The organism is Chroogloeocystis siderophila 5.2 s.c.1 (genome assembly GCF_001904655.1).
In the GTDB taxonomy this organism is placed as follows: domain Bacteria; phylum Cyanobacteriota; class Cyanobacteriia; order Cyanobacteriales; family Chroococcidiopsidaceae; genus Chroogloeocystis; species Chroogloeocystis siderophila.
Genome location: NZ_MRCC01000015.1, coordinates 57,672 through 115,342, shown reverse-complemented (window position 1 = coordinate 115,342; position 57,671 = coordinate 57,672). Strand labels below are relative to the sequence as shown.

Genomic DNA, 57,671 nt, shown 5'->3' with positions numbered 1-57,671 from the left:
TGAATTAGAAGATAAAACTTCGATTACTACACCTAATGGACAACTCATCTTACCTAAATTATTCCGTCGCAGTATTGATTACCTAAAAGCTGTCGATAAAGGCTTCGAGGGTAATTTAAAAGATTGGCTGATTTCTATTTCTTCTGGTTCGCGCAATGAAAATGATTCTGTTGTTGTAGGTAATAGTATGGAACTCAAGCTAAGTGACTTAATTAAACAACGCAATAATAAAATTGTTTTCCAAGCCGACTTACTTGATATAACATTTGTCGAGAAATAAGAGTAGATATTTTATAAATAGACTCTACCTACTAAAGTCCCCAGAAATGGAGAATCCCTGCGATCCAGAGGACACTGCGCGATCGCGCTGCGCCGACAGTACCGCAAATGTCTGTAGGGGTGTCCCCCGTTGTAGCAAGTGGTGTGGACTTATAGGGCTTTTCAAACGCTCAAACAGGGTGAGAAGCGGCTTCACTCTAGTACAATATCCAACCAAGTAGGATAAGCATACGAATTTTCGCTTTCTAGTTCTCCAGGATACGTTTTAAAAATCCACTCAGCGACACATTTAAGATTTTCAAGCGGCAATTCATCATCAGTAGAAGCTTCAAAAGCTAAACTCCACCAAGGATGGCGATTAACTTCTAACTCGGTTATTTCTACATTACAAGTGCGATTGCTGCTTGAATCATTGATCTCAATTGCGATAACTTCCTGTCTGGCAGAAAGTTGATATTTTCGCTGAGTACGTACCTTGTTAATACTCACCCAAGCTTTTTTACTTATAACCTCTTGTGGCTGAAAGATTTCATTACTTGCATCTTCACACAACCACTTTGCCCACTTTTCTGCTTTACCTGTAGTCTTGCCAAATTGTAAATCACCTAATTTGGCTTTGCGCCATTTAATTTCTAATCTTCCCTGTCGCAGTTTAATACCCACAAAATCACTTTCAGGAACGTATAAATAAATATCTTGGCGTTTTTCCGCTGGTGCTAAATATCCAAGCTGATCTTGCTCAAACCATTGACAAACGTGTTGTGGTAGTTTACCAGGATAAAACCAACGTAATTCTGCTGTTGTCAGCATACATATATTCCTTATCGATTTGATCTCCAGCATGACAAGCAACACGTATCAAGGCGAGTATCCCAAGGTGAGATAATGAAAATTGCCTCGAGTATATTTGTTACCGAGATTTGTTCGCTCAATCCACGCTAGAGCAATTCTTTGTCACAGAAAATCTTATAGAGAATAGGTGTAAAAGCCTTAAAGGGAGAAATGTTGAAACGAATTTTGGTAATTTTATTAATCACTTTCAGCGTCAGTCTGACAAGCTGTTCATCAGCCGTTTCTGGCTTAAAAAGTTATGTCGATAGCACCGATGGATATGAGTTTTTGTATCCTAATGGGTGGGTTCCAGTCAATGTCTCGAATGGTCCTGATGTGGTACTTCACGATTTAATAGAAACAACCGAAAACGTGTCTGTCGTTATTAGTGATGTTCCTCAAGGCAAAACTTTAGCTGATTTGGGAAGTCCCAGCGAGGTAGGCTATAAACTAGGAAAAAGCGCGATCGCACCTCCCGAATCTGGGCGAGAAGCTGAGTTAGTTAACGCTGAAGAATTAGCAACAGACGCAAAAACGTACTACCTTCTAGAATACACAGTCAAGCTTCCCAATCAACAACAACGCCACAACATCGCCAGTGTCGCCGTCAGTCGTGGTAAATTATTCACGTTCAACGCCTCTACCCCCGAACGACGTTGGACAAAAGTCAAGCCTACACTAGATGCAGTCGTCAAATCTTTTACAGTTTATTAGTAGTTTACAAGCAGCGATCAAGCGTGAGGAATCCACGGTGTCAGAAAAATACAGCCCTGACTTTCAAACCCACTCAAAATTTACCTTGCACGAATCAACAAACTGCATAATACTTCACACCAGAAAAATTTCCTGACCCCTGACCTCTCTCACATGGCTATGCAATTTATTCTTGCGTCTGCTTCCCCCGCGCGACGTCGTTTGCTACAAAGCGTCGGAATTGATCCTATAGTTTTCCCTAGTAACTTCGACGAATCTCAAATTCAAGAACGCGATCCTCGGTTATTAGTTAAAACTTTAGCCCGTAGTAAAGCAGAAACTGTTGCACCTCAATTTGATTCTGGATTGATTATGGGGTGCGATTCGGTTTTATTCATCAACGGTGAAATTCATGGTAAGCCGACTAATACAGAAGAAGCGATCGCCCGTTGGCAGAAAATGCGGAGTAATGTTGGCGAACTCTACACAGGTCATTCTTTAATTGACTTGCGTCAACACCATACACTAGTACGCTGCCAAGTGACACGAGTTTACTTTGCTTCTGCAAGCGATCGCCAAATTGAAGCTTACGTCGCGACAGGAGAACCGCTTAAATGCGCAGGTGGCTTTGCGTTAGAAGGTAAAGGCGGTTTATTTGTAGAAAAGCTAGAAGGCTGTCACACTAACGTCATCGGTTTGAGTTTACCGCTACTACGTCAGATGCTGAGTGATTTGGGCTATGACATTGTAGATTTTTGGCACTAATACAATGCATAAAACTGATGCGCGTCAAGTTGTTTTTCCACATTGCGGAACACCTACGCAACCCATTTATCACTTAGTAATTAACACAAAAACAACGCCTCGTCGTGACTAAAATCGCTAGGAAGTTCGCGCAACTGTACCTAGCTATTTGCTGTCAATTCTGGTTGTACTTGATTTAGAAAAGGTTTGATACTCCATTGCAATTGTTCGTTGCGGATTTTGCGGACATCAAGCTTTATTACTGTTTCCTTCGTTAGCAAAAATAACGTTTGGCGGTTGAAACCGCATTCGTCTACGCAGGTGGACTTTGTACGTCAAGCTGCAATTTCAGTCGCCAGGCGGCTAAATACAAATATTTTACATATTTTCTGTAACTTATGCTACAAAAACAGAGTAGCTTTCAGCAAGAAGTTGTTTCATAAGTTTACTTTTAGGCAAGCGGCACTCCTGCTAGCGGTAATCTAGTTAAAACAACAAGTAAACACAAGTGTTGTTTTATGACATCCACGACCTACTCGCTACGATCACAACAGCATCCCTTAATTCGTCAATTAGCTGATACCATCGAGTCAACGTGGCGGCGCTTAGAACTATCTCCTTACCAATTACCGCATGAGTTTGGGTATGTCGAAGGAAGATTAGAAGGCGAAAAACTCACGATTGAAAATCGCTGCTACCAAACGCTGCAGTTTCGCAAAATGCACCTCGAACTTGCCAAAGTAGGAACAACGCTGGATATTCTGCATTGCGTCATGTTTCCTCGCCCTGAATACAATTTACCGATGTTTGGTTGCGATTTAGTCGGCGGTAGAGGGCAAATTAGTGCAGCGATCGCCGATTTGTCTCCTGTTACGGATGGTAACTTACCTGATGCCTATTCTCAAGCATTAGCCGCGCTTTCTGCAGTTGCATTTTCTCAACCAAGAGAACTTCCCGAATGGGGACACATTTTCTCAAAATTTTGTCTCTTTATTCGCCCAAATAGTGAAGTCGAAGAAGCAAAATTTCTTCAGCAAGTCCAAAATTACTTAGACATTCATGTGACACAGGCGATCGCCGCGCAACCTGTATCAGCAGCACAACAAGCACAAATCCTAGTAGGTCAACGCCAATACTGTACGCAACAACAGCAAAACGATAAAACCCGCCGCGTTTTAGAAAAAGCTTTTGGCAAAGAATGGGCAGAACGCTATATGACGACAGTATTATTTGATTACGTTGAATGAATTAAAACAGTCCCCACCACCTGCGATCGCTCTAACAATAATGCTAGCAACAGTCGTAGATTGTGGGGCGTTTGTGAAGCCTGGCGACTCTTGTCGCGGCTTGATAAGCAAAGTCCACGAAGGTGGACTAATGAAATTTCGTGCTAAACAAACCAGTGAAGACGGTTTTGTTTCTGTAGCTGCTTTTCCGTCGAATTGACATTAGCACTAAGACATAGCTTGAATAATATAATCAAAGTAGGGCGCAGCTTCGGCAGCGTCTTCTGAACTTAATAAGCCCAAAGATGCCTCTTTAAGACAACGAATCGATTCAACCATTCCTGGGACAGGCACTCCGAGCGAATTATACATTTCTCGGACACCAATTAAGCCAATTTTTTCAATCGGCTCTTTATCTCCAGAAAGCACACCGTATGTAATCAAGCGCAAGTACCAACCGTAATCACGCAGACACAAAGCCCGTTGGCGTTCGCCATAAGCATTTCCACCAGGCGCAATAAAATCGGGGCGTTTCTGCCAAAGTTGTTTACTGGCTTGCTGTACAATTTTCTTTTCGTTTTCTGCTAGCGTACTCGCAATACGCATCCGTTGTTCGCCGGTTTGCAAAAAATCTTTGATGTTTTTTAATTCGCCGCTGCTAGGATAACGCAGTTCGTCGTCGGCTTTAAGAATAACGTTGCTGACTATGCTCATGATTAAGGGTATCTCAAAGATCAAAAGAATATCACTTGTAGTTTAACGAGTCAGTGGCACTTAAAGAAAGAGAGAGAATACTGTGTCTATAACAGAATTATCTAATATCGATGCTCAAAATCAGTCAAAAAATTTGTGGCGACAAGGTAATTTAGTCGAAGTTGTCATTCATGACTTGAGTGATACTGGTGACGGTGTGGGAAAATTTGGCGATCGCGTTGTTTTTGTTCCTGATACTGTACCAGGCGATCGCGCCTTAGTACGCCTTACCTACACTAAACCCGAATTCGCGCGTGCTAAGCTTTACGAGTTCCTTGAATCCTCTCCACACCGCGTTCGTCCGAGTTGTATCGTTGCTGATAAGTGTGGCGGTTGTCAGTGGCAACATATCAGCTATAAATATCAATTAGAAGCCAAGCGCAATTTAGTCGTACAAGCTTTACAACGCATCGGTGGCTTTAAACATCCCCCAGTTGATTCGGTTCTCGCCGCACCGTCACCGTTAAGCTATCGTAACAAAGCGACATATCCTTTAGGAATTTCCGCAACCGGACAAGTTCAAGCAGGTTACTTTCAAAAAAATAGCCATCAACTAATTAATCTTAATCAATGTCCGATACAAGACTCGCGGTTAAATCCCTTACTACGCGAAATTAAGCAAGATATTCAAAACCAAAACTGGCAAATTTACGATGAAAAGCGCCATCAAGGGCAAATTCGTCACTTAGCGCTACGCATTGGGCGTCGCACTGGTGAAATGCTTTTGACGCTTGTCGTCAAAGATTGGATACCAGAAATTACAACTCAAGCGCAGAAATGGTTACACCGATATCCACATTTAGTAGGCGTAGCTGTAAATCGCAACGGCGATCGCACCAATGCAATTTTTGGGCAAGAGACTCAGTGTATTGCAGGTAAGGATTACCTCATTGAAGAATTTGCCGGACTACAATTTCAAGTACGTCCTGAGACATTTTTTCAAGTTAATACCGAAGCCGCAGAAGCTTTGTTGCAGGAAATCGCACAGCAACTTAATTTACACGGACACGAAGTGTTACTTGATGCGTATTGTGGAATTGGTACGCTAAGTTTACCCCTCGCGCAGCAAGTTAGACAAGTAATCGGTTTAGAATTGCAGCCAACTTCAGTACAGCAAGCCCAACGCAATGCGGATTTAAATCATATCCATAATGTTACTTTTCAAGCGGGCAAGGTTGAAAAATTACTACCCCACCTAGAAATCGTACCTGATGTTGTGTTACTCGATCCGCCGCGTAAAGGCTGCGATCGCACAGTTATTGAAACTTTATTGCAAGTTCAACCACCACAAATTGTCTACGTTAGCTGTAAAGCCGCAACGCTCGCTCGTGACCTCAAATTACTATGTCAAACTGGAGTATATCATCTATTCTGCGTCCAACCCGCAGATTTCTTTCCACAGACATCGCACGTAGAGTGTGCAGCCTTTCTTGTCAAAAACTAGCACTATAGACCAATTGAAGAGGTGCTTAAAACATGGTAGGAGTTCAGAATCATCAGCCTAGATAGCTTTTACCGTAGGTTTGCTATCCGTAAAAAGCTCAGTAATTAGCCATTAAATTCATCACGCTACCACCTAATCAACACGAATTCTGCGCGCGCCATTGTCGAATCCATTGTCTGAATGCTTTTAAAGCAGGACTTCTCCCTGTCGAACGTGCTTGCTCAACAAATTCTGTAATAATTTTGATAATCGGCAGTTCAGGAAACGTTGGACTTATAGAAGACTCGATGTATTGGTTATTTTGCAGCAGATCAATTCGTAACTGGCGATTCTCAAACCGCCAAAGTTCGGGAACTTTCAATGCTTTATAAGCATCCATCTGGGTTTTAGACGTTACGTCAATTTCAATCACCAAATCTGGGGGAGGATCAGCGGTTAGGTCGATTCTACTGCGACCAATCATTTGTGCGTGATTTGCAATGTAAAATGACTCATCCGGCTCAACTCCGCGTTCCATATCCTGTCGCTTGAAAGTCGTTGAACCAAAAGACTCGCAATCTATTTCTAATTCTTCAAGTAAGATTTTTACTAAATCTCCAATGATTCCCTTGGTAACTTCATGTTCCGGCAGCGGTGTCATAATCTCTAACGTACCTTGGCTATAGGCAACTCGCGAGCCACGATGTTCGCCTAATTCTTCTAAAATCTCCTCAAATTGCTGCCAGTTTACATTTTGCAATACTATGCGTTGCCCTGGTGAGACATCAATTTGACTCAGTTGCAGCATTACCATAATTCACAATTAATAACTATTATATTTTGTTGAACGTGAACGTAACTTGCGATCGCACATACCAATACTTCAAGTATTGTCTCTACGTATATAAATGTTAGAATAAGATTAAACTTGCATTTTTTAGCTAGAAAAACCGGTTACAGGTGTATCCGCAAGTGAGTCAACTTTAGTTTGGCTTATGTACTTATAGATTGGCAGAAAACTGACGAGGAATCTATGCTTTTGAAGGCTGAAAGCTTGATACAACCAAATGACTGCACAATCATATTTATCACAATAGACTACACGACCAGATCACAAACTGTGTTTCAGTGAAATGCTCCAATTTCTTTAGAACAAATTAGTTTTTGCTCAGAGTGAATTGGATTTAAGTAACTAAAATCTGCCAAACAAAGGCTGATATTTACTAGCTAAAAGCTACGAGGTTTTTGATCTGTGATTACTATTTCACCTCGTCCAGTAGGACGTCCTTGGGGTACAATTAGCTTTGCCTCAACTCTTTATCTGTGTCCGATTTTGGACTTACTTTTGGCAGAAGTACCCCATAGATGGCAAGCAGAACTACGTTTAGGGCTACAAGAAGCCTTAGTGAATGCAGCAAAACACGGCAACAATCTTGATCCCAGTAAGCTAGTCATCGTTAAGTTTAAGATCGAAGACGACCACTACTGGTGGTTAATTTCAGACGAGGGTGGAGGTTTTACTCCTCCGTGCGAATGCAAGGGAAATCCTCACGAATACTTACCTCCAGAAGAATCAGAAAATGGTCGGGGATTATGTATTTTACACAAAATTTTTGATCGCGTTCATTGGAACGCCAATGGTACAGAGTTAAGACTTGGTAAGCATTTTAATAATCGTTTCCGCCTACCATTATTACATTAAATCCACATATAGCTGTGTGCTTACCCTTGACTTGTGTGTCCATGTGTGGGACAAGGTGGTGCAGAAATTGAGCGATCTAGCCAGCTAGATGCTTGGTTGAGTCGTTGTAAAGCTTCTTCAGGTTGATCCTTCAGTAAAAATACAATTGCCGCCGCAGCTTGCTCGCTAGCACGCACTTTACGGTTAGACTTTAAGCGATGCCAGTCTTGGGGCGATATCGCCAGTTTTTCCATCAAAGCTTGCGCTAGTTCTAAAGTACTCAAGTTTTGGATATCAGAAGTTTTCTTATCTTGGTCAGCTTGTAACATACTCATTAAAAGGTATTTTTATTTATTCTTACTTATAATGCATGGATGCATACCAATTAGTTTTAGGTTTGCTATACAAGATACACGAACCTTCATCCCATATCCGAGATGGCGCAGCCGCCCCAAGAACCATTATCAAGTGAAATTGAGCGATCGCTTGCAAAGGTCGAGCGATCGCTCGTTGCGTTAAAGCAAAGATATACTCAAGTGCAAATTGACTTACAGCGTCAAGCAAACCTTCATCAGCGCCAAAAAGAACTTGGTAAAACGAAAAATGCAGAGTTTCAAGCTGAATTAAAACGCATTCAAGCCGAACTTGACGAAATCGAAGTAAATTTAGAAAGTCAATTGTTTTCTTGGGGAAGTCTCAAAGAACCATTTTGGCAAGCTGTGCGCTTCGGTGGCTTAGGAATGCTGATCGGCTGGATGTTAAAGTCCTGTACAAGCTAGTGCCTAGTGACTCGTGTCAAGAGTGGCTAGCAATTAGTCAATAGCAACTACTCATTAAATTCTCCCCCTCCTTTCCTGCTTTTACTGCACAATAAGCTTCACTTTCCACTCCCTACTTGCGATCATGAAACGACGAATTATTGATATTTTGCGCCACGGTCAACCAGATGAGTCTGTGACGATTCAAGGTTGGGTACGGACAAAACGCGATTTGAAAGGATTTGCTTTTATTGAAGTGAACGATGGTTCATCACTCGCGAATCTGCAAGTTGTACTCAATGCTGAACTGCCAGAATACGAGTCACTTTTAAAGCAAGCTAATACGGGATCTTCCGTTGAAGTTACCGGAAAACTCGTCGCGTCGCAAGGTAAAGGACAGCGAATTGAAGTACAAGCGCAAAGCGTGAAAGTCTACGGGGAAGCTGATCCCGAAACATACCCACTACAAAAGAAACGTCATTCGTTTGAATTTTTACGCACAATTGGACATTTGCGATCGCGTACCAATTCTTTGGGTGCCGTTTTTCGCGTGCGCAATGCTTGTGCAACTGCTGTGCATCAATTTTTTCAAGAACGCGGCTTTTTGTGGGTACATACGCCAATTATCACGCGCAACGATTGCGAAGGTGCGGGAGAATTATTTACCGTTACAGGCTTTGATTTCAAAGATATCCCGCGTACAGAAACCCAAGAAGTTGATTTTAGCAAAGATTTTTTTGGTGGCAAGGCGTATCTCACCGTCAGTGGGCAACTCGAAGCCGAAGTCATGGCAATGGCATTTAGTAATGTTTACACATTTGGTCCCACTTTTCGCGCCGAAAACTCTAACACATCGCGCCATTTAGCCGAATTTTGGATGATTGAGCCTGAAATGGCATTTTGCGATCTTCAGGGAAATATGGATTTAGCTGAAGCATTTCTCAAGCATATTTTTAGGTATGTGCTGGAAACTTGCCCTGAAGATATGGAGTTCTTCAATCAGCGGATTGATAACTCTGTCATTGCAACGGCTGAAAATATTATTCACAAAGAGTTTGAGCGCATTACTTACACCGAAGCGATCGCACTTTTAGAAAAATCTAACGCACAATTTGAGTATCCTGTCAAGTGGGGTTTAGATTTACAATCAGAACACGAGCGTTATCTAGCCGAACACTTATTTAAAAAACCCGTTATTGTCTCTGACTATCCTGTCGAGATTAAAGCATTCTATATGCGGCTCAACGACGATGAAAAAACCGTTGCAGCGATGGATATCCTTGCGCCCAAAATTGGCGAAATCGTCGGCGGTTCGCAGCGGGAAGAACGCTTAGACGTATTAGAACAGAGAATTCAAGCTCAAGGAATGAATCCTGCTGATTTGTGGTGGTATTTAGATTTACGCCGTTATGGTACAGTTCCTCACGCAGGTTTTGGCTTAGGATTTGAGCGCTTAGTGCAATTCATGACAGGTATGGGCAATATCCGCGATGTGATTCCGTTCCCGCGATCGCCATTAAGTGCAGAATTTTAACATAGTAGGAGGTAAATCACATTCAATCGACTGTAGATTAAGCTTTTGCTTATTTGCGCGTATGTCAGATGCTTTCCAGTTTGTTGCGGAATATCGTTTTGTTCCGATTTGATGAAAGAACAGGAGAAGTATTCATTCTTACAGCAGACAATATCCAGGTAATTGTAAGGCGTGACGGTAATTGGGAGTTTTTTAATGAAACCTGATTTTAAAGCTATGTCTTAGCAGAGTTGCGAGATTATGTCAAGGAGCATCGCAATGACAATGAAGCAATTCACGAGTTATTTGTAAATCGGCGAGATCCTAATGCCAAAAAGTATCCAGCCCCTTTAGATGAAGCAGGGATCAAAATTATGGAAGAAGCTTTTCGCCGCAAAATTCAGGGCGAACCGGAAACATAGTCTTCTTCAAACAATGACTTGCGCGATCGCCCAGAGACAGTTTCTTACTTAGAAGCCTTAACAAAACTGAATTGTTCCTTACCAAAAAGCTTAACCCTAAACCGAACTTTACTTACAAAAACTCAGCGATCGCACTTGCTAAGTTTCGTTGCTTTTCTCCTATTTGCTGTGTATAATCGACTTCCAGGGAATTAAATCCGGTATCCCGACCGAATAACCGGAGTTTAAAGGAGAGCGTTACATGGGGCTGTGGCGAAATATTCTAGGGTTGAGAGCATCCTGGAAGAAGTTTGTGTCTCTCTTTCTCGTAGGAGTTGGTTTGAGCGTTGCGATCGCATCGTGCGCGCCTTCGAGTGCGCAGAATCGCGATGTAGAAATAACACTTGTTTCCTACGCTGTGACAAAAGCCGCGTACAAAGAAATTATCCCGCAGTTTACGGCGATGTGGAAACAGCAACATAACCAGAATGTGCTATTTAACGAAAGTTACGGTGGTTCTGGCGCGCAAACGCGTGCGGTAGTAGATGGATTGGATGCCGATGTCGTCGCGTTAGCATTAGCGCTGGACATGAAAAAAGTTGAAAAAGCAGGCTTAATTCAACCAGGATGGGAAAACGAAGCACCGAACAACGCGATCGTGCATAAATCTGTAGCCGCGATAGTAACTCGTGAAGGCAATCCTCATGGTATTCAAACTTGGTCGGATTTAACTAAAAATAACGTCAGAGTCATTACAGCTAATCCAAAAACTTCTGGTGGGGCGCGGTGGAACTTTTTAGCGTTGTGGGGCGCAATCAAAGAAACTGGAGGCAGCGACGAGCAAGCTTTAAACTTTACTCGCGAAGTTTATCAGAACGCTCCTGTGCTACCGCGAGACGCACGCGAAGCAAGTGATGTCTTTTTCAATCAAGAAGAAGGCGATGCTTTAATTAATTACGAAAACGAAGTCATATTAGCAGCGCAACGTGGTGAAAAGTTACCATATATAGTACCAAAAGTCAATATTTCGATTGATAATCCGATTGCGGTAGTCGATAGAAACGTTGACCGACACGGCAATCGCGAAGTAGCAGAAGCCTTTGTTCAATTTCTATTTACTCCTGCGGCGCAACGCGAGTTTGCCAAAGTAGGATTTCGACCGGTTGACCCTACAGTAGAACAAGAATTTGCTAACAAATATCCCAAGATTGAAACACTGTTTACAGTGCAAGATCTCGGAGGCTGGAATACAGTACAACGGCAGTTTTTTGAAGATGGTGCTGAATTTGACAAGATTCAGGCAAGTTTGGCAACAAGGTAATAGTGCTACCGAAGGCGATCACTTTGCTTCCATAGCAGCAAACACGGCAACATTAAACCGCGCATACATCAACTCTAACCACATTCAATTTATGGCTGTATCTTCCACGCGCCCAGTTCCGGTGCGCAATAACCCACGATTTTACTTGTCATGGCCTTGGCGGATTACGATCACCTACATGACATTTATGCTGCTTTTACCAGTTGCGGCGTTATTCTTGAGGGCAGCGACGGTATCACCAGCGGAATTTTGGCAAATCGCGACAAGTCCCGTAGCGCTTTCAGCCTATGATGTCACCTTTGTTACGGCAATTATCGCAGCTTCCGTGAACGCCGTATTTGGGACTTTAATTGCTTGGGTTTTAGTACGCTACAATTTTCCTCTAAAACGATTTATTGATGCAGCGATAGATTTACCTTTTGCTTTACCAACAGCAGTTGCTGGATTAACCTTAGTATCGGTTTATAGTGAAACCGGTTGGATTGGTTCTTTACTTGCGCCTTTAGGCATTAGAGTCGCGTTTACACGATTAGGCGTCGGTGTAGCAATGCTGTTTATCTCTTTACCGTTTGTCGTGCGATCGCTACAGCCTGTTTTACAAGAATTGGATATCGATGTCGAAGAAGCTGCATGGAGTTTAGGTGCTTCTCGAATTCAAACCTTTTGGCGTGTTGTTCTACCGCCATTGTTACCAGCTTTATTAACAGGTGTCGCCTTAGGCTTTTCTCGTGCTGTAGGAGAATACGGCTCGATTGTGATTATTGCTTCTAATATTGCATTCAAAGATTTAATCGCATCTGTACTAATTTTCCAGCGTTTAGAACAATACGACTATGCAGGTGCAACTGTTATTGGCACTGTTTTATTGCTAATTTCGCTCCTCATTCTGGTGGGGATCAATTTGTTACAAGCTTGGAGGAGACGCTATGAGGTCTAATGCCTTAAGTGGTGATATAGTTGCCCAAAACAAAGCAGGTTCTCAAACACGAGAAGCCCCCTGGGTAAGAATTGCATTAATTGGCATTGCAGTTATTTACCTTAGCTTAGTCCTATTTTTGCCTGCACTTAACGTTTTCGTCCAAGCTTTCCGAAGTGGAGTAGGACCTTTCTTTCACAACTTTTCTGATCCAGCATTTATCAATGCGATTAGACTAACAGTCCTGATTGCTTTAATTGTTGTACCCATTAACACTATCTTTGGTTTGTGTGCAGCTTGGGCAATCACACGGCACAAATTCCCTGGTCGCGCTTTAGTCATTAGCATTATAGACTTACCATTTGCCGTTTCTCCTGTTGTCGCAGGTTTGATGGTGGTATTACTCTACGGCAGAAGTGGTTGGTTAGGACCAACACTGGAAGCGCTGAATATCAGAATTATTTTTGCACTCCCCGCGATGATTATTGCCAGTGCTTTTATTACTATGCCATTCGTAGCAAGAGAAGTCATTCCTGTTCTAGAAGAAGCTGGTACAGACCAAGAAGAAGCTGCTAAAACCTTGGGCGCAAAAGATTGGCAGATATTTTGGCGCGTCACACTCCCTAATATTCGTTGGGGACTACTGTACGGTGTGATTCTAACGAATGCCAGAGTTATGGGCGAATTTGGTGCTGTGTCTGTCGTTTCAGGCAATATTATCCGTAAAACACAAACACTGCCACTGTACGTTGAAGAAGCTTACAAACAGTATGAATCTCAAGCGGCATTTGCTGCATCAGTATTACTTGCTTGTTTAGCATTGGTGACTTTGGTACTTAAAGAAATTTTAGAGCGCAAAACTAGCATCAAAGAAGTGGAATAGGTAATTGAAATGGCAATTTCTAGCCAAGCTGAAAATCGACCTACCAAAGCCCAAATCAAAATTCGTATTCCTAAGCAGCTGCACGAAGAACCAGTCATTTCGCATCTGATTTCTCAGCATCGTCTTACCGTCAACATTGCTGCGGCGTTACTTAGCCCAAATGGACGTGATGATGGCTGGTTTGAGTTAGAACTACGAGAAACCAGCCAGCAAATTCAAAATGCCTTGATTTATCTTAAAAAGGAGTAGATCATAACTTTATGCTCAGTTAATTGCCCAGTAATTAACTACGCCATCTGATTTTCGATCGCCCAGCGTGCTAGTTCGGTTCGGTTGTGCAATCCTGTTTTACCCAACATATTAGAAACATGACTTTCCACCGTCCGCTGACTAACATTCAGTTCCTCAGCAATGTCGCGGTTTGCTAAACCTCTAGCAACAAACTGCACAACCTTTAGCTCGGTTTGAGTTAGGTGAACGTCAAAAGGAACTTGAATTTTAGGTGCAATTTCACTACCGTTATTTGTTTGCTGCGTGCGGCGATATGCCTGTTTTAGCGATGCTTCCACCTGTGCGACGAGTTCTTCTGGTTCAAAGGGCTTGACCATGTAAACATCAGCACCAGTATTCAGACCTTTAACTCGATCTTGACTTTGACCTTTAGCTGAAAGAAAAAGAACTGGAATCCAGCTAATACGCTCATCTTGGCGGACGTTATTGACAAACGTGTAGCCATCCATTTCTGGCATCATCACGTCGCAGATAATCATATCTGGAACTTCCTGCTCTAAAATTTGCAGGGCTGCGCGTCCATTTTCTGCGGTGATTACTTCATAACCGCGAAATTCTAAATAATCTTTGACGAGCAAAATCAAGTTCGGGTCATCGTCAATCAGGAGTAGTCGCTTGTTGTCTTTGGCAGTAGTTTCTTTCATGATGTCTGCTACTCACTACAATTGAGCTAAAGGTATTTATCAATAATCTTTTCTACAATATTTTCTGCTTGTTGGCATGGTGTTAATAATATTATTTTCTGGTTGAAGTATATTAACATTATGTTTTTTGAGAGGGTTGGCAAGCTGTAACCGAGAATAGAGGTAGTGAGATATTAACAATGGTACGAAAATTTTGAAGTATATCTAACGCGATATTATATCTGCATTCGCAGGAATTGTTCGTATCCAGTTAGCAATTATCTTAGTTTTGGTCAAAGTTGACTAATATCGGTAGCGATCGCTATTCAACCGCCACACTATCCTCAATCATTGCAGCAGGTTCAGGTAAAGGATGCGTTAAAAATGCATATTCCTCAACAACTCGATTGCCAATAATATGCTCCAGGATAATGCGCTCAATCACTTCTGGAGTTGCTTGTCGATACCATACCCCATCAGGATAGACGACTAAAATAGGTCCTTGAGTGCAAACCCGCAAACAATTTGCTTTCGTGCGAAAGATACAACTCGGACGCGTCGCCGTCGGTTTATCCAGTTTTAACTGTTTCAAGCGCTTTTTGAGATAGTCCCAAGATTCTAAACTAGCTTCTTTAGAACAGCACTGCGCAAGCGTCTGGTCAGCACAAATAAATATGTGCCGCTGGATCTGTGGTAATCCTAAACTTTGAACGCAAGCATTCAACCCCTCCAAGTCTTGCGACGTGCAAGTTTCCCCTACGGTATCTGTAGCTGTATCTGTGGTTGTCAAATCGGTCGCTGCTGAATCTATCACGGTATCACCAACTCTACTTCTCGTATGGGTTTCCCAATTTAAGCATAATTATTTTGCAGCTTTAAGGCTATGAAAATGCCTAGCGACAAAGCAAAGTGCAGGTGAGATAAGAATTATGATCTAATTACAACCGTGCCAACTCGTCTTACTACCAATTCCCCTCCGCAACGCCCTAGCTCCCAATTACCAATTAATTACCAATTACCCACGACCGAATATGCAATCAACATCACAACCCTCTCCCAAAATCATTGTCGTCGGTGCTGGTTGGGCTGGGTTAGGAGCAACTTATTATTTAGCAAAGCAAGGCTACGATGTCACGCTTTTAGAAGCAAGTCCCTATCCTGGTGGGCTAGTCGCAGGTTGGCAAGCCGCAGGGCGTTCGGTAGAAGCGGGAATTCACGGCTTTTGGTATCCCTACAGTAATATCTTTTCCCTCGCACGCGAATTAAACATCAATCCTTTTACGCCGTTTACGCGTTCCTCGCAATATTCCCCAGCCGGATTAGAAGTCGTATCGCCGATTTTTCAAGATTTACCGCGACTTCCTTCGCCACTAGGAACATTTTTGTACACGCAGTTTCAGCGTTTACCGCTGGTTGATCGCCTGAGTGCTTTACCGCTACTGTATGCTGTAATTGATTTTGATAACTCTGATGCAGCATGGCAACGCTACGATTCTGTGACCGCCAGAGAGTTATTTAAAAGTTTTGGTGTTTCCGCACGTTTATATCGCGATTCCTTTGAACCGATGCTCTTGGTTGGTTTATTTGCCCCTGGCGAACAGTGTTCTGCTGCGGCAACTTTAGGAATGCTGTATTACTTTATCCTGGCGCATCAACCAAATTTTGATGTCGTTTGGTGTCGCGGAACCGTCGGCGAAATGATTTTTCAACCTTGGGTAAAGCAGATCGAACAAGCTGGTGGCAAGTTGGTAGCAAATCAGCGAGTTAGCGATTTGATTCTTGATGATAAAGGTCAAGCTACAGGTGTTGTTTGTGGAGAGCAAGTTTTTACGGCTGATGCAGTCATCTTCGCGGTAGGAATCAGTGGAATGCAAAAGATTATTAGCAGTAGCCCCTTGCTGCAAAGCCGCCAAGAATTCCGCGATGTCATGAATCTAGGTGCAATTGATGTTTTAGCGACGAGGTTATGGTTTGACCGCAAAATTGATATTCCTCGCCCGTCGAATGCGTGTTTTGGGTTTAATGCAACAACAGGCTGGACATTTTTCGATTTAAACGCGCTGCATGATGAGTACCGCAATGCACCTGGTACAGTTGTTGAAGCTGACTTTTACCACGCCAATCAGTTTTTGCCTTTAAGCGATGCTGAAATCGTCTCTTTAGTTCAACGTGACTTAGCAACATGTATTCCTGCGTTTGGCACAGCAAAAATTATCGACAGTAATGTGATTCGTCTACCACGCGCTGTCACGCATTTTGCGCCTGGTAGCTATCGATATATGCTGCCTGCAACCACAAGTATCACAAATGTATTTATGTGCGGCGACTGGATTATTAATCGTCACGGTTCTTGGTCGCAGGAAAAAGCCTATGTTACAGGGTTAGAAGCAGCTAATTTAGTAATTTCGCGTTTTGGACGCGGTACTCCAACCACAATTATTCCTGTGGAACCTGATGAAGCACACATTCAGCTTGGGCGATCGCTCAACTACACCCTACGCCACCTAACTCAAAACTTACTCCCAGACCTTTGGTTGCCTTAGTCAACTCAAGTAATACCGTTTTATTTTATGGCTAGACGAAAATCACTCGTGTCTAGAGTGACAAAAAAATATCAAGCAACGATTCCTCAAGAGGTCAGAAAAGTACTGAAAATTGCGCAAGGTGATTGTGTAGCGTTTGAAATTGAGTCAGGGCAAGTGATATTAAAAAAAGTGCCATCGCTTGATTGGAATTATCTGAATGCTGTAGCAGAAACTCTAGGCGAGTGGGAATCAGCCGCAGACGAGGAAGCCTATAGTGACCTATAGCCAGTTTGATGTTGTCGTCGTACCGTTTCCCTTTACTGATATTTCCGCGACAAAAAGACGTCCAGCACTTGTGTTGAGTAATGAAATTTTCAATACTCCTTCCAATAGAAGCGTAATGGCAATGATTACTACCGCAAGTCATTCTCCATGGGTACTCGATGTTGCAATCGCTGACTTGGCAAGTACTGGGCTTAAAGCAATTTCTGTAGTAAGAATGAAGTTGTTCACCCTAGATAACTCAATAGTTGTAAAACAAATCGGTATTTTGGCTCAAACCGAATAAATTAGCAGTCCAAAAAGCACTGCAACTACTTTTTGCGACCGCTTGACAAGCATTGACTAAACTCGCTCAATTTTTCTACCCCTCACTCCTCACCCCTAAACCCTCATACTATGGCACAATGAGAAACGGTGTACCGACATTTTCAGGTAATCTTCTGTGAGTTCAACTGCCCAAGCTACCCGCCGCGTTTTTCCCTTCACTGCCATTGTTGGTCAGGAAGAAATGAAACTTGCCTTATTGTTGAACGTGATTGACCCTAAAATTGGTGGTGTCATGATCATGGGCGATCGCGGTACTGGTAAATCAACAACAATTCGGGCATTAGCTGATTTGCTTCCAGAAATTGAAGTTGTTGCAGATGACCCGTTTAACAGCGATCCGCGCGATCCAGAACTGATGAGTGACGCTGTTAGGCAGCAACTCGAACAGCAAATCGAAATTCCTGTCGTGCACAAAAAGGTGCCGATGGTTGATTTGCCCTTGGGTGCGACCGAAGACCGCGTGTGCGGCACGATCGACATTGAAAAAGCACTCTCTGAAGGCGTCAAAGCCTTTGAACCAGGACTCCTTGCTAAAGCAAATCGCGGCATTCTCTACGTTGATGAAGTTAACCTCCTCGACGATCATTTAGTAGACGTCCTTCTCGACTCCGCAGCAGGTGGTTGGAATACGGTAGAACGCGAAGGAATTTCGATTCGTCACCCTGCACGTTTTGTTTTAGTTGGTTCGGGAAACCCTGAAGAAGGTGAACTGCGTCCGCAACTTCTTGATCGCTTTGGAATGCACGCAGAAATTCACACCGTCAAAGAACCTGCATTACGTGTCCAAATCGTCGAACAACGAGCCGAATTTGACCAAAATCCGCAGCAGTTCTTAGAAAAATATCAACCCCAGCAGCAAGAATTGCAACAAAAATTAACTCAAGCTCAAGCACTTTTACCTTCAGTCAATATCGATTACGACCTAAGAGTTAATATTTCAGAAGTCTGCTCGGAACTTGATGTTGATGGCTTGCGCGGTGATATTGTCACAAACCGTGCTGCAAAAGCTTTAGCCGCCTTTGAAGGACGTACCGAAGTCACCGTTGATGATATTCGTCGCGTCATTACTTTGTGTCTGCGCCATCGCTTGCGCAAAGATCCATTGGAAACAATTGATTCTGGCTACAAAGTAGAAAAAGCTTTCAATCGCGTATTTGGAATCGAAGATACCACGGAAGCGGCTCAATCAAACGGTACTGCTCAAATGAGTGGACGTCGCTAATGATCTTTTGTTGGTAGGGACAAAATGGCAATTTGGCGCTTTTGGCTAAATACTTTAATTTTATCGAGTCAGTACAACCCACCTCGCTTTGTGGAACTTGTGATGCTGTGGATAGCGCTAGCCTTATTAGCAGTTTGGAGTATTTCACCATTCTGGCCTTATTTAGTGTTAAGTCTCAGTTTTGTGATTGGCTCATCAATCTCAATTTTGATTCGTGAAGCGATCGCACCTTCACCATACATCCGTGCAACTCAAGTCACCGCAGTTCTGATGCTGATTATTAGTGTCTACGGGTTAGCAGATGTGATTCACTATTTTTAAATGGTGACAGGAATCGCTGGGGACGCCGCCTAGCGACTGAAGTCGCGGCTTAAAATAAGAAGTCCACCTGCGTGGACTAATGCAAAAGCAATAGTAGTCTATCAACCCCAGTAGCTACGGTTACTGACTGTTAAGCCTTTTCTATTAAATTGACATTAGCTCGACTGATGCAAGATTAAGCGATTGCCTTCTGAATCGTAGGCATAAATTTCTTTGCCATGAGAAGCTGTTATTATTTCCCCTGGTGGTGGGTAGCCTAGATGAGTAAGACGTGCAATAGCATTTTCTAGGTGATTGACTTCTAAACACAAACTCATTGCGCTACTAGAGTTCTTAAACTCAGCTTCATGTGATTGTTTTGGTCGAAAAATACCTAATCGCAAACCTGGTAACTTGAACTCAGCATAACGATTTGGAGTGTACTGCTGTGGTGTCAGATTTAGTAAATTACTGTAGAAAAGAACTAACTTTTCTAAATCATTAGCTGCCAATGTTACAAACGCGCTGCTACAAGAGAAATCCATAAAATCAAAATTTAATCAATTTGACACAATTAAGATCATGGCTTCTCCCAACTCATCTGTGGTAGCTGGATTAACAGCTTTAAATCAAGGAGATTACGACAAAGCGATCGCACAACTTGAAGCCGCGTATCAAACGCCAGGCGATCCCGCAACGCTTGTGAAAGTACAGATGGGTTTAGTCATCGCCTACAAAAATGTTGGAGATGAACGCGCGATCGCGCTGTGTGAAACTTTGATACAACATCACGATCCGCAAATTCAAGCGTGGGCATTACGTCATCTTAATGAATTAAAACGCTCTGTCGAGCCTAAACTAACAACAGAAACTCAACAGAATACCGATCACTTATCCAATTGTACAAGTACGCCAGCGCCAGTTGCCCACACGCTACCTCTCATAGGACAGCGTGCCAAACGATTAAAAAAACTGCAACGGTTGCCAAAGATCAATTTACTACCATTGTGGTTGCTACAAGCAGGATCGGCGATCGCTTTTTTTTGGCTCATCCGCGAGTTGTTACGATTATTTATGCGCGTCACGAATGACGTTTTAGTCAACCTGCCATATTTAGAACCGATTCAACTTTTTTACCGCGATCCGACACAGTTTGTTCTCGTCACACTGCTTCTATTTGTCAGTTTCGCTCCCTGGTTACTTGATGGATTTCTACGATTCGATAACTTACAACCATTATCCTTTGATACACTAGCAACCTATAGCCCAGAAGCTTGCCAATTACTCAAACGCTACTATCAGCGGCAAAACTGGCGATCGCCACAACTCAAACTCCTGCCAATATCAGTACCACTCGCTCTCAGCTACGGTAACTTACCAAGAAATGCTCGTCTTGTCGTCACTCAAGGACTTCTCGAACAATTAGCAGCGAATGAAATTGCGACGATTTATGCAACTCAGCTAGGACATGTTACCCACAAAGATTTTGCGGTGATGTCTCTCATTATGGTTGTGACGCAATTACCATATCTCGTCTATTCCCAGGTATCGCGATGGGGTAACAAAACTTCTTATTCTTACTTACAGTTAATTGCTGGGGTTATCGCTAATATTGCTTATATCGTTTGGTATCTTCTTTGCCTTCCTGTGCTTTGGCTATCACAGGTGCGAATTTACTACAGCGATCGCCTAGCAGCCGAAATGACTGGTCATCCGAATGGCTTAACTCGTGCTTTACTCAAAATTGCTCAAGGTATTGCTACAGACATTCGCCAGCAAGAATGTACGAGTTGGCTATTAGAAAGTTGGCAATTACTCCTTCCCCTCGATCGCACGCAAGCACTGACACTGAGCTGTTGTCAAACACCAACTGACCTTGAATCTGTCCTAGCTTGGGACTGTTACAATCCTTACCGCTATTGGTTCAATCTTCTTCAAACTCATCCACTTGTGGGCGATCGCTTACAACGTCTTGCGCAGATTGCTCAAAATTGGCGCTTGGAGCCAGAATTAGCATTACTCAATCCCCAAATCAAAGCTTTTACTTCTCGCCTAACGTTCTTGCTACAGATTGCGCCATTTTTAGGTACTATCCTCGGTTTAATGTTTGGCTGTCTAGCTTGGCTTATCGGTGGAATTGGAATTTGGTTAAGAATACCGCAACTAGCATGGATGTATGGTGACTGGTCTTTAATTTTAGGCTCTTTACCAATCGGCTTTAGTCTTGGCACGTTTATTCGCCTCAATGCTTTTTTTCCAGACATTAAAGTTTCTAATTTAGAGTCTCTAGATCTTGGCAAATTCTTAGCTAATCCCAATACACTACCTTTAGATAGCAAACCCACACGCACTCAAGGTAAGCTTCTAGGACGCTATGGCATTAGTAATTGGCTAGCACAAGATTTGATTTTGAAATCAAACACTAGTTTAATTCGACTACATCACCAATCACTGCTGATAGGAATCCGTCAATTTTTCAACAACCAGGCGTACGCGATTGAGAAGCTGATTGGTCAAGATATGATCATTATTGGTTGGTACCGTCGTGGTGCTGCGCTATGGTTGGACGTTGATAGTTGGCGTACGCAAAGCAGCATTGGACGTAGTAGTCATCAAGTCTGGTCGACACTCTTAGCTTGTGCAACTGCTATTTGGGGAACTTATATTATTTGGCAAGGCAATACTACCTAATGTAAAGAAACATTGCAAAAACTAATTGGCTTGTGTTACATTATTTAACACTAGAGTAAAAGTTATTTTTAGGTAAATGACCGCTGACAAGCTTAGTTCAATTGCCTAACAAAGCTCAATCTAAGGTTATCTTTTCCTTGTTCCAACACAGCAGCTTAACCAGCCCACGGCTGGTTTTTATTTCTCATCCTCAAAAGGTACAAAATCCCTCGCTACAGAGGGATAACACTGCTGTTACCGAGTTAAAAATGTTGCTAAGGGCTGAAATGTTTATTTTTAGGTGCTGGTATAGCAAAAGCCGTGATACTGTAAAGAATGGTGTTAATGTTCCAGCAACTCAAAAGCATTACACGTAGCAAAACAGCTGGTAACTGGCGGAATATATACCTAGAAGCCGGTTAATTAGCAGATAAGTTACAAAAAACTATAGCCTTGAGTTAGGCAAAGAACTATATTCTAAAGGTTGGCAATTATCAAAGTGAAAAATTGGTTTGTTGCAATGTGCGTCAATTCCAGTAGGTATCTAGCCTTCCTCATGTAAACAGTTTTGTTACCAATTCTATTCGCACCCAAGTCCGGAGGTATCTTCCTATGTCAGTTCGTCTATATATTGGCAATTTGCCGAAAGAAGAGTTAGAACGTCAAGAACTGCAAGCAGTTTTTGCAGAAGCTGGTGATTCAGTTACTACCAAAGTTATCAAAGATCGAAAAACTGGTAAATGTCGTGGTTTTGGTTTTGTAACAGTTAACAGCGACGAACAGGCTGATCAAATCATTGAAAAATTCAATGGTTATATGTTCAAAGACACTCCTCTCAAAATTGAGAAAGCGCTACCCCGTTCGAAGGGTCAAGAGGACGAGGAGCAATCTAGCTCAAATAGTGCTGTCAACAATCAAGAAGAAGGAAATCAGGAAAAACCCTCAAATCGTCGTAGCAACAAAAAATCACGTCGCAGCAACAATACGAGTAACCAGTCGTCTAATACTTCTGATACGATTCAACCCGATCCGCGTTGGGCGTCTGAACTTGAAAAACTCAAGCAAATGTTATCTGCACAAACAAGTAATGGATAAATTTTGTCAGGGTAATAAGGAATTAGCGGTATCCAAAACTATTAGGCTTACGCTTTAGATCCTTTTGCTTGTGCTGCTATATGAAACTAAACGTAGCCAGTGCTTGAAGCATGACAGCAGTTATCGATGAAATGACTAGCACTGGCTCTTAGATCACTGTTCGGCATAAAATTGGCAATGCGGTGGAATGATCCTTGAACCTTTCGTTTCACTCACAGTAATTTCGTGAAGAACTCAAGATGATAGTTTAAGTGCTTTTATAAAAACTCTATGCTAGAGACGAGTCAACGTGTTTGTCGTCTTGATAATCAGTTAAGAGACGCTTATTATTCTTATAAATTAAGCTGATCAAATATCGTAATCTCAAGTCAGTTGTGAGAATCCCTCTCTATCTCTTTCCTCTGCGTTCTCTGTGTACTCTGTGGTTCGTTTCAAAAAAATCTTAAAACTCAAATAGGATTACTATATTTGTGTCGCTTTGAATAGAGTGTGTTAAATACAAAGAGATTGCCAAGGTAGACACATAGACCTCAAGTTAAAACTGTCTGCTGCGAGAATTTAAGCTAGAAACGCTATCTTACAGAGTTTATCAAGAGTTTCATCAGAGTAGCTGGCGAAGATAGACAACGACATTTAAAGCTGATTTTCTTAAGTTAAGTATTGATATATCAAATACAAGCTTACATATTTAACGTGTAAAGTAAATAGTGCATTACAAAAAAATCTTACTCAAGGTAGAAGCGTAGTCGTTGCATAGGTAAAATCAGCAACAACGAGCGCTGATCTTTTTAACTTTATGGGGATTACAGTACTTCCCGTAGGGGATGTAAAGAAGTGTAGAATCGCTTAAATTAAACTTGAGAATATGCAATATTCTTTTTGGTTTTTAGCGGTAGGTAAGACTATCGCAAAGCCACTTTAAACCTAACTAAATTGTTGTAACAACTACACCATGAATTCTGCAAGCCAAAAGCACATTGCCCTGATTTCAGTCCACGGAGACCCAGCGGTTGAAATCGGTAAGGAAGAAGCCGGAGGACAAAACGTTTATGTACGCCATGTAGGGGAAGCACTAGCTGAGTTAGGGTGGCAAGTTGATATGTTTACCCGTAAAGCAAGTGCAGACCAAGCGAGTATTGTCGAGCATACCCCAAATTGCCGCACAATTCGGATTACCGCAGGTCCAGAAGAATTTATTCCACGCGACAACTTATTTAAACACGCGCCGGAATTTGTACAACAAATGCTGAAGTTTCAGCAAAAATCAGGTGTTGAGTACGAAATAGTCCACACAAACTATTGGCTTTCTGCCTGGGTAGGGATGGAGTTAAAAAAAATCCAGGGTTGTAAGCAAGTTCACACTTATCATTCACTAGGGGCGGTTAAGTACAAATCAATTTCCACAATTCCATTGATTGCGAAAACTCGTTTATCAGTGGAAAAAGAAGTTTTAGAGACAGCACAGCGAATTGTCGCCACAAGTCCTCAAGAACAAGAACATATGCGCTTGCTCGTTTCTACAAAAGGCAATATCGATATTATTCCTTGTGGGACAGACATCCATCGCTTCGGTAAAATCGATCAACAACAAGCAAGACAGCAACTCGGAATCAACGCAGACACCAAAGTTATTCTCTATGTAGGTCGATTTGATTTCCGTAAAGGTATTGAAACGCTAGTACGTGCTGTTGCTCAATCGCAACTAAGAGGTACTGATCTTAGGCTAATTATCGGTGGTGGTAGCCGTCCTGGTCAAAGCGATGGCAAAGAACGCGATCGCATTGAAGGTATTGTCAACGAACTGGGAATGCAAGACATGACAGTTTTTCCAGGGCGTCTTGGTGACGATGACCTACCTATCTACTATGCAGCAGCAGACGTTTGTGTTGTTCCTAGCCACTACGAACCTTTTGGTTTAGTAGCTATTGAAGCGATGGCAAGCGGAACACCAGTGATTGCTAGCGATGTTGGCGGCTTACAATACACTGTCGTACCCGAAGAAACTGGATTACTTGCACCACCGAAAGACAACGATGCTTTTGCAACCGCGATTGACCGCATATTAAGTAATCCTGAGTGGCGAAATCAACTAGGTCGTGCTGCTAGAAAACGCGTAGAAGATAAATTTAGTTGGGATGGCGTAGCTGCTCAACTTAGCAAATTGTACGTCAAACTTCTAGAAGAACCAGTTGTCGTTTCTACAAAAGATGAAGCTGTCGCGACAGCTTAAACTAAGCTCTGAGCATTGAATTTTGAGTTTTAGTTTGACTATGCTCCTTACAACTTAATATTCAGCACTCATAGCTTACACAAAACATTAGCTGACAGCCGTAATAGTTGTCAGCTAATGTTTTTTGAATTTAGAGTTTTGGCAATCATATAGTAGCCAGGTAGACAGCCGTGAGCATTCTTAAGTTTTGAGCTTCTATCGAGCGGCTGGTGTACTTTCTTCAATTAGGGGGTAGCATTGCAATACGCTTTATGAAATTGTTGAGGTTAAAGTCGCAAGACATACTCATTTGCTAAAAAAGTTATGACCGCTAGCTCAACTATTCGTCAAATCTTGTCTTCAGAACAAGGTTTATTGCCTTATCTGCATCACCAGCTTGCAACCGACGAATTCGCCGACTTCCGACCGCAGTTTGGTTTTCATGCAGAAGAATCTTTTACTGATGTGAAGGGCGATCACGCTTCACAATTGCAAACAACGCTATCAATTTCTTTAAAGTTTTCCATTATTGTCGATCCTCACCTGGGCGCCGATGATGCGATGATTCTGGCATTAGAGTTTCAAGAAATGATCGATAACTGTTTAGTTGAATGGAGTCAAAAGAATACACAGCTACTGTCCCCCGTTACGCAAATCAAAGGTGTTTTTGGCAGGCTAGAAGAAGTTCGCTACCATGGTGGCTTTCTTCCTGGCTTTTTAATCGAACGCCAATTTCGTCTTAGCTACAAAACTTCTACAGCCACAACCGACAAATCAAATTCTAGTGGAAATGAATTGTATAAACCTGGTGAGATAGTCCCTGAAAGCGGCTTGTATGAACTTACAGGTCCTCGTGGCGGTAACAAAGGACAAGAAGTCACAGCAACTAAAGGCGAACCTTTTCCACCAACTCCAGAGCCAGGAATGCACTATCGGTTAGTAACTCCAACAAAGCATAAAAATAGCTAGAAGGCAATGTAAGTTAAATCAAATACACACATCACGCGTTAAAACTAAGTATCAAGGCATTCTCAAAAATGGAAAAAAAGCAAACATCCAAGCAAGTTGGTTCTCCTAGTCGTCCGGTTGACCCAAGTAATTTGGAGATTCAAGGCACGATCATTGATGATGGCGAACGTCCGATCGCCGCAGATAATTTTGAAGTCAAGGATACCTATGAGGAAGATGGCGAACGTCCGATCGCCGTAAACGAGTTTAGCGATCGCGACACTCTCAATATTGACGGCAAACGCCCAATCGATCCGAGTAATCTAAAAGTGCAAAACACTGTGTATATAGATGGCGAACGTCCGATCGCCGCAGATAATTTTGAAGTCAAAGGTAGACTCAACATTGATGGAAACCGCCCAATCGCCGCTGATGAAGCTTTATCTGATATGTCAACAGACTTTGTAGATTAATATTAAATCTCTTAAGCCTGGCGTGATACCTTTTCCTATCCACGCCAGTTCCTACAACAAACTTATTGCCTTCTTTTCTCACCTTTTTGTGGAAACTAAGAGGTACACAAAAATATATGCCACTGCAAAACTCGCTAAATCGCTTCACGTTTCCCAACAAGGAGTAGTTGACACGCGTCTTCTGAACTACTCTGATCTTTTCTTCATGCTTACCAACTTTATGGCACAGCAACGCGTGGTAATCGGTGCTTGAAACTGCAAAGAATTTCCCACGAAATTGTATTTAACTGCTTTGCCCAGTCATCAGCTGAAATTTTTTGGCTACCATCTTCACCAAGTAACGTCACGACTTCGCCTTCATGAACATCTGCGATCGCACTGACATCCAACATCAGTTGATCCATCGTAATTGCGCCAATCTGCGGGACTTGCTGACCGCGAACTAATACTGTCATTTGATTCGACAAGTTGCGCGGAACTCCATCCGCATAACCGATACCGACTACGGCTATCTGCATCGCGCGATCGCTTACAAATTTATGACCATAACTGACTCCGGTTCCCGCAGGGATTTTTTTGACTTGTGTTATGCGCGCTTTAACTTGCATTACAGGCTTGAGGTCAATCACTGCTAAATGAACAGCAGGATAAAGTCCATACATCGCTAAACCGACACGAACCATATCGTAGTGCAAATCAGGAGCCGTGAGTGTAGCAGCTGAGTTCGCCAAGTGCAACGCGGGTTGGATTTGCTTGTGCTGAAAAAGTTGTAGGTTTGAGCGTTTGATTTGCGTGATCGCCTGCTCAAAATTTTGCTGTTGCTGCCTTAAGATTGTTTGGTCGATGCTTTCTGCGGTTGCTAAGTGCGAATAAATGCTGGCAATTTTTAAGTTAGGCACCCCTTGAATTAATTGGACAAACTCAACAGCTTGTTGCCAAGAAGGCCCAAGCCGCGACATTCCTGTATCGAGTTTGAGGTGTACAGGTAAGAGTTGATTTGTTGTCTTTAATGTCTCCGCAAAAACCAGCGCTTGCTTAAAGCTACATACTGTCGGCTGGAGTTGCCAATGCGCGATCGCTTTGATTTGTTCTGGTGTATGCGTTGCGCCTAAAATCAAAATCGGTGCGCTAATTCCTGCTTCTCTTAACTCGATGCCTTCAGGAACCGTTGCCACCCCTAACCAACTCGCCCCAGCTTGCAAGACAGTCTCCGCTACCGTAACAGCACCATGACCGTAAGCATCTGCTTTGACGACTGCCATCAAGTGCGTTTTTGCAGATAATAAACTTTGTAGCTGATGGATGTTGTGTGCTAAAGATCCTAGGCTAATTTCTACCCATGCGCGATCGCATCGCATTGTTGCTATTGGTTGCTGCCAACTTAAAGTCATTTTTGCTCCTTCACCTTATCCACACTCGAATTAAAGCCGTTAGCGTTTAGCGCTTGGCAATTAGCTGATTTGATTAGGAAGTTTAGCTTTCAAACCGCGATTGTCACAAGTACTGCCTTAATTTGTCGCAAGTGTTGCTTGCAAAAGTGTATATATGTTGGCAGTGTGAGTAAAAGACTTGACCAGACTTGCCGCTAAAAGCTGCATAGCGTAATGTAGTTGTGTTACTATCTGTAAAAAATATTGGCTTGAGCGACCATCAATGGCTAAGGTTCTAGTCCTGAACGCCTCTTACGAACCGCTCAATATTACGAGCTGGCGGCGCGCAGTTGTTCTGTTAATCAAAGGCAAAGCTGAGCGGGTAGAACATAACGGTAAGCATCTTTATGCCGATTTTCCCCTGCCAACCGTTATCCGGTTGCGTCACTACGTACGCGTTCCTTACAAAGAAATTCCTTTAACTCGCCGTAACATTCTTCATCGTGACAGTCACACTTGTCAATATTGCGGCTACACAGGAGATGATTTAACGCTGGATCATGTTGTACCGCGATCGCGTGGCGGGGGTGATGCGTGGGAAAATATCGTGACTGCTTGCGTTCGTTGCAACGTTAAAAAAGGCAATCGCACCCCTGTTGAAGCACATATGTATCTTCATCACCTTCCCCGTAAACCTTACAGTAGCTTATATTTTGAAGTTAGCAAGCATCTCAAAAGCGGGCTACATGATGAATGGCAAAAATACATTATTGGTCTTTAAATCATAAATAAACTGTAGTTTTGAGATCTGGTTCTTTTTATATACTTATAATGCTTTGACAAGCTCAAGTTTAATTGAGTATTACTACTTAATAGTGCGTGCAATCGGTTGTCAAATACAAAGCAGTTTATGGAATAAGTCAATCGCAATTTTTAATACCGAATTTACCTCTAATAAAAGATAGGCTATAAGGACTAGCGTCGCACGCCAAGATTTTTGCGACAATTGTAGTGTGTAGCCTCAATAGCTAGTTAATATCAAAAAGTTATTGACTGCCTAAACTCGCGCCTCACACTCACAAAAATTCAGTTTATGGATTTGAATTCGTCTCACTTGTCAAATAGTTCGTATTCTCAAGAGCTTACAGAAGACCCCCATTTAGTAGCAACGGTGGAATTACCGGCTCCTGATACCTCCCCAATGACAACGAGTGAACTGGGCAACCATCAAGCCCAGCGGAATCACTCATCGTTGGTGCAAAAAGCAGATGCCTTGCGGCATATCTTAGAGCAACATCGACAAGAGCGCCAGCTAGTTATTCTACAAGATTTTCCAGACCCAGACGCACTTTCTAGTGCTTGGACTTATCAATTAATCGCCCAGGAATATGAGATTCACTGTGATATCGTCTATGCTGGGACGCTTAGCCATCAAGAAAACATCGCACTTGTTAAGTTAACTGGTTTACCCGCACAACGCTGGACAGCACAAGCAGCCAAAAGTAAAGATTTATCAATGTACACAGGTTGTGCGTTGATAGATAATCAAGGGACAACGAGCCAGTTATTGTCAGTTGTCCAAGAAAGTGGAATTCCGATTACAGCAATTATTGACCACCACAGCTTCCAGGGCGACTTAAAAGCTGAGTTTGTCGATTTACGTCCGACGGTTCGCGCAACAGCAACAATTTTTACCCAATATCTCCAAGCAGGATTACTCAAACTAGATAGTAGTGTTCCTCAGCATATCAAGTGTGCGACGGCATTGATGCATGGTTTGCGCTCAGACACAGACCGCTTAATGCAAGCACAAGAAGAAGATTTCTTAGCGGCTGCCTATCTGAGTCGATTTTATGACGCGCAGTTACTCAACGCCATTTTACAAGCCAATCGCTCAAAGCGCGTGATGGACGTCATCGAGCGATCGCTGAAAAACCGCATGGTGCAAAATAACTTCTCAATCGCTGGTGTTGGATACTTACGCTATGATGACCGCGATGCCATCCCCCAAGCAGCAGATTTTCTAGTGACAGAAGAGAACGTACACACCGCAGTTGTTTACGGAATCGTTCACGACGAAGACGAAGAACTCGAAATCGTTGTTGGTTCGTTGCGCACAACAAAACTCACACTCGATCCAGATGAGTTTATTAAAGAAGCATTTGGACAAGACAGTCACGGACGCTTTTTCGGTGGTGGTCGTACAAGTGCTGGCGGCTTTGAAATTCCAATCGGGTTTTTGTCAGGTTACATCGAAACATCAGAGTACGCCAAGAAAAAGTGGGAAGTCTTTGACGCTCAAATCAAGCAAAAACTCTTGCGGCTCGTCAACCCTAAAGATAATCCAATTCAAACCGAATAAAGTAGAACAGATAAGCTAAGTGTCCTACTAATAGCCTACTATCGTAACCCCAGTGGAAATCTATCTTATTCGACACGGCATCGCGCAAGAAAGAGAAATTGGTATCCCCGACGAAGTGCGATCGCTTACTAACAAAGGGAAAGATAAAACGCGTCAAGTCGCAGGGCGTTTGTACGATTTGGGCGTGCGGTTTGATGTTGTGTTGACTAGTCCTTTGGTGCGATCGCGGCAAACCGCAGAAATCTTACACGAGTATAAACTGAGTCGAGAAATTACTGAATCGGCTCACCTTGCGCCTAATGGTAGTATCTATGATTGGTTAGACTGGCTCAAAGCGCAACAATACCCCCAGCAAACGCAATTAGCTCTTGTAGGTCATCAACCGAATTTAGGACAATGGGCAGAAATTCTAGTTTGGGGTGAAGATCGCGCTAGGCTAATACTAAAAAAAGCAGGTATCATTGGGTTAACACTACCAGAAACAGATTCACCCATCGGTCAAGCTCAGTTATTTTGGTTGACTCCACCCAAGTTTTTGTTGTGACCAGTTTTATCAAGAAGAGGTCAGAGGTCAGGGAACGAACCAATATAAGAGATTCAAATCTATGGCTTTAGTCGCCAAGAAAACGCAGAGTTGTACTGATATACAAGGTGCTCATCTTCAATTCTATATGTTCAAGCATAAATTTTTCTTGACCCCCGACCCCTGAACCGTAGGTCTGCGCGAAGCGCGTCCTCTGACTCCTCCAAAAGATAATTCTGGTAAAAAGAGCGACACAACACCAGTTTCTGGTAAGTTAGCGTAGAGTATTGTACTTACACACAAGCAGCTGGTGTAGCCATGTCCGTCTGCGAATTTAAGCCAGGTTTAGAAGGCATTCCCGCCGCCCAATCTAGTATTAGCTTTGTTAATGGACAAGAAGGAATACTGGAGTATCGTGGTATCCGCATTGAAGACCTTGCGGACAATAGTACCTTTTTGGAAACAGCGTATCTTCTCATTTGGGGTAAGCTGCCTACAAAAGATGAATTAATCGAGTTTGAACACGAAGTCCGCTATCACCGCCGGATCAAATATCGCATTCGCGACATGATGAAAAGCTTTCCTGAAAGCGGTCATCCGATGGACGCGTTGCAAGCTTCCGCCGCCGCACTTGGTTTATTTTACTCACGCCGTGACTTAGATAACCCTGTTTATATTCGCGATGCAGTCGTTCGACTCCTCGCGACGATTCCCACAATGGTGGCTGCGTTTCAGTTGATGCGTAAAGGAAATGACCCAGTACGCCCGCGCGATGACTTAGATTATTCGGCTAACTTTCTTTATATGCTCAGCGAACGCGAACCTGACCCGTTGATGGCGCGGATTTTTGATGTTTGTTTAACACTTCATGCCGAACATACAATGAATGCTTCGACATTCTCGGCGCGCGTTACCGCTTCTACGCTTACCGATCCTTACGCGGTTGTTGCTTCCGCAGTCGGAACCTTAGGTGGACCTTTACACGGTGGCGCGAATGAAGAAGTCATCGGAATGCTGGAAGAAATTGGCTCGGTAGAAAACGTCCGCCCCTATCTAGAAGATCGCTTGCAACGCAAAGCAAAAATTATGGGCTTTGGACATCGCGTATACAAAGTCAAAGACCCAAGAGCAACAATTCTACAGAAGCTCGCCGAGCAAATGTTTGATAAATTTGGCTACGACAAGTACTACGATATTGCAGTTGAATTAGAACGCGCGATCGCCGAAAAACTCGGTCACAAAGGAATTTATCCTAACGTTGACTTTTACTCTGGTTTAGTGTACAGGAAGATGGGAATTCCTACAGACTTATTTACGCCAGTATTTGCGATCGCCCGCGTCGCCGGTTGGTTAGCGCACTGGAAAGAGCAACTTGCTGAGAATCGCATTTTTCGCCCCACCCAAGTGTATACAGGTCATCATGACGTTGCCTATACACCCATCGAGCAACGCTGAAAATTTAGTTTTGAATGCGCGGGTTTTGAATTAAGATTTTCTTGACTCAACACTCAACACACTCAACGCTAAGAACTCATAACTCTTAGTCCTCGTTGCTCTTCTTTCCTAGACAGCAAAACTAAACACAGGTATAAGTAGAATTTCTCAGTGAAGGTTTTTTGGAGCTAACCAGACAACGATATACTAGGCATTGAAAGGTAAAAATATCTTCACAATCAAGACATGTCCTGAAAAAAGTAGGGAATGAATTTACAAATATTAACTACAGCGGCGATGGCGATCGCCATCATGCGACAACTTTAACAAAGAAAACATGAGTACAGGAATTGACCTCCAAGGAAGTTTCATCAAATCGCTGATCGACTTAGGGCTACCAGCAGGCGCAGCCAAAGCTGTTTGGATGCCAGTCCCGATGGTACTAATGTTAATTGGCGCAACTGTAGGAGTACTAGTAACCATTTGGCAAGAACGAAAGATTTCAGCCGCCGCGCAACAGCGCATTGGTCCAGAATTTATGGGTCCTTTTGGCTTATTATCTCCGGTTGCCGATGGTATCAAGTTCGTTTTTAAAGAAGACATCATCCCTGCCAAGTCAGATCCTTGGCTATTTACTTTAGGACCAATCATTGTTGTCCTACCAGTCTTTTTGTCATATCTGATTGTGCCGTTTGGCGAAAATCTGGCAATCACAAATGTGGCTACAGGAGTCTTTTTGTGGATTGCGTTGTCCAGCGTTCAACCGATTGGATTATTGATGTCAGGCTATGCGTCAAACAACAAGTACTCACTACTAGGTGGTTTGAGGGCAGCAGCACAATCAATTAGTTATGAAATTCCCTTAGCGCTTGCAGTCCTCGCAGTCGTCATGATGTCGAATAGCCTCAGTAGCATCGATATTGTCGAACAGCAATCAGGCTATGGCATTCTTGGCTGGAATGTCTGGCGACAGCCGATTGGATTTATTATCTTCTGGATTTCGGCATTAGCAGAGTGCGAAAGAATGCCCTTTGACTTACCCGAAGCCGAAGAAGAACTCGTTGCAGGTTATCAAACCGAATACGCAGGAATGAAGTTCGCGCTGTACTATGTTGCATCCTACGTCAACTTGGTGCTATCCGCGCTCCTCGTCACAGTCTTATATTTAGGCGGTTGGGAATCTCCTATTCCGCTAGACTTACTTGCTGGTTGGTTCGGTGTCAGTGAAACAAGTCCTTGGTTAGAGATAGTAGACGCTTCATTGGGTATCACAATGACTGTACTCAAAGCCTACTTCCTTGTATTCACAGCAATTTTATTACGCTGGACAGTACCTAGGGTACGCATTGACCAGTTGCTCGATTTAGGCTGGAAGTTTTTATTACCAGTTAGCTTGGCAAATCTACTGTTAACCGCAGCCTTGAAGCTTGCCTTTCCCACTGCCTTTGGTGGATAGCAATTAGCTGATTGCTAACAGCTACATAAAGAGAGAGACACACCATGTTAAAATTCCTCAAACAAGTTGGTGATTACGCGAAAGACGCGGTACAGGCTGGTCGTTATATTGGTCAAGGATTATCTGTCACTTTCGACCATATGGGGCGCAGACCAGTTACCATACAATACCCTTACGAAAAACTAATTCCTTCCGAACGCTTCCGAGGTCGCATTCACTTTGAATTTGATAAGTGTATTTCTTGCGAAGTTTGCGTGCGGGTTTGTCCGATTAATTTACCCGTCGTTGACTGGGAATTTGATAAAGCGAGTAAAAAGAAAAAACTGAAGCACTACAGCATCGATTTTGGTGTGTGTATCTTCTGCGGTAACTGCGTAGAATATTGTCCGACAAACTGTCTATCGATGACCGAAGAATACGACTTGTGTACGTACGATCGCCATCAATTGAACTACGACAACGTAGCCTTAGGACGCTTGCCTTATAAAGTGACTGATGACCCAATGGTGACACCGTTGCGCGAATTTGTTTACCTACCAAAAGGCGTTGTCTCACCTCACGACCTACCTGCAAACACACGTGGCGCGGGACTACATCCTGAAGAAATTTTAGAACAGCAGGAAAAGTAGTATTTTTTTATAGAGTGGGTGAGGAGCATTAATTGTTAGTGGAATGCGTCATTAGCAATTAGCAATTAGCAACTAGCAAAGGACAAAAAGCTGTGAATTTAGCTGAAGGAGTACAACTTGTTTCGTTCGGCATCTTGGCTGTGATGATGATTGGTTCAGCCCTCGGTGTTGTACTGTTTTCTAATATTGTTTATTCTGCCTTTTTGTTGGCGGGTGTGTTTGTCAGTATTTCGGGAATGTATTTGTTGCTCAATGCTGACTTTGTGGCAACAGCCCAAGTATTAATTTACGTCGGTGCAGTGAACGTCCTGATTTTATTCGCCATTATGTTGGTGAACAAGCGCGAAGACTTTAAACCTCTGCCAAATGCCTGGGTACGTCCGGTTGTAACTGCGATCGTTAGTGCGGGGCTATTTGTTTTATTAAGTACGATGGTCTTGGTTACGCCTTGGGCTTATTCCACTGAGGCAGTATCCAACGATACCACGATTGTTTTAATTGGTCAGCACTTCTTCAGTGACTTTTTGTTGCCTTTTGAGCTAGCATCGGTTCTACTACTTATGGCAATGGTTGGGGCAATTATTTTAGCGCGGCGCGAATTTTTGCCTGACCAAGTAATGACGCCTGACAAGCAGCAGCAACCTGTATTGACTTTACCCGAACGCCCCCGCGAATTAGTAGGAATTTCGAGTGATAAAACAAGTAATTTAGATGATAATCGTCGCAGTGAGTAGCGTTACTTAACTGTGCGTCATTTTTAGCCTGCGATCGCAGGCTTTTATGTATGATTTGTTTGAGGATAGATCAAGAAATATGCAACTTCAGTACTTTCTCTTGCTAGCTGCGGCTTTATTTTGTATTGGCATCTACGGCTTAATTACTAGCCGTAACGCCGTCCGCGTGCTGATGTCGATCGAATTGCTACTCAATGCGGTAAATCTCAATTTGATGGCATTTTCTAGCTATTTAGACCCACTAGAAATCAAAGGTCAAGTATTTACAGTATTCGTGATTACGGTCGCTGCTGCCGAAGCTGCTGTAGGATTAGCAATTATTCTCGCAATCTATCGTAACCGCGATACTGTAGATATGGAGCAATTTAACCTCTTGAAGTGGTAAGTGCGTGCAGCTTAATCAAGTTATTATTGCTCACAAAGCTGGAGATTCGCTAAGTAAAAGCTGGGCAGAAAAGTGTGCGCGGCAGTTGGAAAGTCGCAACTGTCGCGTCCTGATGGGACCAAGTGGACCGCAAGATAATCCTTATCCGGTATTTTTGGCGTCGTCAACACAGCCGATTGATATGGCTTTGGTACTAGGTGGAGATGGTACAGCTTTATCGGCGGCGAGAAATTTAGCAGCAGATCGCATCCCAATTTTGGCGGTGAATGTCGGCGGGAATTTAGGGTTTTTAACCGAGTCGTTTGATGTCTTTAAAGATTCCGAAAAAGTCTGGGATAGGTTAGCTTCGGATCTCTATGCAATTCAGCGGCGGATGATGCTACAAGCCCAAGTGTTTGAGGGAAATAGTAGCAATCTCGATCCTGTCAGCGATCGCTTTTTTGCCCTCAATGAAATTTGTGTTAAACCTGCATCGGCAGATCGGATGATTACTTCGATCCTGGAAATGGAAATCGATGGCGAGGTTGTCGATCAATACCAAGGTGATGGATTAATCATTGCCACACCTACGGGTTCTACGGCGTACACCGTGGCGGCGAATGGTCCGATTGTCCACGATGGAATGCAGGCGATTACGGTAACTCCAATTTGCCCGATGAGTCTTTCGAGTCGTCCGATCGTTTTACCTGCGGGTTCGGTTGTCAGTATCTGGCCTTTGGCAGATTACGAGTTGAATACAAAGTTATGGACTGATAGCGTTCTCGGAACTTCGATTTGGCCTGGTCAACGAGTCGATGTCCGCATGGCAGAATATCGTGCCAAGTTCATTATTTTACGCGAAAATTATTCGTACTATCAAACATTACGCGAAAAGCTACAGTGGGCAGGCGCGAGGATTCGCTACAGTAATAATCACCGAGATAATTAATCTGCTAGCTTAGCGACTAAAGTCGCAGCTACACAAGCCTAGTCTATAGATATCTTGCATGAATGCTTGGTGAATAAATTCGCAGCCGTCCACACTCTGTACATCTTTTTGGACTATACCGGTAAGGCATACTTTACCCTCTCAAAACTCTTATTTTAGTGTGCGCTCGTCAACTTTGTTTGAGTAGCCCCGACTTCAATCGTAGGAAGAGTGCAATTCATGCAGGAGGTCTACTGAAGACACAATTATAGGTTGAGAAATAAACGGATGTAAGCTTAGTTTACATCCGTTTATTTTCTTACTACCAGGCTTTTTTTTATCTTTATAAAGTTAAAGCTTTCATATTTTAAATATAGAAAAACACTAACAAATCAACTTACTTAATTGTTTGTATATCCCTGCCATGACAGAGTTTGAGGCTATACAACAAAGATTTTTACTTCAAAAAGTACCAAGTTTTTCCGAAATACAATGTAGTTGCATTGAGTTTAATTATGACGGCAATGCAGGGAGAAATCCCTGTTTTCTTGCCTGAATAAGTATAAATAACTATAAGGAACTATTTGTAATGGCTACGGTAACGTTTCAAACGCTTGTGTGCAATCATTCGCTGGGAATCGTAACATTAAAATTTCAATCCCACACAGTTTGGGGTCCTAGTGGAATGACAGCACATACACCAGTGACCATAAATGTGAACAGATCCTATAGCACTACATCTACAGTTATACTTTCGATACAAACTAGTACAGGTCAGACGCGAAGCGCTGATGACTCGCTTTCTACTTCAGCAGGTTCTCAGCCACTGTCTTTCAAGTTTGGCACCACCACTTATACCTTAAGTTGTCATGTATCGTAACTAATCTATAAATAACTATAATAAATGAGCCGCAGTATTCCTATACGGCTCATTTTTATTAGCAGTATGCTTGAATCGTTAAAGAAAGCTTTATTACTGTATTCTAAGTAAAAGAGATTAATATATTACTTATCTTTCTAAATTATTTCAGAATCTGTTATAAATTTTGAGAAAATAGTAGGAATTTATTTGTGAGGCAAAGTACAAATCTTCTCTGGATTGCTGGTAGTGTTCTTCTGGGAAGCTTACCTATCCCAGTTCAAGCCCAAATTATTCCTGATGGGACAACACCAACGACACCCGCAGTTTGTGCCGCAGTTTGTGAGATTACAGGAGGAACACAAACCGGAGAAAACCTTTTTCACAGCTTTTCGCAATTTAATATTGATGTAAATCAACAAGTTACGTTCAACGACCCAGGCGTAACAAATATTATTACTAGAGTCACAGGCGGTAATCCTTCAAATATTTTTGGAGCTTTGGAGGTGTCCGGTGATGCTAATTTATTTTTAATCAATCCACAAGGAATTATTTTTGGACCTACTGCTTTTATAAATATTAGTGGCTCATTTGTTGCGACTACTGCTAATGCAATTCAATTTGAGAATCAAGGAAGTTTTAGCGTTACTCCGGCAAATAATCCAGAATTACTCACAGTTAATCCTTCAGCTTTTCTATTTAATCAAATTACCTCTCCATCTCCTCCTGCGATTGAAGTTCGAGATAGCTTGATTTTTCTTCCTGATGATCAGAGTTTAATTCTCCTTGGAGGCAATGTTAATATTTTTGGTGGAGAATTTAATTTTGAGCAATTAGTTGCACCCAGTGGACGAATTGAGTTAGCCAGTGTATTAGGAACAGGTACTGTAGGCTTAAACAATATTGATGGTAAAGATTTAAGTTTAAGTTTTCCTTCTAGTATCGCTAGAGGAGATGTCACAATTAGTGGGGGAGATCCTTCAATTAGTCTTGGCGTTAATGCCTTTATAGCAGGAGACGGAACCGGTAGTTTTGCGATAAATGCCAGAAACATTAATATTGATGGTGCTTATATTCAAGCTGGTACACAGCCAGGTGCGGAATCTACAGCTACTGAACCTGGAAATATTATTTTAGATGCTACGGGGACAATATCACTAATTGGGAGTAGTCTTGTTAATCAATCGCTATCAGATGTAGAGGGTAATGCGGGGGATATCCAATTAAGAGCAGCATCTGTGCTACTAGACAAGTCCGCTATAGATTCGACAGCATATACCGGTAATGCTGGTAGAGTATCAATTGATGTAAATAATGAGGTTGTAATTAAAAATACATCAAATATATCTACATCAGTAGTTGACCAAGGAAATGGAGGCAATGTTCAAATATCTGCTGGCTCTTTCTTGTTAGAAGATAGTAGTACCATTTTTACTTTAACTACTGCACAAGGCAGTGCTGGCGATGTTGATATAAACGTCAATGATTCAGTTGCTTTAGTAGGAAAAAATACTTATATTGCTACAGTAGCCTCTGGTACTGCGACAAGTGGTGGTGAAGTTAATATTCAAGCTAATACAGTTTCTTTAAGCGATGGTGCTGAAATAGCCTTGAATACTGCGGAAGCAGCAGGACGTGCAGGCAATTTATTTATTACAGCCAATAGTGTTTTTTTAGCAAATAGTATTATTTACAACGACACTATAGGATTGGGAAATGCGGGAGATACTCAAATTAATTCTAGAAGTTTAGAAATTACTAATGGTGGCAGTATTAGTACAAGTACCAACGGTATCGGAAATGCAGGCAATATTTTTATAAATGCTTCCGAGTTTGTCACACTTTCTGGTGTTAATCCTAATGCAACAATTCGCCTCAGTGGCATTGCTAATACTACTTCTAGTGGTTTATTCGCTTTTACCGACACAAAAGCTACTGGACGTGGTGGGAATATTCAAGTCAATACGGGTAATTTAAACATTCTTGATGGTGCAGTTATCAGTGCGCGGACTCGCAGTATTGCACCTGGAGGAAATATTACAGTCAATGCGGCGAATGTGACTGCAACTAATGGCGGACAAATTTTAACGACTGCCTTTAATCAGGGCATGGCAGGTAATATTACAGTTGGTGCGACAAATAGCGTTAATATTGCGGGAAGCGATCGCACGTACAACGACAGACTTCAACAAACACCTGATCGCATCGATAATGATGGTGCCGCAAGCGGTTTCTTGGCACGAGTGCGAGGAGATGCGATCGCTGATGCAGGACAAATCAACGTCACTGCGCCCTCAATATCACTTAACAATCAAGGCACAATTTCCACCGCAACAACTCAAGGAGAAGGCGGACAAATCTCACTCCGAGGCAGAAACGTTGCTCTAAACGACAATAGCAGCATTACAGCAACTGCTGGTACAGCAAATGCTGGTGGTAACGGCGGTAATATTGATATCAGTAGTAAACTATTTTTTGCTACTAGAAACAGTGCTGTTGCTGCTAACGCTTTTACAGGCAATGGTGGTAATATCCGCATTGCAACGCAAGGATTCTTTCTTTCTCCCGATAGTGTGATTACCGCGAGTTCTGCACAAGGAATAGATGGTGTTGTCGAAATTATTGTCGTCGATGATGAACCTAGTCGCGGTTTAGTTTCTTTACCCGAACAACCTGTTGATGTCAGTAACTTAGTCGCGCGAGGATGCGCTGCGGATACAAATATTGCAACAAACACGAGTGAATTTATCATTACTGGGCGCGGGGGATTACCACCAACTCCAGGCGAAGCGATTAATGCAAATGCCACGTTAGCAGATTTAGGCACTCCGGTACAAACTCAAGCCGCTACACCATTAAATACTGCCTCCAGCGAACTTAACAATTCTCAGCCAAAATCGCTTGTAGAAGCACAGGGATGGATGCTAGGCTCCAATGGCGAAGTAGTACTGATGGCTCAAGTACCAACTGCTACAACTTATACTTCTTGGTCTACGCCTGTTGCTTGCAATGCCCCATAACCTCGTTCGCCGCCTGCAATTTTCGCTGAGTGGGCTTTTATTACTGGTAGTTAATACTCAAATTGCTGCGACATCAGCCGCAGAAAACGTTCTTGCCCAAGCGATTGAGTTACCACCGCCACAGGATGTCATTCCACCACCTAGCCCAACACCACCACCGCAACCACCGACCGAACCCTTACCACCACCAGAAGAATTATTACAACCACCGTCAGCAGTCCCCAGACCACCTACACCTTTACCTGGGATACCCGATACCATTATTGTTAAAAGCTTTAATGTTGTTGGGAGTACAGTCTTTAGTGCAGAAGAATTTGCGCGGTTACTCGCACCGTTTACAAATCGACCAATTTCGTTTACAGAACTTTTGCAAGCACGTTCAGCAGTTACTCAACTCTACATTGATCGCGGCTACATTACTTCGGGTGCTTTCATTCCTCCTCAGACACTCCAAGCAGGAGTAGTGACAATTCAGGTTATTGAAGGCGAACTAGAGGCAATTAATGTTACTGGGACGCGCAGGCTTAACCCCAATTACGTGCGATCGCGTATTGCTATCCGTACCGATGCACCACTAAATCAACAGCGCCTCTTAGAAGCACTGCAACTATTGCAACTCGATCCGCGTATTCAAACTTTGTCTGCTGAACTATCCGCAGGTTCGCGCCCTGGAACGAATGTCCTTGACGTGCAAGTGCAAGAAGCCCGAACGTTCAATCTGCAAGTAATTGGAGATAACCGGCGATCGCCGAGTGTTGGAAGCTTTCGGCGTGGCGGGCAAATTAATGAAGCAAATTTACTCGGATTTGGTGATACTCTCAGCGTTGGATACAACAACACTGACGGTAGCAATACGTTTGATATCAGTTACGCGCTACCCATCAACCCACGCAATGGCACGATCAGCTTAGATGTCGGTGCAGCAGATAGTAGTATTATCGAGCCGCCATTTGATTTTTTACAAATCGACTCGTACTCGCGCTACTACGATCTCACATTCCGTCAACCGATTAATCAAAGCCCTTCCGAAGAATTTGTTTTAGGATTAACCGCATCGCGCCGCGAAAGCAATCTAGCGTCTACTGTCCTCGAAGATCTTGACGTTCCCTTATCCAAACTATCTCCTGGGGCAGATGACGAGGGAAGGACACGCATTTCTGTTTTACGCTTCTTTCAAGAATGGACGCAGCGCGGTAGTCGCCAAGTCATTGCAGCGCGATCGCAATTTAGTGTAGGAATTGGTGCCTTTGACGCCACAATTAATGACGATGCACCTGATAGCCGCTTTTTCTCCTGGCGGGGACAAGCCCAATGGGTGCGTCTTTTAGCTACTGATACTTTACTTTTAGTTCGCGGTGATGTGCAACTTGCCGATCAAGCTTTAGTTCCGGTAGAACAATTTAGCTTAGGTGGATTTGACAGCGTTCGCGGTTATCGTCAAGATACGTTATTAACTGATAATGGCGCGTTTGCTTCGGTTGAGTTGCGCGTCCCCATCTCGCGCATTCCTGAATGGCAAGGACTTTTACAATTAACTCCGTTTGTAGACGTGGGTACAAGTTGGAATCGAAAAGATGCAAATCCTGATCCGAGTACATTAGTTTCGCTCGGACTTGGCTTACGCTTGCAAGTAGGTAATAACCTTACCGCCCGCCTTGACTGGGGAATTCCGTTAGTTGATATCGCATCGGAGAAAAGAACATGGCAAGAGAACGGTGTGTATTTTTCCATAGTCGCCAGCCCGTTTTAGCACTGAGTGTTAGCTTTCTCATTTGGTGTGGGGGAGTACTAGACGGTTCGTCAGCTGTGGCAGTTGTTTCATTGAGCGCATCTTTATCTGAATCGATTCAGCAAGGAAGAGAATTATATGAAACCGGACAATATGCCCAAGCTGCAGTCGTGTGGCAACAAGCTGCAAAAGCTTATCAAGCGAGTGGTGACAGCTTAAATCAAGCAATGGCGTTGAGTAATCTTGCTTTAGCGTATCAACAACAAGGAAATTTATCGCCAGCAAATCAGGCGATCGCGACAAGTCTACAACTATTAAATTCAACATCTCGTACAAATTCCCAATACGCGCAAGTTCTCGCCCAAGCGTTGAATAACCAAGGAAATCTACAATTTGCGCAAGGACAAACCGAACAAGCACTGAATACTTGGCAAAAAGCAACCGCTGCATACACTAAAGCAGCAGATACAGTTGGTATAACACGTAGCTTAATCAATCAAGCGCAAGCACAGCAAGCTTTAGGGCTGTTTCGCCGTGCAGTAACGACACTCAACCAAGCGAATCAAACCTTACAACAACAGCCAAATTCGGTAATTAAAGTCGCTGGATTGCGCAGTTTAGGAAATGCATTGCGCGTTGTGGGAAATCTCAGTCAATCGCAGCAGATCTTGCAGCAAAGCCTTAAATTAGCTCAAAAACTAGGATCGCCACAAGAAATCGCTGCAACATTAGCAAGCTTAGGAAACACAGTGCGATCGCAGCAAAACCCACAAGCCGCGCTAGCCTACTATCAAAAAGCTGCAAGCGTATCACCAACAGCAAGCACGCAACTCCAAGCACAACTCAATCAACTCAACCTTTTACTTGAGACAGGCGATCTCGGCGCAGCACAAGCGCTATTACCTCAAATTCAATCTCAACTTGCTAGTGTACCGACAAGTCAGACAAAAGTTTATGCTCGCATTACTTTGGCACAAAACTTGATTCGCTTGCAGCAGGCGCAGTCAAAATTGCAAACAAGCGTTCCTTCGTGGTTAGAAATTGGTAACCTCCTTGCTAGCGCTGTACAAGAAGCAAAATATCTTCAAGATCCACGCGCGACAAGCTATGCTTTGGGAAATTTAGGGGGATTGTACGAACAAACGCAGCAGTGGACGAGTGCGCAAGACCTAACGCAACAAGCACTGGTATTAGCGCAAGGAATCAACGCGCTGGATATTGCTTATCGTTGGCAATGGCAATTAGGACGCTTATTGCAAGCGCAGGGAGACACTCAAAAAGCGATCGCGGCTTACGATGAAGCTGTTCAAACACTTCAGACGCTTCGGTATGATTTGGTAGCGATCAATCCTGACGTTCAGTTTTCTTTTCAAGAAGAAGTTGAACCTGTTTATCGCGAACTTGTGAGTTTGTTGTTGCAATCAAACGACACTGCGCAACCTAGTCAACAAAATCTTCAAAAAGCGCGTCAAACGATCGAGTTGCTGCAATTAGCAGAACTTAATAACTTTTTCCGTGCAGCGTGTTTAGATGCTAACCGTCAGATCGATCAAGTCGTAGACGAACAAGATCGCACCGCAGCGGTAATTTATCCAATTATTTTGCGCGATCGCCTCGAAGTCATCATTAAACTACCACAACAACCCCTACAGCATCATAGTATTAACATTTCACAAGCCGAGTTTGAAGCTACGCTAGAGCAACTCCAACAACAACTCATTGAGCCAGACACTTTTACCGAAGTGCAAGCACTCTCTCAGAAAGTTTATGAATGGTTAATACGACCGCAACTAAGCACGCTCAATGCGAGTAGTATTCAAACTTTAGTTTTTGTTTTAGATGGTGCGCTGCGCAACATTCCAATGGCAGCACTGTACGACGCGCAACGTCAGCAGTATCTTATAGAACAATATAGTATTGCCCTCGCACCAGGATTACAACTAATTAATCCGCAACCACTACAACGGCAAAGATTACAAGCATTAACTGCGGGACTTAGCCAACCGCGTTATGGCTTTGGAGGACTAAATTACGTCGAGCGCGAAATTGAGCAAATTACATCTGAAGTTTCTAGCCGAGTATTGCTCAATCAAGAGTTCACTAGTCAAGCACTACAAAATCAAGTCAACTCGCTGTCATTTCCGGTTGTACATCTGGCAACTCACGGTCAATTTAGTTCTAACATCGAACAGACTTTTATCCTCGCATGGGATAAACCGATTAATGTCAATGAGTTAAATGATTTGTTGCGCACTCGCAGTCGAAACCGATCTAGCGCAATTGAACTGCTCGTTTTGAGTGCTTGCGAAACCGCAGCTGGCGATAAACGCGCGGCTTTGGGTATTGCAGGACTTGCCGTGCGAGCCGGAGCGCGTAGTACGCTGGCATCGTTATGGTCGGTAGATGACCAATCTACAGCTTTATTGATGAGCCAATTTTATGCAGAGTTAGCAAGCAATCAAACTAACAAAGCTCATGCGTTACGTCAAGCACAGTTGTCGTTATTAAAAAATCCTAACTACGCTCATCCGATGCACTGGTCTGCTTATGTTCTTGTGGGGAATTGGCTTTAATTTAAGAGTGATGAGTTTTGAGGGATAAGTTGACAACACGAGGCAATTGGTTCCGTGGCGATCGCATCTAAGCCAACAAAGTGCAATACATTCGTCCAATTTTGTGCTATGGCGATGTTTACTGGATTGCGATAGTACAGTTCACCAAGTACAGTTACTGCGTCGTACCAAAATCCGTTCGCAAAGTAGAGTTCTGCACGCTCTTGTGGGGTTGCTTGTGCTAATTGGCTGGCAAGGGCAGGAGTGATTGCTCGTCTTTGAACTCCGCCATGAACTACCGCCGTCGGTGGCTTACGCTCGGCACAGTAGATGTTGAAGTACCAGTGATATTGTTGGGCAATTTCTAAGGGCGCTACGGTTGTCGGTAGCGTTAAACTAATCACTCCAGGCTTATCTGGTAATGGAACTGTTGTTTGATAAACGAGTCGATTGTTTGCTGCGCGCAAAACAAACTTTGCTGAATGTATGTCCTGAGCGCGATATGGAACGTAAAACCAGAGTGTAGGACGCTCAGCACTCGTCAGCCCCCACACCACCTCAACGCCGTTTGCAGCTTTGGTAATTGGCACTACAGCTGTTAGCTGTTTATCGCGCGTTGCAGAGTTATTCGCGATACAGCCGCGCCTTCCTGCACCGGTGCGATCGCCTGGAATGCCAATATCCGCTGGAGGTGGAGGCGGAACAAAGTTGATTTGTCCTGTTGCCGTTGTTAAGACTTCTTTGGTATTTGTTTGGGGAATAGAGTTAACTTTTGTAGGTAGTAAGCTCAGAATAACGCACCCAACCAGGGCAAATCGACAAAACCGCACATCCATCATAATTAATTACTCTCTGCGTAGAGTTTTGTACTTTGTCCCTGTTTTTGCGAGGCATTTTGAACAACAATACTAGCGCTAGTCGCAATTAATGCCAAGGTCGATGGTACAAACGGCACCCAACAGCTTTGATACGCAAAAAGTGCAAAGCACAGCGCGTACAGTACGATAAGGGTAATTGCTAATGCTAACTCTAGATGTAATACTGACCGATAGCGCCAAGCCAGCACACTACCAACAATTGACCATCCCCAAACCCATAAAAGTTCACTCCCCTGGGGTAACACCCATAACGATGGTCGCTGATTCTTGACAGCACTCAGCATCTGACTAACCATTTGTGCATGGACAAACACGCCTGCCATTTTCTGATATGCTCCTTTGCTCGTACTATAAGGGGTCGCAAAATAATCACCAACACTTGGGGCAGTCACACCAATCAAAACAATTCTATTTCTAACATCATCAGGTCGAATTCGATTCCGTAACACATCAGTTAAGGTAACTTTATTCGCAATATTCTCTGGTGATCGGTAAGAGCGATAGTTGAGTAACATTTGAAAGCCAGCTGTATCAATCGTTTGATATCCTCCGGTATGTGGTTGTAAACGTGGTAAAATAACGTTACCTAGCTGTAAATGCCCTTGAGGTGTCCATTGGGGAAAAATACCCTCAGCAGCTAAATAACGAAATGTAAGTTGCGTGCTGAAGGCGTAGGGCGCGCTGCAAATCGAGGCAGGATGTGGATTAACGGCGACAAGATATCGCCGGAGAATACCGTCAGGGTCAAGCACAACATCACTAAATCCTTGACGCGCTTCGGGAACTTCGGGCGGTGGAGCAACACTCGGATCTTCACTCGCAGTAGGTTCATTTATTTTACACACCGCAATAAAGCGATCGCTCTGTTGCATATATTGCGCTAAATTTTTGAGTTGAGGGTTTACCGGATCTTCACGATAAATATCCAAGCCGATCGCGCGTGGTTGATATTGCTCTAATTTCTCTAATAGTCGTGCTAGCGCTAGATCGGATATCGATCCTGTGCGATTTTTCTGTTCTGGCAGTTTGAAATCTTCTTCGGTAATGGCAACTACCAATAATCGCGGATCAGTTGCTTCCTGGGGACGCAAGCGCATCAGCTGATCAAAAACCTTGAGTTCGAGTGGCTGAAATGCTCCCAACTGTTGCAATCCCCACGTTACAGACGTTACCAAAACACTCGTCAGCAGCATCCTCCGCAGATGTTGCGAGCCAATTTTTTTGAGCGATCGCTGGCGGCTGTGATTGTTGCCACTTGTGTTAACACTAACTGGACGCGACAATGCGCTCCATAGCGGTGGAGTTTCTGCGGGATTTTGATAAATAACCGGTAACCAACTGGCACACGGATACTCATCTTCTAACCCTTGAAGTCGCTCGCGTGCTTCGCGGACTGATAGATAAAACGGCTGACCGCCCGCAAAAGCGTAGAGAAAATTCTTTAAAAACTCTTGCGCGACTTTGTCGGGGACTGGTTCGCGCATTACAATCACTTGCGGAATATACAAGTTAGCAAGTTCGCGTGCTAATCCTAAGCCATCACAAGAATTAAAAATTGCTAGCTTTAATCCGTGCGCTACCGCAGTTTTGAGCGCGTATCTTAAATCGCTAATTGATAAGCTATCGGTGCGATTAATACAAATTCGCCCATCTGCATCGACTAAACTGGAGCTATGTCCTGCGAAAAAGAGAATATCCCAACCTTGGCTCCAGAGTTGATTATTAAGTTCTTGACGCTGCGGTTCTACGAGAAACTGCACCGTCGCACCTGGTAATTGCTCGAATAAAGCTCGATCTGCTTGCGTATCAATTCCGGTACTATCGCCTAGAATCGCGAGTATGTTAACTTTGTCTTTGGTTTGCGAGATTTGTTTAACGCGCTCGTAGGCTGGGGCGCTGAAGGCAAGTTCTGCTTTAGGGTAACGCTCGAAGAGATCGCAGAAGTGCCAAGGTAATCGTTGCAAAAGTAAATCTTCAGTTTGTAAAATCACGCGAAGTTCATCGGATGGCAATAATTTCTCTAGCCATTTTTCGCGAATTGCCCGAAACGATTCGGAGTGTATCCAGCTATTTAAACGGTTGCGTAAAACTTGTACGGCGTGCCAGCAATCTTCAATAACTGAGACATTCGTGACTTGAACAGGTTTTGCTTCGAGGCGGGTAGACCATCCCAAACAGAGATACGCTGATTGCCAGCAATTGTAGTACTGAGGAATTTCCGGAGCAGGTGGCAATTTACCTAAAGTTTGGATCGCCGGAGCATCGCCTTCTTCTCCTATTTGCATTGTGACAGGAAATCCCTGCTCAAAGCTTCCTTCGCCTACTTTCAAGACAACTAACTTAGCCACAACAATCTTCCTGCGGGCGCAAAGATGAAATTAAATAATGAAATTTTCTATAAAACTGACGTTACCAAGCGCTACTTTGACACTAAACTTTTCTCCAGGTTTTCCACTAAACTGTAATTGAATATAATTATCGGCTTTTCTTGCTTGAGCTTCAAGGAAAAGTTGCTCAGTAGCATCTAAAACAGCTAGCTGAAGTTGCGGCGGTAAATAGATTTGACTTCCTGCGGGATGAACTTGTAGTAAAATATCGACCTTTTGCTCAGGTAGCGATCGCAGTTCGACAATCAACGCAACCGCATGACCTGCGAGTTGCACTCCGAGATCGATCAACTTGGCGCGTCGGATACGATCTGCGCGATTCTCATTGGTTCCGCCTATAGCTGTATCAGACCGACGGAAACTAAATGCCAAGTTAGCGCGTGCTGGTCCTAAAATCGTTTCAACCTCATGCCATCCTGTTTCAAAGACATGATTAAACCAATGGTTTAATTGCACAATTGGTTGCTGATTCTCAGCGGTTCTAAGTTTGAGGTGACTCAAGTGCGCAAGTAAGTCTTCGAGGGGTTGTAATTGATCGATTGGCAACTGCGCGATCGCACGTGGTGTAAATCCTAATAACGTCGCTTCGCGGAGTGCTTCGTCAAACTGCACAACAATATATCCAATGCGGTCTTCCCACACTTCTGGTGGAATATTGCACTGCTTGGCAGGCGATCGCACCCAACGACACTCTAAGCGCCCAATTCCTGAAACTTCTAAGTCAGCAATATCAGCACATAACCGCAAGACAGGGTTCCAACTATCACCAGCCGAAATATTTGTGTCGATACCCATCATATTCAAATAGTTGTTTACAACACAAACTGCCAGTGTATTTAGCCTAACTTGCTCTACTTTCTTTGGGGAAAACTCTACTTGATGCGTAAAAGCTTGGGCAGTGTCTCGTGCTGCCTCCGTAATAGGTAAAGTTAACGAAAAATCTTGTATTCGATTCATGTTTTTAGTCATAATCTAGATTCTTTTTTCATCTATTTTTTTACTAATTAAATACTTAGTTTTAGTAGATTGAGTTTGATCAATTCTTGCAAAAGATTCAAGAACTAGTAAACCTCAATTTTTATTGTTAATCTATTCTTTATAAATACCCTTGCGTTTCGCCAAATTTACGTAAACGAGGAAGACATTGTCGGCGATAAAAACTTGTTAAAGTCGAAATCGAAAGCCCATATTCTTCTGACAATTTTTCCCAACTTGTTTCGGGAGGCAACCTCCGGAGTATTAATACTTGACAATTCACGTGCGGATGACCTTGAATATGAACGCGGCGTAACTCTCCATCAGTATCAGCTTTTGCCCAAGTTATCGTTATTTCAAGAATCGGTGGAATATCTGGTGGCGCTGGTAAAGTGGCGATCAGATCAATTACCTCACCTTCTTCCACAATTTTACCTAAAGCTGTACGAGAGCGAATTTCATATTCTTCTTCACGGAAATCTTGTAACCTTCGCCTTAGATAAGCATTTAACCAGGTGATTACACTACTGCGATTTGGATCATACTTTTCCCCTGTATTTGCTTCACACAAATTGCGACAAAAATATAGCCAAGTTTTCTGTAGTGCATCTTCATAATAAAGAGAACTATCTTTCCAAAGTTTGCCTGATTTAACTATCATGCGCACAATCTTTGTTAAACCTTGCTGTCGTTCTAGACTATTGTGCTTATATTGGCAAGTTGTTGTAACTAATTCGCGTATTTTCGCTTCCAGTTGATCCATATGAGCTTTATTGAATACAAGTAGGATTTAAATTTAGTTGCGACATAGCAAATTTAAACATTATTTTCCTACTTTAATCCAAGGTGATTATTTTAATAATCACCTTTTAACATAATTAAAATGAGTCATTTTTAGGAAGTAATAAGTTGATTGTCAACAAATCCAGAAAATATACATATCTATTTCAAAGTAGTTGGCTACGATAAGTACAAATCACAAATTTAAAGCAACCACTCTTTTGGTTGCTGGCTATAAAAGCTATTACTCCTCAACGCGCTGACTACCTACTTATCAGCAGCAAGCAAAAAAAATATGCACGCCCTTTCTTTTGGTGTAGAGAGTGGATTGCAAACACACTGCTTTTGGTATTTCGCTGTCAAATTTTGGCATTAGCCATCGCATTCTTATCGAGAGTGGCACAACCTTAGTACTGTTTTGCCCAAAAGTTGTTACGTCTAGGTCAGCACAGATCTCAGCGATCGTTGTGTACCGCAGGTGTTTTTTACTAGTATAAACACTTAATTCTCTCTAAAAAAGGGATTGTACTATACTAAAAATTCAAGTATAAGTTTGTTAAGTAAAGAATTATTAAATAAAATGAGTTACGATTCAACTGGAAATGGGTTCTGCATAGTTCAGTGTTTTGTGCACAGAGTTTTAATTGGTATCGGTAGCCAAGATTGCTAAACCGCGCAATCTCCAGCAGAATCATTTTACATTAGTGGGAAAGGCTTTTCGAGTATAGGTTTTGTTACGCCATAATTCTTTCCTAAGAACTACAATTTCATCATTCTGAGCCTAGCAGAAATATAAAGAGCCTTTAGTGCGCTATGGATGTCACACAAATAGTTTCGTAAGCAATTTAAATAAGTAAGTAACTAAATAAGTTTTATGAACTTAAGAACTGACTACGATGTGACTCAGGCAATCGAATTGCTGCACAACTGCTTATCTAGGCAGATTTCTCACGAAGCGTTAATTTGGCTAGAAGAAAAAACAAACCAGATTAGCCAAGGGGCGATGCAACGACTCTTTTATACAGCGTTTAGTGCAGTCCCTCGATATCTCGGTAAGCAGCAATTAACTTTATCAACACAGGATTTACGCGCAGCCGCAGCAATTCGCCCAGGCTGGAATCCTCAACATTGGAGTGTGGATCAAGTAGGGCGAACATGGATAGTTTTGTCTTTGCCGCATGCAGATATTGAGAAATATCTTTGGACACTCGAACAAGTTTTCACAACTGCGGATGTCAGAGAGTTGATTGCGCTGTATCAAAGTTTACCTTTAATGCCGCATCCAGAAAAGCATTACGCTAGAGCCGCCGAGGGAGTACGCAGTAATATGACAAGCGTATTCAATGCTGTTGCTTTACGTAATCCTTACCCAGCAGAGTATTTTGACGATCTGGCTTGGAATCAAATGATCCTCAAAGCAGTGTTTGTGGGTAGTCCGTTGTATCTTATTCATAATAGCGATCGCCGCGCTAACCCAGAGTTAGGGAAAATGCTTGTAGATTATGCGCGTGAACGCTGGGCAGCAAAACGCAGTGTAACACCTGAACTATGGCGATTTGTAGGATACACCGACACCGAGTTACAAGCTTTGGCAAAAGTCTTACAAGTTGATGATATTGTGCAGCAAGAAGCCGCAGCCCTAGCGTGTGCGCACTCTCCACTACCACAAGCCAAAGAATTACTAGCACGTTATCCTCATTTACAAGCTGCAATTCTTCAGGGCGATTTAACGTGGAGTAGCTTTAGCCGCGATCGCCTCGGCGCTGACACATGAAACTAATCCGCTGTCATTTTCATCAATTACTCATTACCCATTACCAATTTTCCTATGATGTTCATCGATCCTCATATCCACATGGTTTCGCGGACAACCTATGACTACATGGTGATGCGCGAGTATGGTGTTGTCGCCGTCATTGAACCGTCGTTTTGGTTAGGACAACCGCGTACTAGTTCTGGATCGTTTAAAGATTACTTCAGTAGTTTAATTGGTTGGGAACGCTTTCGCGCCAGTCAATTTGGAATTCAGCACTATTGTACGATTGGCTTAAACCCAAAAGAAGCAAACAACGAAGCTTTAGCCGCAGCAGTGATGGAACTGTTGCCATTGTACGCGTGTAAAGAGGGAGTCGTGGCGATCGGTGAAATTGGCTATGACGATATGACACCAGCAGAAGATAAATACTTTTGCCAACAACTCGAACTCGCCCAAGAACTCGATATGTTGGTGTTGATTCATACGCCGCATCGCAACAAAAAAGCTGGTGCTAGTCAAAGTATGGATCGCTGTATTGAATATGGTTTAGCACCATCACGAGTGATTATTGACCATAACAACGAAGAAACTGTAGAAGAAGTATTAGCACGAGGATTTTGGGCAGCGTTTACAATTTATCCGCACACCAAAATGGGTAATGCACGGATGGTTGAAATTGTTCGTCAGTACGGATGCGATCGCATTATTGTTGATAGTAGCGCGGATTGGGGTGTTAGCGATCCATTAGCTGTCCCAAAAACCGCACAATTGATGCTAGAACGCGGAATTCCTGAAGCACACGTTAAGGCAGTATGTTACGAAAATGCCCTAGCAGCATACAGCCAAAGTCATCAATTCAGTGAAAGTGACTGGCTAACATCGACAATCGACCAACGCGAACTGTACTACGGTAACTCAGTTTTACGCGGACAAACACCCGTCGTCGAAGCTAGCCGCGATCAGATCTTGATTGAGTAAGAGTTCAATTTTATTTTTCAGTATCAGGTAATACCAATTACCAATTAACCATTAGCATTGAGAGAGACACCAATGTTGCAAGCAGCGAAAAGCCAAAGTTGGGCTTATTTGCAACTTATGCGCCCTGCAAATATTGTTACAGCTTGGGCAGATATTTTAGTTGGTTTTGCGGCATCCGGTTCAGGATTATGGCAACAAGTAGATATGTCATTAGTCTGGCTATTAGTTGCAACCAGTGGTTTGTACGGCGGTGGTGTTGTTTTTAATGATGTCTTTGATGCCGAATTAGACGCGCAAGAACGCCCAGAGCGACCGATACCTAGTGGTATGATTGCTAAACAAAATGCGATCGCTTTAGGAACTCTTCTTTTAGTTCTTGGTATTGTCGCCGCTACCCAAGTTTCAGTTACAAGCCTTGTGATTGCTACGACGGTTGCTTTCGCAGCGATTGTCTACGATGCCTTTAGCAAACACCATAATATTTTTGGTCCTATTAATATGGGAATCTGTCGCGGTGGAAATCTGCTACTAGGTGTGAGTGCGGTTCCGGCGATGGTAGAACAATTGTGGTTTTTAGCAATAATTCCAATTGCTTACATCGCTGCAATTACCCTAATTAGTCAAGGCGAAGTTCACGGGGGAAACAATCGTACTGGAATTGCTGCATTGGTGCTGATTGCAGGAGTGATAAGTGGAGTCTTAACGCTAGGGTTAATACCAGAATATCAAACACTTGTGGCTTTACCTTTGATTGTATTATTTGCTTGGCGTGTTATTCCTGCATTTGTGCAAGCTTGGCGCGAAGCAACTCCGGCAAATATTCGTACCGCAGTTAAAGCGGGTGTGTTGTCGCTGATCGTTTTAGATGCGGCGATCGCAGCAGGTTTTGCAGGTTTACCTTATGGCTTGCTGGTTCTCGGTTTACTACCAATTTCGTTGAGTTTAGCTCAAATTTTTGCTGTTACGTAATTTAACAATAATTATGACAATTGGGATAAAAGGTGCACCAAATGTGCATTCGCTCAAGCAATGTGTTCCTGTAACATTTAATTATGATGTTCATTTCACACAAGGGCTGTTCGAGTTAGATAATCCTCTTTTCGCGCAAGTACTTACCTGTGAGGAGAATAGCCCAAAAAAAGTGTTAGCAGTAATTGATGCAGGTTTATTGCAACATCAACCCAGACTACTAGAAAAATTAGCCGCATATGCTGAGTTTTATCGCGATGCATTGATATTTGTTCAGCAGCCAGCGATCGTACCTGGTGGCGAAGCCGCAAAAAATAATCCTCAATTAGTCACACAACTTCACCAAACTATTGATTGTGCTGGATTGTGTCGCCATTCGTATATATTAGCCATTGGTGGCGGTGCAGTATTAGATATGGCAGGATATGCAGCAGCGATCGCACATCGAGGAATTCGCTTAATTCGCGTTCCCACAACAGTATTAGCACAAAATGATTCGGGTGTCGGTGTCAAAAATGGTATCAATGCGTTTGGTAAGAAGAATTTCTTAGGAACTTTTGCCCCACCATACGCAGTGTTAAACGATCTTGATTTTCTCGCAACGCTTGATGATCGCGACTGGCGTTCTGGAATTGCGGAAGCGGTAAAAGTTGCACTGATTAAAGACGCAGACTTTTTTAATTTCATCACAAAACACGCAGCGAAGATCGCAAAACGCGATATGCAGGCGATGCAAGAGTTAATTTATCGCTGCGCCCAACTACATTTAGGACATATTGCTACAAGTGGCGATCCTTTTGAAAAAGGTTCCTCGCGCCCTTTAGATTTTGGACATTGGGCGGCGCATAAACTCGAACAGTTGACGAATTACAACCTACGTCACGGCGAAGCTGTTGCGATCGGAATTGCGTTGGATAGTACCTACTCCTATTTAATTGGGTTACTCACAAAATCAGATTGGCAACAGATTTTAGATACACTCAAAGCACTAGGTTTTAGTTTATACGTACCAGAATTAGCCACACACTTGCATCAACTCGAACATCCTAATTGTCTTTTCCGAGGATTAAGAGAGTTTCAAGAACATTTGGGTGGAGAATTAACGCTGATGCTGCTAGAAAAAATTGGTAAAGGCGTTGAGGTGCATCACGTCGATTTGTTGGTGTATGAAAATGCGATCGCGCTTTTAAAACAACATCACGACAACGGCGAATAAATTCACTTCTACATAAACAAAGTCCGCCTGCGTGGACTAATGATACAAGGTTTGGTTTGTGTTGCTGCGGTTTCAACCGCTGTTAATCAATATATAAGAAAAATGCAGCTAGCGAATATTCACCTAACGTATTGCACAAATGTTCATCCTGGGGAATCGTGGCGAGATGTATTTGCAAATTTAGAGAAATATATTCCTGAACTTAAAGCCAGGCTAGCACCAGATAAACCCTTTGGTATTGGTTTGCGGTTATCAGCCCAAGCAGCGAGTGAATTACTAGAAAACGATCGCCTCGCACAATTTCAAGCTTGGTTACAGCAAAATGACTTGTATGTCTTTACTTTAAACGGTTTTCCCTACGGTGGATTTCATCATCAAGTTGTTAAAGATAAAGTGTATGCACCCGATTGGCGATCGCGCGATCGCCTCGATTACACATTAAATTTGACCCAAATTCTCGCAGCGTTGTTACCCGCAGGTATCGATGGTGGAATTTCAACACTTCCCTTGTCTTACAAACCTTGGTTTGCACAACTCAGTACAGACGATGCGTTCAAAACTGCGACTCGCAATGTAGCCGCGATCGCGGCAGAAATGATCCGCATTCGCGAACAAACAGGAAAATTACTGCATCTTGATTTAGAACCTGAACCTGATGGCTTAATCGAAAATACAACAGAAGTCATTGATTTTTTTGACTCTTGGTTATTACCAATTGGCGGAAGATATCTGGCAGAAATTTTAGAAATTTCTCAAACTGTAGCAGAAATATTATTACGCGAACACATCCGTATTTGCTACGATACTTGTCATTTTGCTGTAGAATTTGAAGATCCCAAATCAGCTTTTACACGGCTACAAACCGCAGGAATTTCTATTGGTAAAATTCAAATTAGTGCAGCAATTCGAGTGACATTACCTGATGAAGTTACTCAGCGTCAAGCTATTGGTGATAAATTGAGTTCGTTTGCCGAATCGACCTATTTACACCAAGTTATTGCGCGATCGCACGATGGTACATTACACCACTATTCAGATTTAAGCACAGCGTTACCTCATCTAGCACAATCAACAGCCCAAGAGTGGCGAACACATTTTCACGTTCCGATTTTTATTCACGATTACCAAACGCTGCAATCTACCCAAAATGATATTGTTGCGGTTCTTAATTTGTTAGGGAAACAACAATGTCACCATCTAGAAATTGAAACTTATACCTGGGATATTTTACCACCAGCAATGAAACTCGATTTACTCGCCTCAATTCAGCGAGAATACGAATGGATATTGCAACATTTGGCGACTGAAGTCACCGCTTAACATACTAAGTCCACCTGCGTGGACTAACTACAAAATAGGTTTTGCCTTTGTAGATGCGGTTTCAACCGAATCAGCCACAAACGTTAATAAGGAAGAATTTGTCAAACCTTATGCACAAAACTGTAGTTCTGAATGTCGTCGGATTAACACCCAGTTTATTAAAGCACGCGCCATTCTTATCAAAATGGGCAGCATCAAGACAAATAGCCTCTATTAATCCTGTATTACCCGCGGTGACGTGTTCGGTACAAGCAAGTTATTTAACTGGTAAGTATCCTCAAGATCACGGTATCGTTGCGAATGGCTGGTACTTCCGCGATGAGTGTGAGGTGAAATTCTGGCGACAGTCGAATAAGTTAGTTCAAGCCCAAAAGATTTGGGAAGCAGCGCGCGCTTTAGACCCTAGTTTCACCTGCGCGAATCTCTTTTGGTGGTATAATATGTACTCCTCAGTTGATATTTCGGTAACGCCACGACCGATGTATCCCGCAGATGGTAGAAAGATTCCTGATATTTATACGCAACCTGCGGAATTAAGATTTAAGTTGCAAGAACGTTTAGGGACTTTTCCCTTATTTGAATTTTGGGGACCAAAAACAACCATACGCTCGACGCAGTGGATTGCACAAGCCGCGATCGCACTCGAGGAAATGTCTTCGCCAACGCTAACGTTAATTTATCTACCACACTTAGATTACTGCTTACAAAGAGTCGGAACTGATATCAGTGCAATTGCGCATGACTTGCAAGAAATAGATACCGTATGTCAAGAGTTAATTCAATTCTACGAGTCGCATTCTGCTAAAGTCATTGTTCTTTCAGAATATGGCATTACCCCTGTTAGTCGTGCAGTTTCCTTGAATCGAGTTTTGCGCGAACATGGTTATTTAGCAGTTAGGGAAGAACTTGGAAGAGAACTTTTAGATCCTGGCGCAAGCGCAGCTTTTGCCGTTGCAGATCACCAAATTGCGCATATTTATGTAAGCGATCGCACCAAAATAGCAGAAGTACAACAACTGATCGAACAAGTACCAGGAGTTGATTTCGTTTTAGGTGAAGAAGGTAAAGCAGCGTATCATTTAAATCATCCACGTTCGGGTGAATTAGTCGCTGTTGCTACCCCTGATGCATGGTTTACTTATTATTACTGGTTCGATGACCAAAAAGCACCCGATTTTGCTCGCACCGTTGATATTCACCGCAAACCAGGCTATGATCCTGTAGAATTATTTGTCGATCCGACGATTCGCTGGCAACAATTAAAGGTCGCAAAAATCTTGCTACAAAAGCAACTTGGATTTCGCACCCTCATGGATATCATTCCCTTAGACGCTTCATTAGTCAAAGGTTCGCACGGACGAATTCCCACTACTACGGATGAAGCACCGTTATTGATAACGCAAGATTCGCTTCCAGGCTCGACTTTAGAAGCAACTGATGTCTACGATGTCATTTTGTCGCATCTACTGTGATGGTAACTTGTACTGATTGACAATCCGCTTGGCAAATTCTGGGACGTGTGCGGCTAATTTTTCAGGATAATGGCGTTTGACATAGAGATAATTGCGGGTAAAGTGCGAATCAATCGAAAATCTCGCGTATTCTAAACCTTTAGGACCAATTTTTTCAATCACAACACCCATAAATTTGGCAGCCCACATTGGTAGTGTCACGCCTTTATCGTAAGCGGGGATACTTTGTTGCACAGCAGCAGTGCGATCGCCTTTCGACATTACAGGTTGCGTTGCTAGCTGATCTTGCACGAAATCTAGCATTTCTTGTCCGCGATCATTACGTACCACAATCCATTGCCAACCAAACGGCGCACCCATATAACCGACAACGAGATCGGCGAGTGAATTTACATAGTCAAAGCAACTCATGCACGAGGGTGCAAAAACATCTTTTAGTTGATTTGTTTTCAAACCAAAAAAAGGTACTGTTTCTTCTGAACCATCCTCATGTTTGAAGTGTACGCGAAAATCTTGCATAAATTCATAATGCACGACAGTATTAGGCGAACGACTCGTCGTTTCTAAAAATTTCTGTAATCCAGCACGCGTGA

General features: G+C 42.9%; 56 protein-coding genes (2 of these 56 cut by a window edge). 43 read left to right on the top strand and 13 right to left on the bottom strand.

The window, feature by feature from the left end; translation table 11 throughout:
• A protein-coding gene (locus NIES1031_RS17800) for a thermonuclease family protein (protein WP_073550842.1) crosses the window boundary here: on the top strand, nucleotides 1–280 show its final stretch. 596 nt of this gene lie to the left of the window's left edge; 280 of the gene's 876 nt are visible here — the last part of the coding sequence; its start codon lies beyond the left edge, outside the window; it ends in the stop codon at nucleotides 278–280.
• Between the two features lie 191 nt (nucleotides 281–471).
• Here NIES1031_RS17800 and NIES1031_RS17795 read toward each other — a convergent pair whose 3' ends face one another.
• On the bottom strand, nucleotides 472–1,089 hold the full coding sequence (locus tag NIES1031_RS17795; RefSeq protein ID WP_073550841.1) for a hypothetical protein: 618 nt from the start codon (nucleotides 1,087–1,089) through the stop codon (nucleotides 472–474).
• A gap of 192 nt (nucleotides 1,090–1,281) precedes the next feature.
• Here NIES1031_RS17795 and psbP point away from each other — a divergent pair, with 192 nt between their 5' ends.
• The 4 genes from psbP (at nucleotide 1,282) to NIES1031_RS17775 (ending at nucleotide 3,993) form a co-directional block, all read left to right on the top strand.
• Nucleotides 1,282–1,824 (top strand): photosystem II reaction center PsbP, encoded by a 543-nt coding sequence (gene psbP, locus NIES1031_RS17790; RefSeq protein WP_073550840.1) that lies wholly within the window; start codon nucleotides 1,282–1,284, stop codon nucleotides 1,822–1,824.
• Between the two features lie 153 nt (nucleotides 1,825–1,977).
• The gene (locus NIES1031_RS17785) at nucleotides 1,978–2,568 is read left to right on the top strand and encodes a Maf family protein (RefSeq protein WP_073550839.1); all 591 of its coding nucleotides are present in this window, start codon (nucleotides 1,978–1,980) and stop codon (nucleotides 2,566–2,568) included.
• 497 nt (nucleotides 2,569–3,065) lie between these two features.
• Entirely contained in the window at nucleotides 3,066–3,794 is a 729-nt protein-coding gene (locus tag NIES1031_RS17780; protein WP_073550838.1) for a phycocyanobilin:ferredoxin oxidoreductase, read from the top strand.
• The gene (locus tag NIES1031_RS17775; protein WP_073550837.1) at nucleotides 3,787–3,993 is read left to right on the top strand and encodes a hypothetical protein; all 207 of its coding nucleotides are present in this window, start codon (nucleotides 3,787–3,789) and stop codon (nucleotides 3,991–3,993) included. The genes NIES1031_RS17780 and NIES1031_RS17775 overlap by 8 nt, the downstream gene beginning before the upstream one ends.
• An 8-nt stretch (nucleotides 3,994–4,001) precedes the next feature.
• Here NIES1031_RS17775 and NIES1031_RS17770 read toward each other — a convergent pair whose 3' ends face one another.
• Nucleotides 4,002–4,487, bottom strand: a complete 486-nt coding sequence (locus NIES1031_RS17770) for an allophycocyanin subunit alpha-B (protein WP_015187670.1) — start codon at nucleotides 4,485–4,487, stop codon at nucleotides 4,002–4,004.
• An 82-nt stretch (nucleotides 4,488–4,569) separates the two neighbouring features.
• Here NIES1031_RS17770 and rlmD point away from each other — a divergent pair, with 82 nt between their 5' ends.
• Complete coding sequence (rlmD, locus tag NIES1031_RS17765; protein ID WP_073550836.1) at nucleotides 4,570–5,970, top strand: 23S rRNA (uracil(1939)-C(5))-methyltransferase RlmD; 1,401 nt, start codon at nucleotides 4,570–4,572, stop codon at nucleotides 5,968–5,970.
• Nucleotides 5,971–6,106: 136 nt separating this feature from the next.
• Here the strand turns inward: rlmD and NIES1031_RS17760 are convergent, their stop codons facing one another.
• The gene (locus tag NIES1031_RS17760) at nucleotides 6,107–6,763 is read right to left on the bottom strand and encodes a Uma2 family endonuclease (protein ID WP_073550835.1); all 657 of its coding nucleotides are present in this window, start codon (nucleotides 6,761–6,763) and stop codon (nucleotides 6,107–6,109) included.
• A 438-nt stretch (nucleotides 6,764–7,201) separates the two neighbouring features.
• Here NIES1031_RS17760 and NIES1031_RS17755 point away from each other — a divergent pair, with 438 nt between their 5' ends.
• Nucleotides 7,202–7,651 (top strand): ATP-binding protein, encoded by a 450-nt coding sequence (locus NIES1031_RS17755; RefSeq protein ID WP_073550834.1) that lies wholly within the window; start codon nucleotides 7,202–7,204, stop codon nucleotides 7,649–7,651.
• A 20-nt stretch (nucleotides 7,652–7,671) separates the two neighbouring features.
• Here the strand turns inward: NIES1031_RS17755 and NIES1031_RS17750 are convergent, their stop codons facing one another.
• A complete protein-coding gene (locus NIES1031_RS17750) occupies nucleotides 7,672–7,965 on the bottom strand; it encodes a DUF6439 family protein (RefSeq protein ID WP_218596845.1) in 294 nt (97 codons plus the stop codon).
• A 102-nt stretch (nucleotides 7,966–8,067) separates the two neighbouring features.
• Here NIES1031_RS17750 and NIES1031_RS17745 point away from each other — a divergent pair, with 102 nt between their 5' ends.
• The 8 genes from NIES1031_RS17745 (at nucleotide 8,068) to NIES1031_RS17715 (ending at nucleotide 13,671) form a co-directional block, all read left to right on the top strand.
• Nucleotides 8,068–8,409, top strand: a complete 342-nt coding sequence (locus NIES1031_RS17745) for a sll0565 family protein (protein WP_073550832.1) — start codon at nucleotides 8,068–8,070, stop codon at nucleotides 8,407–8,409.
• Between the two features lie 124 nt (nucleotides 8,410–8,533).
• Nucleotides 8,534–9,922 carry an asparagine--tRNA ligase gene (gene asnS / locus NIES1031_RS17740; RefSeq protein WP_218596844.1) on the top strand — a complete coding sequence of 463 codons (1,389 nt, stop codon included), beginning with the start codon at nucleotides 8,534–8,536 and terminating at the stop codon, nucleotides 9,920–9,922.
• A gap of 53 nt (nucleotides 9,923–9,975) precedes the next feature.
• Nucleotides 9,976–10,128 (top strand): DUF6888 family protein, encoded by a 153-nt coding sequence (locus tag NIES1031_RS26410; RefSeq protein WP_407919505.1) that lies wholly within the window; start codon nucleotides 9,976–9,978, stop codon nucleotides 10,126–10,128.
• 24 nt (nucleotides 10,129–10,152) lie between these two features.
• On the top strand, nucleotides 10,153–10,323 hold the full coding sequence (locus NIES1031_RS24460) for a DUF6887 family protein (RefSeq protein ID WP_236738887.1): 171 nt from the start codon (nucleotides 10,153–10,155) through the stop codon (nucleotides 10,321–10,323).
• 241 nt (nucleotides 10,324–10,564) lie between these two features.
• Nucleotides 10,565–11,623: a sulfate ABC transporter substrate-binding protein gene (locus tag NIES1031_RS17730; protein WP_073550830.1), complete on the top strand. Its 1,059-nt coding sequence runs from the start codon at nucleotides 10,565–10,567 to the stop codon at nucleotides 11,621–11,623.
• Between the two features lie 91 nt (nucleotides 11,624–11,714).
• Nucleotides 11,715–12,560: a sulfate ABC transporter permease subunit CysT gene (gene cysT / locus NIES1031_RS17725; RefSeq protein ID WP_073550859.1), complete on the top strand. Its 846-nt coding sequence runs from the start codon at nucleotides 11,715–11,717 to the stop codon at nucleotides 12,558–12,560.
• Nucleotides 12,550–13,422: a sulfate ABC transporter permease subunit CysW gene (cysW, locus tag NIES1031_RS17720; RefSeq protein ID WP_073550829.1), complete on the top strand. Its 873-nt coding sequence runs from the start codon at nucleotides 12,550–12,552 to the stop codon at nucleotides 13,420–13,422. Before cysT ends, cysW begins: the two co-directional genes overlap by 11 nt.
• Before the next feature lie 9 nt (nucleotides 13,423–13,431).
• The gene (locus tag NIES1031_RS17715; RefSeq protein ID WP_073550828.1) at nucleotides 13,432–13,671 is read left to right on the top strand and encodes an NIL domain-containing protein; all 240 of its coding nucleotides are present in this window, start codon (nucleotides 13,432–13,434) and stop codon (nucleotides 13,669–13,671) included.
• A 38-nt stretch (nucleotides 13,672–13,709) separates the two neighbouring features.
• Here NIES1031_RS17715 and NIES1031_RS17710 read toward each other — a convergent pair whose 3' ends face one another.
• Both NIES1031_RS17710 and NIES1031_RS17705 read right to left on the bottom strand, forming a co-directional pair.
• Nucleotides 13,710–14,357: a response regulator transcription factor gene (locus NIES1031_RS17710; RefSeq protein WP_073550827.1), complete on the bottom strand. Its 648-nt coding sequence runs from the start codon at nucleotides 14,355–14,357 to the stop codon at nucleotides 13,710–13,712.
• 301 nt (nucleotides 14,358–14,658) lie between these two features.
• Nucleotides 14,659–15,069: a (2Fe-2S) ferredoxin domain-containing protein gene (locus tag NIES1031_RS17705; RefSeq protein WP_236738891.1), complete on the bottom strand. Its 411-nt coding sequence runs from the start codon at nucleotides 15,067–15,069 to the stop codon at nucleotides 14,659–14,661.
• Between the two features lie 298 nt (nucleotides 15,070–15,367).
• Here NIES1031_RS17705 and NIES1031_RS17700 point away from each other — a divergent pair, with 298 nt between their 5' ends.
• From NIES1031_RS17700 to NIES1031_RS17680, 5 genes are all read left to right on the top strand, one after another.
• Nucleotides 15,368–16,879, top strand: coding sequence for a hydroxysqualene dehydroxylase (locus tag NIES1031_RS17700; protein WP_073550826.1), 1,512 nt, complete (start codon nucleotides 15,368–15,370; stop codon nucleotides 16,877–16,879).
• Between the two features lie 48 nt (nucleotides 16,880–16,927).
• Nucleotides 16,928–17,146 (top strand): AbrB/MazE/SpoVT family DNA-binding domain-containing protein, encoded by a 219-nt coding sequence (locus NIES1031_RS17695; RefSeq protein ID WP_236738886.1) that lies wholly within the window; start codon nucleotides 16,928–16,930, stop codon nucleotides 17,144–17,146.
• Nucleotides 17,136–17,429 carry a type II toxin-antitoxin system PemK/MazF family toxin gene (locus NIES1031_RS17690; RefSeq protein WP_178378169.1) on the top strand — a complete coding sequence of 98 codons (294 nt, stop codon included), beginning with the start codon at nucleotides 17,136–17,138 and terminating at the stop codon, nucleotides 17,427–17,429. Before NIES1031_RS17695 ends, NIES1031_RS17690 begins: the two co-directional genes overlap by 11 nt.
• A gap of 156 nt (nucleotides 17,430–17,585) precedes the next feature.
• Nucleotides 17,586–18,692 carry a magnesium chelatase ATPase subunit I gene (gene bchI, locus NIES1031_RS17685; RefSeq protein WP_073550823.1) on the top strand — a complete coding sequence of 369 codons (1,107 nt, stop codon included), beginning with the start codon at nucleotides 17,586–17,588 and terminating at the stop codon, nucleotides 18,690–18,692.
• A 24-nt stretch (nucleotides 18,693–18,716) separates the two neighbouring features.
• Nucleotides 18,717–19,013: a hypothetical protein gene (locus NIES1031_RS17680; RefSeq protein ID WP_015187652.1), complete on the top strand. Its 297-nt coding sequence runs from the start codon at nucleotides 18,717–18,719 to the stop codon at nucleotides 19,011–19,013.
• 155 nt (nucleotides 19,014–19,168) lie between these two features.
• Here NIES1031_RS17680 and NIES1031_RS17675 read toward each other — a convergent pair whose 3' ends face one another.
• Nucleotides 19,169–19,504, bottom strand: a complete 336-nt coding sequence (locus NIES1031_RS17675; RefSeq protein ID WP_330219970.1) for a VOC family protein — start codon at nucleotides 19,502–19,504, stop codon at nucleotides 19,169–19,171.
• Between the two features lie 70 nt (nucleotides 19,505–19,574).
• Here NIES1031_RS17675 and NIES1031_RS17670 point away from each other — a divergent pair, with 70 nt between their 5' ends.
• From NIES1031_RS17670 to NIES1031_RS17650, 5 genes are all read left to right on the top strand, one after another.
• On the top strand, nucleotides 19,575–21,683 hold the full coding sequence (locus tag NIES1031_RS17670; protein ID WP_073550821.1) for a zinc metalloprotease HtpX: 2,109 nt from the start codon (nucleotides 19,575–19,577) through the stop codon (nucleotides 21,681–21,683).
• A gap of 591 nt (nucleotides 21,684–22,274) precedes the next feature.
• Nucleotides 22,275–22,757, top strand: a complete 483-nt coding sequence (locus NIES1031_RS17665; RefSeq protein WP_073550820.1) for an RNA recognition motif domain-containing protein — start codon at nucleotides 22,275–22,277, stop codon at nucleotides 22,755–22,757.
• Between the two features lie 952 nt (nucleotides 22,758–23,709).
• Nucleotides 23,710–24,987 (top strand): glycosyltransferase family 4 protein, encoded by a 1,278-nt coding sequence (locus tag NIES1031_RS17660; RefSeq protein ID WP_073550819.1) that lies wholly within the window; start codon nucleotides 23,710–23,712, stop codon nucleotides 24,985–24,987.
• 303 nt (nucleotides 24,988–25,290) lie between these two features.
• Nucleotides 25,291–25,935 carry a hypothetical protein gene (locus NIES1031_RS25770; protein ID WP_073550818.1) on the top strand — a complete coding sequence of 215 codons (645 nt, stop codon included), beginning with the start codon at nucleotides 25,291–25,293 and terminating at the stop codon, nucleotides 25,933–25,935.
• A gap of 68 nt (nucleotides 25,936–26,003) precedes the next feature.
• Entirely contained in the window at nucleotides 26,004–26,387 is a 384-nt protein-coding gene (locus NIES1031_RS17650) for a hypothetical protein (RefSeq protein WP_073550817.1), read from the top strand.
• A gap of 218 nt (nucleotides 26,388–26,605) precedes the next feature.
• Here NIES1031_RS17650 and alr read toward each other — a convergent pair whose 3' ends face one another.
• Nucleotides 26,606–27,778 (bottom strand): alanine racemase, encoded by a 1,173-nt coding sequence (gene alr / locus NIES1031_RS17645; RefSeq protein ID WP_073550816.1) that lies wholly within the window; start codon nucleotides 27,776–27,778, stop codon nucleotides 26,606–26,608.
• A gap of 262 nt (nucleotides 27,779–28,040) precedes the next feature.
• On the opposite strand from alr, the gene NIES1031_RS17640 reads away from it, so the two are divergent.
• The 12 genes from NIES1031_RS17640 to NIES1031_RS17585 all read left to right on the top strand — a co-directional run bounded on the left by NIES1031_RS17640 (nucleotide 28,041) and on the right by NIES1031_RS17585 (nucleotide 44,368).
• A complete protein-coding gene (locus tag NIES1031_RS17640; protein ID WP_073550815.1) occupies nucleotides 28,041–28,538 on the top strand; it encodes an HNH endonuclease in 498 nt (165 codons plus the stop codon).
• A gap of 312 nt (nucleotides 28,539–28,850) precedes the next feature.
• Nucleotides 28,851–30,119, top strand: a complete 1,269-nt coding sequence (locus NIES1031_RS17635) for a DHH family phosphoesterase (protein ID WP_073550814.1) — start codon at nucleotides 28,851–28,853, stop codon at nucleotides 30,117–30,119.
• A gap of 52 nt (nucleotides 30,120–30,171) precedes the next feature.
• Complete coding sequence (gene sixA, locus NIES1031_RS17630; RefSeq protein ID WP_073550813.1) at nucleotides 30,172–30,663, top strand: phosphohistidine phosphatase SixA; 492 nt, start codon at nucleotides 30,172–30,174, stop codon at nucleotides 30,661–30,663.
• A gap of 297 nt (nucleotides 30,664–30,960) precedes the next feature.
• Nucleotides 30,961–32,097: a citrate synthase gene (locus tag NIES1031_RS17625; protein ID WP_073550812.1), complete on the top strand. Its 1,137-nt coding sequence runs from the start codon at nucleotides 30,961–30,963 to the stop codon at nucleotides 32,095–32,097.
• A 316-nt stretch (nucleotides 32,098–32,413) separates the two neighbouring features.
• Nucleotides 32,414–33,532, top strand: a complete 1,119-nt coding sequence (gene nuoH / locus NIES1031_RS17620) for an NADH-quinone oxidoreductase subunit NuoH (protein ID WP_073550811.1) — start codon at nucleotides 32,414–32,416, stop codon at nucleotides 33,530–33,532.
• 44 nt (nucleotides 33,533–33,576) lie between these two features.
• Nucleotides 33,577–34,161 carry an NAD(P)H-quinone oxidoreductase subunit I gene (ndhI, locus tag NIES1031_RS17615; RefSeq protein WP_073550810.1) on the top strand — a complete coding sequence of 195 codons (585 nt, stop codon included), beginning with the start codon at nucleotides 33,577–33,579 and terminating at the stop codon, nucleotides 34,159–34,161.
• A 92-nt stretch (nucleotides 34,162–34,253) separates the two neighbouring features.
• Nucleotides 34,254–34,895, top strand: a complete 642-nt coding sequence (locus NIES1031_RS17610; RefSeq protein ID WP_073550809.1) for an NADH-quinone oxidoreductase subunit J — start codon at nucleotides 34,254–34,256, stop codon at nucleotides 34,893–34,895.
• A gap of 79 nt (nucleotides 34,896–34,974) precedes the next feature.
• On the top strand, nucleotides 34,975–35,280 hold the full coding sequence (gene nuoK / locus NIES1031_RS17605) for an NADH-quinone oxidoreductase subunit NuoK (protein ID WP_041918524.1): 306 nt from the start codon (nucleotides 34,975–34,977) through the stop codon (nucleotides 35,278–35,280).
• A gap of 4 nt (nucleotides 35,281–35,284) precedes the next feature.
• Nucleotides 35,285–36,208, top strand: a complete 924-nt coding sequence (locus NIES1031_RS17600; protein ID WP_073550808.1) for an NAD(+) kinase — start codon at nucleotides 35,285–35,287, stop codon at nucleotides 36,206–36,208.
• A gap of 1,050 nt (nucleotides 36,209–37,258) precedes the next feature.
• The gene (locus NIES1031_RS17595; protein WP_073550807.1) at nucleotides 37,259–40,066 is read left to right on the top strand and encodes a two-partner secretion domain-containing protein; all 2,808 of its coding nucleotides are present in this window, start codon (nucleotides 37,259–37,261) and stop codon (nucleotides 40,064–40,066) included.
• Nucleotides 40,056–41,816 (top strand): ShlB/FhaC/HecB family hemolysin secretion/activation protein, encoded by a 1,761-nt coding sequence (locus tag NIES1031_RS17590; protein ID WP_073550806.1) that lies wholly within the window; start codon nucleotides 40,056–40,058, stop codon nucleotides 41,814–41,816. Before NIES1031_RS17595 ends, NIES1031_RS17590 begins: the two co-directional genes overlap by 11 nt.
• Complete coding sequence (locus tag NIES1031_RS17585) at nucleotides 41,768–44,368, top strand: CHAT domain-containing protein (RefSeq protein WP_073550805.1); 2,601 nt, start codon at nucleotides 41,768–41,770, stop codon at nucleotides 44,366–44,368. The genes NIES1031_RS17590 and NIES1031_RS17585 overlap by 49 nt, the downstream gene beginning before the upstream one ends.
• Here NIES1031_RS17585 and NIES1031_RS17580 read toward each other — a convergent pair.
• From NIES1031_RS17580 to NIES1031_RS17565, 4 genes are all read right to left on the bottom strand, one after another.
• Nucleotides 44,365–45,186, bottom strand: coding sequence for a DUF928 domain-containing protein (locus NIES1031_RS17580; protein WP_073550804.1), 822 nt, complete (start codon nucleotides 45,184–45,186; stop codon nucleotides 44,365–44,367). The genes NIES1031_RS17585 and NIES1031_RS17580 overlap by 4 nt on opposite strands.
• Nucleotides 45,187–45,188: 2 nt before the next feature.
• Nucleotides 45,189–47,573: a CHASE2 domain-containing protein gene (locus NIES1031_RS17575; RefSeq protein WP_073550803.1), complete on the bottom strand. Its 2,385-nt coding sequence runs from the start codon at nucleotides 47,571–47,573 to the stop codon at nucleotides 45,189–45,191.
• A gap of 30 nt (nucleotides 47,574–47,603) precedes the next feature.
• The gene (locus NIES1031_RS17570) at nucleotides 47,604–48,581 is read right to left on the bottom strand and encodes a DUF1822 family protein (protein ID WP_073550802.1); all 978 of its coding nucleotides are present in this window, start codon (nucleotides 48,579–48,581) and stop codon (nucleotides 47,604–47,606) included.
• Nucleotides 48,582–48,708: 127 nt separating this feature from the next.
• Nucleotides 48,709–49,350 carry a hypothetical protein gene (locus NIES1031_RS17565; RefSeq protein WP_073550801.1) on the bottom strand — a complete coding sequence of 214 codons (642 nt, stop codon included), beginning with the start codon at nucleotides 49,348–49,350 and terminating at the stop codon, nucleotides 48,709–48,711.
• 891 nt (nucleotides 49,351–50,241) lie between these two features.
• Between NIES1031_RS17565 and NIES1031_RS17560 the strand changes: the two genes are divergently transcribed.
• From NIES1031_RS17560 to NIES1031_RS17535, 6 genes are all read left to right on the top strand, one after another.
• Nucleotides 50,242–51,141 (top strand): EboA family metabolite traffic protein, encoded by a 900-nt coding sequence (locus NIES1031_RS17560; RefSeq protein ID WP_073550800.1) that lies wholly within the window; start codon nucleotides 50,242–50,244, stop codon nucleotides 51,139–51,141.
• A gap of 54 nt (nucleotides 51,142–51,195) precedes the next feature.
• On the top strand, nucleotides 51,196–52,101 hold the full coding sequence (locus NIES1031_RS17555) for a TatD family hydrolase (RefSeq protein ID WP_015187626.1): 906 nt from the start codon (nucleotides 51,196–51,198) through the stop codon (nucleotides 52,099–52,101).
• A 72-nt stretch (nucleotides 52,102–52,173) separates the two neighbouring features.
• Nucleotides 52,174–53,070, top strand: coding sequence for a UbiA-like protein EboC (gene eboC, locus NIES1031_RS17550; protein ID WP_073550799.1), 897 nt, complete (start codon nucleotides 52,174–52,176; stop codon nucleotides 53,068–53,070).
• Between the two features lie 13 nt (nucleotides 53,071–53,083).
• The gene (locus NIES1031_RS17545) at nucleotides 53,084–54,286 is read left to right on the top strand and encodes a 3-dehydroquinate synthase (protein ID WP_073550798.1); all 1,203 of its coding nucleotides are present in this window, start codon (nucleotides 53,084–53,086) and stop codon (nucleotides 54,284–54,286) included.
• Between the two features lie 39 nt (nucleotides 54,287–54,325).
• Nucleotides 54,326–55,606 (top strand): metabolite traffic protein EboE, encoded by a 1,281-nt coding sequence (eboE, locus tag NIES1031_RS17540; protein WP_236738885.1) that lies wholly within the window; start codon nucleotides 54,326–54,328, stop codon nucleotides 55,604–55,606.
• A 110-nt stretch (nucleotides 55,607–55,716) separates the two neighbouring features.
• Complete coding sequence (locus NIES1031_RS17535) at nucleotides 55,717–57,078, top strand: alkaline phosphatase family protein (protein ID WP_073550797.1); 1,362 nt, start codon at nucleotides 55,717–55,719, stop codon at nucleotides 57,076–57,078.
• On the opposite strand, the gene NIES1031_RS17530 is transcribed toward NIES1031_RS17535, so the two are convergent.
• Nucleotides 57,070–57,671, bottom strand: the 3' portion of a protein-coding gene (locus NIES1031_RS17530) for a Coenzyme F420 hydrogenase/dehydrogenase, beta subunit C-terminal domain (RefSeq protein WP_073550796.1). It continues 601 nt past the right edge of the window; 602 of the gene's 1,203 nt are visible here — the last part of the coding sequence; the start codon falls outside the window, past its right edge; it ends in the stop codon at nucleotides 57,070–57,072. The genes NIES1031_RS17535 and NIES1031_RS17530 overlap by 9 nt on opposite strands.

Bases quoted from the DNA above. Each gene is read 5' to 3' on its own strand.
- NIES1031_RS17745 (WP_073550832.1), top strand. From the start codon at position 8,068: ATGGCGCAGCCGCCCCAAGAACCATTATCAAGTGAAATTGAGCGATCG.
- NIES1031_RS17650 (WP_073550817.1), top strand. From the start codon at position 26,004: ATGGAAAAAAAGCAAACATCCAAGCAAGTTGGTTCTCCTAGTCGTCCG.
- NIES1031_RS17680 (WP_015187652.1), top strand. From the start codon at position 18,717: ATGGCAATTTGGCGCTTTTGGCTAAATACTTTAATTTTATCGAGTCAG.
- NIES1031_RS17780 (WP_073550838.1), top strand. From the start codon at position 3,066: ATGACATCCACGACCTACTCGCTACGATCACAACAGCATCCCTTAATT.
- NIES1031_RS17580 (WP_073550804.1), bottom strand. From the start codon at position 45,186: ATGATGGATGTGCGGTTTTGTCGATTTGCCCTGGTTGGGTGCGTTATT.
- NIES1031_RS17565 (WP_073550801.1), bottom strand. From the start codon at position 49,350: ATGGATCAACTGGAAGCGAAAATACGCGAATTAGTTACAACAACTTGC.
- nuoH (WP_073550811.1), top strand. From the start codon at position 32,414: ATGAGTACAGGAATTGACCTCCAAGGAAGTTTCATCAAATCGCTGATC.
- NIES1031_RS17760 (WP_073550835.1), bottom strand. From the start codon at position 6,763: ATGGTAATGCTGCAACTGAGTCAAATTGATGTCTCACCAGGGCAACGC.
- NIES1031_RS17710 (WP_073550827.1), bottom strand. From the start codon at position 14,357: ATGAAAGAAACTACTGCCAAAGACAACAAGCGACTACTCCTGATTGAC.
- NIES1031_RS17795 (WP_073550841.1), bottom strand. From the start codon at position 1,089: ATGCTGACAACAGCAGAATTACGTTGGTTTTATCCTGGTAAACTACCA.
- NIES1031_RS17625 (WP_073550812.1), top strand. From the start codon at position 30,961: ATGTCCGTCTGCGAATTTAAGCCAGGTTTAGAAGGCATTCCCGCCGCC.
- NIES1031_RS17785 (WP_073550839.1), top strand. From the start codon at position 1,978: ATGGCTATGCAATTTATTCTTGCGTCTGCTTCCCCCGCGCGACGTCGT.
- cysT (WP_073550859.1), top strand. From the start codon at position 11,715: ATGGCTGTATCTTCCACGCGCCCAGTTCCGGTGCGCAATAACCCACGA.
- NIES1031_RS17640 (WP_073550815.1), top strand. From the start codon at position 28,041: ATGGCTAAGGTTCTAGTCCTGAACGCCTCTTACGAACCGCTCAATATT.
- NIES1031_RS17660 (WP_073550819.1), top strand. From the start codon at position 23,710: ATGAATTCTGCAAGCCAAAAGCACATTGCCCTGATTTCAGTCCACGGA.
- NIES1031_RS17700 (WP_073550826.1), top strand. From the start codon at position 15,368: ATGCAATCAACATCACAACCCTCTCCCAAAATCATTGTCGTCGGTGCT.
- NIES1031_RS17665 (WP_073550820.1), top strand. From the start codon at position 22,275: ATGTCAGTTCGTCTATATATTGGCAATTTGCCGAAAGAAGAGTTAGAA.
- NIES1031_RS17750 (WP_218596845.1), bottom strand. From the start codon at position 7,965: ATGAGTATGTTACAAGCTGACCAAGATAAGAAAACTTCTGATATCCAA.
- NIES1031_RS17590 (WP_073550806.1), top strand. From the start codon at position 40,056: ATGCCCCATAACCTCGTTCGCCGCCTGCAATTTTCGCTGAGTGGGCTT.
- alr (WP_073550816.1), bottom strand. From the start codon at position 27,778: ATGACTTTAAGTTGGCAGCAACCAATAGCAACAATGCGATGCGATCGC.
- eboE (WP_236738885.1), top strand. From the start codon at position 54,326: ATGATACAAGGTTTGGTTTGTGTTGCTGCGGTTTCAACCGCTGTTAAT.
- ndhI (WP_073550810.1), top strand. From the start codon at position 33,577: ATGTTAAAATTCCTCAAACAAGTTGGTGATTACGCGAAAGACGCGGTA.
- NIES1031_RS17535 (WP_073550797.1), top strand. From the start codon at position 55,717: ATGCACAAAACTGTAGTTCTGAATGTCGTCGGATTAACACCCAGTTTA.
- NIES1031_RS17585 (WP_073550805.1), top strand. From the start codon at position 41,768: ATGGCAAGAGAACGGTGTGTATTTTTCCATAGTCGCCAGCCCGTTTTA.
- NIES1031_RS17570 (WP_073550802.1), bottom strand. From the start codon at position 48,581: ATGACTAAAAACATGAATCGAATACAAGATTTTTCGTTAACTTTACCT.
- eboC (WP_073550799.1), top strand. From the start codon at position 52,174: ATGTTGCAAGCAGCGAAAAGCCAAAGTTGGGCTTATTTGCAACTTATG.
- NIES1031_RS17555 (WP_015187626.1), top strand. From the start codon at position 51,196: ATGATGTTCATCGATCCTCATATCCACATGGTTTCGCGGACAACCTAT.
- NIES1031_RS17730 (WP_073550830.1), top strand. From the start codon at position 10,565: ATGGGGCTGTGGCGAAATATTCTAGGGTTGAGAGCATCCTGGAAGAAG.
- cysW (WP_073550829.1), top strand. From the start codon at position 12,550: ATGAGGTCTAATGCCTTAAGTGGTGATATAGTTGCCCAAAACAAAGCA.
- NIES1031_RS17670 (WP_073550821.1), top strand. From the start codon at position 19,575: ATGGCTTCTCCCAACTCATCTGTGGTAGCTGGATTAACAGCTTTAAAT.
- nuoK (WP_041918524.1), top strand. From the start codon at position 34,975: ATGCAACTTCAGTACTTTCTCTTGCTAGCTGCGGCTTTATTTTGTATT.
- NIES1031_RS17770 (WP_015187670.1), bottom strand. From the start codon at position 4,487: ATGAGCATAGTCAGCAACGTTATTCTTAAAGCCGACGACGAACTGCGT.
- NIES1031_RS17560 (WP_073550800.1), top strand. From the start codon at position 50,242: ATGAACTTAAGAACTGACTACGATGTGACTCAGGCAATCGAATTGCTG.
- NIES1031_RS17715 (WP_073550828.1), top strand. From the start codon at position 13,432: ATGGCAATTTCTAGCCAAGCTGAAAATCGACCTACCAAAGCCCAAATC.
- NIES1031_RS17635 (WP_073550814.1), top strand. From the start codon at position 28,851: ATGGATTTGAATTCGTCTCACTTGTCAAATAGTTCGTATTCTCAAGAG.
- NIES1031_RS25770 (WP_073550818.1), top strand. From the start codon at position 25,291: ATGACCGCTAGCTCAACTATTCGTCAAATCTTGTCTTCAGAACAAGGT.
- asnS (WP_218596844.1), top strand. From the start codon at position 8,534: ATGAAACGACGAATTATTGATATTTTGCGCCACGGTCAACCAGATGAG.
- NIES1031_RS17545 (WP_073550798.1), top strand. From the start codon at position 53,084: ATGACAATTGGGATAAAAGGTGCACCAAATGTGCATTCGCTCAAGCAA.
- psbP (WP_073550840.1), top strand. From the start codon at position 1,282: ATGTTGAAACGAATTTTGGTAATTTTATTAATCACTTTCAGCGTCAGT.